A 57,671-nucleotide genomic window follows, 5' to 3' on the forward strand; every position below is an offset into this window, starting at 1 on the left:
AATATCAATCGATACTAAATAGGTTAGTTGTTCTACAGATAATTTAAGAGCACCACCGACAATTAAAGGAACAATCACCGCACCAGCGTACATCGCTAATACATGTTGTATACCTAAGGAAGCTGTCTTCAATGAGTTTTGATTCATTTGCCATTTCCACCTTCCGTTTAGAAAATGAATTCATGTTTTCCCAATGAAAGCGACTGAACCTAACCTAAATTTTTCTCCTTTCTTACGAGGACTTATGAAATTCCATTCAAATACAAATTGTTAAGTAATCTTACCCTACCAACATTGAGAAAATTTCCGAGAAAATACTTTGTCCTACGCTTTCAGTTATATGAGTGTAATCCAAGCTTCATTCATATTGTTTTTTAAAAATTCCGAAAACAAACAAGGTATTAGTAATAAACTATTTTTAGATTCTACTATTTTCGTATTATGTAGTTCTTCCAATAAAAGGTATAATTAGCTTATCTTTAAAGAAATGCTGAATTGATATTTGAAAGGAGAAATTGAATTGGAGACTAACTTAATAAAACAAGTCGGACAAATTGGGGTACCAGTTAAAAATCTAGAAAAGGCCATACATTTTTATAAAGAAAAACTTGGCCTTTCCCTTCTTTTTAATACAGATAGGATGGCGTTCTTTGAATGCAACGGTCTAAGGCTGCTTTTAAGCCTGCCAGAAAAAGAAGAATTCGCTCACTCTAGCTCAGTCATTTATTTTCAAGTTGAAGATATAAAGAAAGCATATGACGATCTTTTAGATAAAGATGTAACATTTATAGATGAACCGCATGTGGTAGCCAAAATGGGGCAAACCGAGACATGGATGACGTTTTTTAAAGATAGCGAAGATAATACCCACGCTCTGTTGAGCGAAGTACAAGTCTAACGGAAGTAGAAAGAGACCGTTTTTTTGAACGGCCACTTTCTTTATATAATCTATTAGTATCTTACTTATTAAAGCCTACTTGTTCATACTCGCAAGGAAGTCGCCTAATAGGCTATCCAGTTCATTTTCCTTTTCAACATGATCTTCCTTGATGAAAGGCTCATCTTTCTTTGCAGTTTCCCAGTCAAATGAATCAAGGTCATCATCCAAATCATCTATTTCCTTAGCAGCCGCTGTGTCTTCAAAAGAATCTAGGAAGCTATCATCGCTTACTATTTCAACTGGTTGTTCATTCACCGCTGGTTCTTCTTGCAAGTAAAGGGCTTCGTCGATATTCACTGACTTGCTGTTTAGTGAAGCAAGCAATGTCGTCGCTCGAATCGGGTCCGTTAAGAGCTGGTAAATGATACTTCCTAGCAAAGCTTCCGAATGCTCGTGCTTTAACCAATCTCTCTGTGACTTGCTTAATTTATGGGGGAGGGGAATCGTAATGGTTTCCCTCTCCCTTGAAGAGGAATGACTAACACCTTGCATGACAAATTCGGCAATCTTACTTGAAAAATTCCTTCTTTCAGATTCCTTTAGCTTTTGTAAATGCTTCAATAAGTGATCAGGCGTATCAGAAGGAACGCGAAAGGAAATGGCTTGACCCCTCTTAATTTCATTTGCGGCTGATTTTTTCATATCATCACCTTATTATTTCTTTACCGGTTCTTGGGTCACCTTCGGCTTTTCCGTTTTCCTTACAAAATCGGTAATAAGCTTATAATAAGCATTTGCCATCATCCAAATGCTCTCTTTTTCGTCTTCAAAAAATTCAATATTATAGCCATCTAAATTATTATTTAAGGTTTTAATATATTCCTTCAATACGTTAGCCCCGCCACCCACAAAATAGCAGATTTCTGTCTGTGAGTTCTTCTGCCAAACGTTACGTAGTAAGCGATATTGTTTTTTTGCTAATTCTAGCAAGATGCGATCGGTAATATCATGAACGCTTGTCCGACTACCTTTAACCATAATATGATTACGGTCATTTTTCCTTGTAATGATTTCTACAACATCACGGCGGCTGTCTAATTCAACACCATGCTTCGATCTAATTTCTTCTCTTATCGCCTCTAATGATTCAGATACGCCTAGATTAAACCCTTGAGCCTTATCATCATCAACGTTACGGTCCTTAATGACAGCTATATCTGTAGATAAACCGCCAATATCCTGAATCAATATTCTCTTATCAATCAGATCCTTGTTTATGATTTTCAAATCATTGTCCATCACAAGATTGATATAGGCTGCAAATCCTTCAGGATAGATCTTTACTTCATTGAACTTAATATTTACTTTTAATCCTTGATATTTCGGTGTAACGAGGAATTCCACTTGATGGACAGAACCTACCAATTTAGAGCGATAACCAGAATCCTTCCCTTCCTTTACTTCACGAAGAGGAAGTCCAGTACCTAAAGTATAGTTCGCATCAATCACATTCTTCACTCGTGGGAAAAGGTGTGAGTTTTCTTCTTTAACAGCATCCAAGGCCAAAGTGGCAAAAAGCATTACCAAAGTTTGGTCTTCTTCCGATTTATCGCCACCGGGATCTAATTCAGTTGCATTGTTGCTCTTCGTTGCTAAATGACCTACACGGTATATGACGTTATTATCTTTTAAAGCAGGGGAGTGTACTTTTATATGAATCCCATCAAGAGGATTCTTATTGTTCAATTCTTCAATTCCAATTACAGGTCGATCTTCCGTATCTCTTGCAACAATGTTAGGAATACTTATTTCGTAATCTAATTCCCCGAAAATAGCCTTAATCGAGTCATTGCCAACATCTACTGCTGCGATTCTAGAGTTAGACATAAATAAATCATCCCTTTTCATTTAATAGATTTCGTTTTGTTTAGAAGTTATGTATGTGTGTCTCTATTAAAGGTTATAAGAGATTTCCTGTTTCTTCAATGAACCTGGGCGAAAAGAAATATATCTGTAATCCTGTAAACAGCTTGTAAACTAAGGTTCTTTGTAAACATTTTCTGTAAACAGCCATTTCAAAATGGTATACATCGCGTCATTTCAACTTGTATACGTTTTTGTATACATGTAAACGCACTTGTACACGTCGCGTTTACTATATGTAAACATGTATACACTTTCTGTAAACTGTAATCTTTTTTTATTTCCGTTACTTCTTGTTCCCAATTTTTATTGAAAGGTATATTTATTTTAGATGTTTAACAGCACCTAATACTAAAGAAAAGCCAGAGAAATCATTCCCTGGCTTTGTTGTCTATTAACACATACTTTTTATTACTTCGGTAACCAAATGGTAAAAGTTGAGCCTTTACCTTTTTCACTTTCAACTTTTATTCTTCCTTTGTGGGATTCAATAATATCAAAACTCATTGGTAAGCCAAGTCCCAAGCCATTCTCCTTAGTAGAAAAGAAAGGCGTAGTTAGGTTTTCAATTGTACTTTTGTCCATTCCCATTCCATTGTCTTCAATGATTATCTCAATCCCGTTATCCATTTCACTAGGATGTACCGAAATGAATATTTGACCATTGCAATGCATGGCATCAAAAGCGTTCTGTAATATATTAATCAATACTTGCTTTATCTTATCTCTATCAATATTTGCCTCGCATTGATACGATAAATCATATTCAATCTGTATATCTTTATTAGAAATCTGGCTTTCCATTAAAGTAACAATATCTTTAATCAGTTCATTAATAGAAGTATGAGCTTTGGAAATTCCAGATTGATCAGGTTTTGCCATTAAAACAAATTGTTGCACAAGATTTTTTATTCTCTCTAATTCACTGAAAATAATCCTAAAATACTCTTCTTGCTTTTGATTATTTGCTTTTGAATTTCTTTTAACTAGTTTCAATAAACCCATGATAGATGTAAGCGGATTGCGGATTTCATGTGCTAGTCCAGCGCTTATTTTCCCTATTGCTGAAAGCTTTTCACTCGCCATTACTTGCTTTTCTAAACGTAATCTATCAGTAATATCTCTAAACTGGCCAAATGCACCAAGGATCTGATTGGACTTATTATAAATAGGGAAAGCGTCAAATAAAAAAATTTTGTCGGAGATATTTATTTCAATATCTTCATACTTTCTATTTCCCCTTAAACTATTAATCATGTATGTTCCGATTATATTTACCGAAGTTATGGGACTATTAAGGATGTCTTCTTTTTTAAAGGCAAGAACTTTCTCAGCAAACGGGTTCACTTCAATAATCATTCCATCTTCATTTGTAATGATGATCCCATTTCTACTGTTTTCCATCAGCACTTGATTGAGAATTAACAATTCCTTATTCTGCTTTTTAACTCCAACTTCTCGTTCAATTGAATCAACAGCTGATTGAAGTAGTCCAACATGAAAAGAGCTTGCATCTTGAGCGGTCATCATTACTGAAATCGTCCCGCTCATTTGACCCGAATAATAGAATGGCACAGAGAAACAAGCACTTTGATGCAAACAGTGATGGTAATGATCAGCTCCGCTAATGAGAACAGGCTGTTCCAATTCTAAAGCAATTGCAATACTATTCGTTCCAACCTCTTCTTCCTTCAATTTGACTCCAAGAGATAAGCCTAAGGATTCCACTTGTCTCTTAACTATCTCATCCCCGTACATTTCTAAGATATAACCTTCATGATCTGTGATGACGATTAGAACAGGCGTGTCTTTTAATTCGGATATTAACTTCGTCATAAACTTCCTTGCCACTGAAACTAAGTCACCTAGACGGTTCTTTCTTTCCTCTAAAATACTTTTATTAATACATACTTTGGGACCAGTAAAATGATCAGGAAGCATTTTATATTCTTTTAAACATCTCTGGTGAGAACTATAAATATATTCAACTACTGTTTTTATCATCGTTTAATCCCTCAGTTTAATATATCTTGTGCATGGTCTTAATAACCATTTTTTCACTTTTAAACAAGACTTTTTACCTATGATTTATAAAAATAAATAATTATCAATAATTTTAAATCAAAATGTAAAGATTGTATATTCTTAAATAATTCATACTAAATGAAGACCATAAAAACTATGAAGGAAATGATCCACAAACACGGCATTAAATTAATGATGACTGCAAATCGTCTTTTCTTTAATCGGAAGATCCAGGCTAGAATGGATCCGATGACCACGGCAACGGGATATAGAGATATTACTAATACAAAGGAAACATTATTTACATTTACACCACTGTCAAAGCTCATAAACGAAAGTCCCCAAATGACAAACCACGGAAACAACGAAATTAAATATAAGATTTGAGTGATAATGAGATACGGTTTCATACATTCCTCCTCAAGATGATGTTTAAACCAAAATACATTCATCTGAATAATAATTTAATTATATGAGTTGAACGTATGAATATTTATTATTTACGAAACTTTCCAATTAGGTCTTTCTGCTTATAAACAAAACCGAACCCTTATTTGGCAAAATAAAAACCGTATCTTTTTTAGATACGGTTTTTAGCTGCATTTAGTTTGTTCAACATATTATTCAAATTTATAACGATCGAATGATACCTCCTTCTACCCTTTGAGCAGTACCGTTTATTGCAGAAGCTTTCTTGGATGCAATGAATACAACCGTGTCTGCCACTTCTTCCACAGTTGCAAAGCGCTGGATCAATGAGGTTGGCTCATTTTTTTTGAAATAGTTCGCCGTGAAATATTCCAATTCCTCGTTTTCGGCTTTCGCAGCACCTTCCATGTAACTCTCTACACCTTCTGTCCATGTTGGCCCCGGCAACACACTATTTACCGTTACGTCTGTTCCTTTTGTAAGTTCAGCCAATCCTCTAGAAAGGCTAATAAGGGCCGTTTTAGTAACCGAATAAGGAATCATTTGAGGAAGTGGCTTTAAACCGGCTTCACTAGCAATGTTGATAATACGGCCAAAATTCCTTTCAAGCATTTCCGGCAAGAAAAAGCGCGATAATCTAACAGCACTCAGCACATTAACGTTAAAATAATTCATCCACTCCTCATCAGTGACAGCCTCAAAGTCTTTCACTTCAAAGACACCCATATTATTTACAAGTACATCTACATCTCCATACTCTTTTACCTTAAGAAGGAACTCCTTTGTTTGTGAAGCATCCGTTACATCAGCAGCAATTCCATAAACCATTCCAAAAGCTGATAACTCATTGACAGTTTCATCAACGCGACTTTGGGATCGACCGTTAATAATCACCTTTGCGCCTTCTTGTAAGAAAGACTTTGCAATTCCTTTTCCTATCCCCGATGTTGACCCTGTCACGACTACTAATTTATTTTCAAGTTGTAAGTTCATTTCACTCAACCTCTCTTTTAAATAGACTGTTTTCGTATACTTTGTTGCTATTTAATAGATTTTCCGCTCCAGGATGCTCGCTTTCCGTGGGGCGGGCGGTGAGCCTCCAAGGCGCATTCGCTCCTGCGGGGTCTCACCTGTCCCGCTACTCCCACAGGAGTCTCGCACCTTCCGCTTCAATCAACTACTAGGTTTACTTTCACAAAACTTATTCCAAAAACAACAATCTTTTAGAAAAGAGCCTTTAAATACAAGGCTATATTAAACTTGCCTGTTGATTTCCGCTCCAATCAACAAAGTGCAGAAAACCAACATTTTGCTTTAACATAGCCAAATACTTTATAAAGATAGGTTAACCACAAATAAATTTCAAACGAAAAAGCCCAATTAAACTTTTGAATCATACGATTATAAAAATGCTACCCCCATACAGGGATAGCATTTCTATGAGTTTCTTTGTTAAGGTTCAGTGTTGTTTTTATGATTTATCAGGCAAATAAATAAAAAAAATGCTCATGTACCGCAAAAAGTACGATAAGGTGTTGGTGATTCAGGTAGTGTGGAGTACTCATCCTGTTGGCATAAGTAAGCGTAAGGATTAGAAAGAACCTTCAAAAGCTTTTCCATTACGCTATAGTCTCCTTCTTCCACAGCGGCTTTCAGTGCCTCTTCTACCCGGTGATTACGAGGAATTACTGCCGGATTACTATTTCTCATTAGCTCATGCGCTGAATCCTTTGATTCTTGCTGCTTATCTAGTCTCGACTTCCAACGCTCATGCCATGGAGAAAATTCCGGCTTTCCAAAGAGGACTGTCTCTTCTGTTTTATCAAACGTCAATGCGCGAAAGGTGTTAGTATAATCCGCATGATACTTCTCCATCATACTAAGAAGTTCGTTAACAAGAGATTCATCTTCAGCCTCCTCATTCATGAGTCCCAGCTTAGACCTCATTCCCACAAGCCAATAAGTTTGATAGATCCCACCAAATTCCGAAATCGCATCCTGTGCCAATTTGAGCGCCTGTTCCTCATTTTCATGTAGCAGTGGCAAAAGGGTTTCAGCAAATCGCGCCAAATTCCACCCACCAATATACGGCTGATTCCCATACGCATAGCGACCTTCTCTGTCAATCGAACTGAATACTGTAGCCGGGTCATAGGCATCCATGAAGGCGCACGGTCCATAATCAATTGTTTCTCCGCTAATGGTCATATTGTCCGTGTTCATCACTCCGTGGATAAAGCCAACGTGTTGCCATTTGGCAATCAGTGAAGCTTGACGTTTGATGACTTCCTTGAGTAGTGAAAGGTAAGGGTTCTCATCTGCTCTAACGCCTGGATAATGACGCTTTATCGTATAATCAGCCAGGGTCTGTAATTCTTCAACACTGCCCCATTTTGCAGCGAATTGAAAGGTACCGACACGTAGATGACTGGCAGCTACACGGGTTAGGATGGCACCAGACAATGCCGTTTCGCGGTGTACCGACTCACCTGTTGTCACCACCGCAAGACTACGTGTTGTAGGAATCCCAAGTCCATGCATTGCTTCACTAATAATATATTCACGTAACATCGGTCCAAGTGCTGCGCGACCATCTCCCCCGCGAGAGTATGGCGTTCTACCTGGTCCCTTAAGCTGAATATCAAACCGCTCCCCTTGGGGTAATATCTGTTCTCCCAAAAGTACCGCTCTACCGTCCCCTAACATGTTAAAATAGCCGAATTGATGACCAGCGTAAGCTTGCGCAAGAGGCTCAGCGCCTTTAGGAATCTGATTTCCGGCTAGAACTGCTACTCCTTCATCGCTTTTTAAACTTTCACTATTTAAATCTAAGGATTTTGCTAACTGCTCATTAAGAATGACCAACTTCGGTGAGCGGACTGGAGTTGGATTGGTACTAGTATAAAAAGTCTTTGGCAGACGTGCATAACTGTTGTCAAACTTCCATCCTATTTCATTACTCCTTGTCATTATTTCTCCTTTTCATCTTTTGACTTGTTGTCATAGTTTTACCCTATACGAGAAAATCGTAGGCATTAATGCTGTTTTTAAATATGAAAAAATCTTAAATAGAAACCAAATAACCTCATCTTAATCATAATATAAAACGGAGAACCAGTCTTACAAATGCTGTCATTGTTTTTCTAATCTATGATGGGATAAAAAAAGCTAACCCTCTTGTTGAATAGAAATGTTAGCTTTTTTAATCAGACTGTATTGTGGTCCAGAACCTAAATTAGCCGATATATTATAAAGAAGCTATATTTTTTCCGTAAAATAGTCATAATAAGTTCGTTACTGACTGAGTTCTCGTCTATTACATAGAAAGTTGTTCCATACTAGGAATACCTAATAAAATAAGTAATAGTAAAGGCAACACTTATCACTTGACAAGAGAATCAATTCTATATGATAATCTTTACTGAATTAGAATTATTCTAGTTTATTTAATAGTTAACTGATTTGTTTCAGTAAAAGCTATTTATAAATAATCAAACCACCTATAGGAGGAAATTAATCATGTCATTAATCGGCACTCAAGTCTTACCATTCACAGCACAAGCTTTCCATAACGGAGATTTCATTACTGTTTCTGAAGAAAACTTCAAAGGTAAATGGAGTGTAGTTTGCTTCTACCCAGCAGATTTCACTTTCGTATGCCCTACTGAACTTGAAGATCTTCAAAACCATTATGCAACTTTAAAAGAACTTGGAGCAGAAGTATATTCTGTTTCTACTGACACTCATTTCACTCATAAAGCATGGCACGATAGTTCAGAAGCTATCGGTAAAATCGAGTATGTTATGATCGGAGATCCTTCACAAAAAATTTCTCGTAACTTCGATGTACTAATCGAAGAAGAAGGACTAGCTGACCGTGGTACTTTCATCATCGATCCAGACGGCGTTATCCAAACAGTTGAAATTAATGCTGGCGGTATCGGCCGTGATGCAAGTCAAGTTGTTGCAAAGCTTAAAGCAGCAGTTTATGTTCGCAATAACCCAGGTGAAGTTTGCCCAGCTAAATGGCAAGAAGGTTCTGCAACACTTAAGCCAAGCCTTGATCTTGTAGGAAAGATTTAAGGAAGCTCCATGTTATTAGATGCAGATATCAAAGCACAATTAGCCCAATATCTTCAGCTGATGGAGGGCGATGTGCTGCTAAAAGTTAGCGCTGGATCAGATGAGGTTTCTCGTGACATGCTTTCTTTGGTAGACGAATTGGCTACCATGTCATCCAACATCAAGGTTGAGCATGCGTCACTAGAACGGACACCGAGCTTCAGTGTAAACCGTATCGGCGAGGACACTGGTGTAACTTTTGCCGGTATCCCTCTTGGACACGAATTTACATCCTTAGTACTGGCTTTACTTCAAGTTAGCGGAAGATCTCCTAAAGTTGACCAAAAAGTGATCGATCAGGTTAAAAACATTAAGGGCGAATACCATTTCGAATCTTATATTAGCCTGAGCTGCCACAACTGTCCTGATGTTGTACAAGCATTAAACTTAATGAGTATTCTTAATACTGGCATTACACATACCATGATTGACGGTGCAGCTTTTAAAGAAGAAGTTGAAAGCAAACAAATCATGGCGGTGCCAACGGTGTTCCTAAATGGTGAATCTTTCGGAAGTGGCCGTATGTCACTTGAAGAAATCCTCGCCAAGATGGGCACGGGTCCAGATGCTTCTGATTTCAGCGATAAAGATCCGTACGATGTGCTTGTTGTCGGTGGCGGCCCTGCTGGTGCAAGTGCTGCTATCTATGCAGCTCGTAAAGGAATCCGTACAGGAATTGTTGCTGAACGTTTTGGTGGACAAGTCATGGATACTTTGGGCATTGAGAACTTCATCAGTATGAAGCATACTGAAGGTCCAAAGCTCGTAGCAAGCCTTGAAGAGCATGTGAAGGATTACGGCATTGATGTCATGAACCTTCAGCGTGCCAAGCGTTTAGAAAAGAAGGACCTGATTGAAATCGAACTCGAAAACGGTGCAGTTTTAAAGAGTAAAACTGTCATCCTTTCCACAGGTGCTCGCTGGCGCAATGTTGGGGTACCTGGTGAAGCCGAGTTCAAGAACAAAGGTGTGGCTTATTGCCCTCACTGTGACGGTCCATTGTTTGAAGGAAAAGACGTTGCTGTAATCGGTGGAGGTAACTCCGGTATCGAAGCTGCAATCGATCTTGCAGGTATTGTTAAACATGTAACTGTACTTGAGTTCAACCCTGAACTGAAAGCTGATGCAGTACTTCAAGACCGTCTGTACAGCCTGCCAAACGTTACTGTCCTTAAGAACGTTCAAACAAAAGAAATTACCGGCACTGACAAAGTAAACGGCATTTCTTACATTGACCGTGAAACAGGCGAAGAACATCACGTTGAATTACAGGGTGTATTCGTTCAAATCGGTCTTGTACCGAATACTGAATGGCTAGGCAATACCCTAGAACGTACACGCTTCGGTGAGATCGTTGTGAACAAGCACGGTGCAACAGACCTTCCTGGAGTATTCGCTGCAGGTGACTGTACCGATAGTGCGTATAAACAAATCATCATTTCGATGGGATCGGGTGCAACAGCAGCATTAGGTGCATTCGATTATTTGATCAGAAATTAAGATAAACAAGAAAGCCGCTTCGTTGCCTAAATGGCAAGAGCGGCTTTTTTTGATAGTTACGCTATATCTTATCGAAAAAACTTGCCTGTTGCAGGCCGTGCAATCGAAGCTGGTCTTGTATGGACAAACACATATCCCAATACCCTGCACATGCTGCATTTGGTGGTTACAAGCAATCAGGTATCGGCCGTGAAAACCACGCAATGATGCCTTGGTCACTATCAACAAACAAAATGTATTTTAGTTGGTTACAATAAAGGATCAATGGGCTTCTTCTAAAATGAAGAAAGTCATTGCGACAGAATCAGCAAAAGCATAAATAAAGCAATTGCAAGAACTACACGGTAATCTCGTCTTTATTCATTCAGAAGGATGCTGTGATGGAACTTCACCTATCTGTTTGACAGCAGGTGATTTTTATCTTGGTAGCCAGGATAAGCAAGTAGGTGAAGTTATGAATGTGCCCTATTATATGCATAACTCAAACTTTGCCTACTGGCAGCACTTGCAAGTTGTCATTGATGTAATAGACGGGATAGGAAATTCTTTTTCACTAGAAAGTTTGAAAGATAAATCCTTCGTCATCCGTTCTAAAAAATTGATTGCTGAATAAAAAAGAGACACCTTTCGCTCTTAAAGTGACAGGTGTCTTTTTTATGAATGAATTCCAGTTACATTTTCTAACTTAAACTTCAAGAGAAAAATTAATATAAGTTAAATCTAAAAATCTCCTCATTTTCCAATTAAAAATCAGTGGAATTATTCATCCTACCCCCAAAATCTTAAGATGATTACCTAAGCTTGTTTTGTTAGTCATTTTTTGTCGAAAGAGTCTAACCGCTGAAAGTTAAAGGTCCTGCGGTTATTACCACCGATTTTAATTACAAAAAATACATTTATTAAATATTTTCGATACTACACCTATGAGGAGGAATCTACGTGAATCGAATTTTTAGGTGGATTGTCAGATCACTGTTTGCGCCTGTTACTGGAAATGCAGGTGCAATTGCAAGTACACTTGGTTTTTTTCTAGCCTTTTTACCATTAGGTAGTTTAAAAATCCCATTATTATTTGCTGTTTCACTTTTGCTGCGTCTTAATATCATCGCCTTATTCCTTGGAACGTTGATAACGGTTTTTATACCACATATTCGTCACTTACCAATCCAGGATTTGCGTTTATTGGATGAATTTTGGTTATTCTCTGCCCTTAAAGCTAAATTTGAATCTTCACAAGCTATTGTATCAGGCGCTTTCGGAGGTTTGATTGGCCTTTTCTGCTATTTTTTCTTCCACTGGTTTTACAATTTAGGGCTAAAAAACAAAGAAAAAAATCAAGAGCATATTTTTCGTGATTCTGCAAAAAGACGATGGTCCATTATTAAACGAATGAGCGCAGTCTTTACTCTTTTAATCGTTTTAGTAACGACTATTTTTATTGAAAGTCTAAATACTAATCCAGTATTTTCTAAGTTGCCACTGAATAATTTCAACACAGAAAAGAATGAGATTAAGCCAATTAATACAAGTTTCAGTGAAAAAGAGCTTGCCTCTCAACTTCCAAAAACAAATTTTCCCTCTCCTAAAAATATGGGGAAACTGAACCAAAAACAAATGGCTGGCAAACAAGAATTTTATGCTTTTTACGTTAATTGGGATGAAAATAGCAAAACTTCTTTCAAGAAAAATATAGATTCTATTACAACATTAGTGCCGGAATGGCTGCAAATTACTCCTGACCTTGAACTTAAATCTAGTATTGACGAATCTATTATTATAGAAGCAAAAGCGCATAACATGAAGATTCTTCCATTAGTAAATAATGTTGTGAAAAATAAATGGGATGGCGATATATTGCACCAATTATTTACTACTCCAGGCGCTGAGGATCGTTTTATTAAAAGTATGCTTAGCTATGTACAAAGAAATGGTTTCGATGGTATTAATATTGACTTTGAAGAAATCAATCCATCTGACAAGGATCATTTCACGCAATTTATGGATAAAGTTTATAAAGTATTCAATCAACAAGGCCTCATGGTCACATTGGATGTCCCGCCGAAGAATAATAGTTTTGATTATGTTTCTTTAGCATCTAGCGCTGATCGCATCATTGTCATGCTATATGACCAGTACCACTCCATGAGTAAGCCGGGACCTGTGACTCCAATCGATTGGGCAAAAGAGAGCTTAAACCAACTAAATATTCCCTCGGAAAAATTAATTGTCAGTTTAGGAAGCTACGGATACGACTGGGAAGAAAACTCCAGCAAGCCCGCAGATACCATGACGTTCAGGGATATTATGGATTTAGGAATTGGAAACAACCTTAAAATCCATTGGAATAAACAAGTAGGCAACCCTTATTTACGATACAAAAAAAACGGAAAAAACCATATTGTTTGGTTTTTAGATGCTGCAACATTTTATAATCAAATGCAGTTAGCGAAAGATCATGGTTCAAGAGGAATAGCGCTTTGGCGTCTCGGTTCAGAAGATCCTTCCATCTGGAATTACATTAATAAACCAAATGAAATGAACAACCCTTCAAATGCTATTAAAACCATGGTCAGTACTGAACCTGTTCAATATACAGGTGCTGGAGAGATTTTAAGAGTAGTTTCTCAATTGGAAAAAGGTAAAAGAACAATTCAATTGGATTCGAGTGGGCTAATACAAACTGAAACATATGTTAAATTACCACAACCGCTTAAAGTGGTTCGGTATGGCAAACCCAAAGGTAAGGAAGTTGTTCTTTCCTTTGATGACGGCCCGGATCCAACTTATACCCCACAAATATTGGACATTCTGGACAAGAATAATATTAAAGGGACCTTCTTTATAGTTGGAGAGAACGCCTTGCTGCATCCGGAATTGATTAAAAAGATGCATAAAGAAGGACATGAAATTGGTAACCATACATTTACCCATCCTGATGTGACATCCATTACACCTTTTCAAATGAAAATGGAGTTAAATGCAAACCAGCGTCTGTTTCAGCAAATTACAGGTCATTCCATGACTCTTTTCCGTCCAACTTATGAGGCAGATACGGAACTGAGCACAAATAACGAACATGTACCTATATTGCAAGCACAGGATATGGGCTACACCATGGTTGGTGAATCAATTGATTCTAACGATTGGCAAACCATTTCTAGCAACGAAATTGTGAATCGAGTATTAGCTCAGGTGACAGAAGGAAATGTGATTTTGCTGCATGACGCTGGCGGTGATCGCTCCAATACTGTAAAGGCCTTGCCTATTATTATTGAAGAACTTAAAAAGTGCGGTTACACATTTACAACCGTGGCTGATCTAATTGGCAAAAGTAGTAATCAGATTATGCCCCCTGCCAATCAGGAGAACCCTTATTTGGTGTATGACAAAGCTGTATTTATGATCCTGCAAGGCTGGCACTTTGGATTAAGCATCCTGTTCTACTCAGCTATTCTTTTAGGAATCTTACGGATGGCTCTCTTTGTTTTCCTCTCTAGAAAACAGCTAAGAAATTATAAAGAGTTACAGGTTGATCCTACTTTTACACCTTTTGTCAGTGTCGTTATTGCTGCCTATAACGAAGAAAAAGTCATTTGCAAAACAGTTAATTCTATTTTATCCAGCGATTATCCAGATTTTGAGATATTGATTATCGACGATGGATCAAAGGATGATACTGCCGGTGTGGTTCAAGAAACTTATGTAAACCATCCTTTCATCAGATTAATTAAAAAACAAAATGAAGGAAAATCTTCTGCTGTTAATCTTGGTTTTAAAGAAGCAATGGGAGAAATCGTTGTTGCTCTGGACGCTGATACACTCATCGCTGAAAATGCCATCTCCTTGCTTGTTAACCATTTTAAGAATGAAAATGTTGCTGCTGTTTCAGGTAATGTAAAGGTCGGCAATAAGGGGAACCTCCTTACAAACTGGCAGCATATCGAATATGTAACAGGCTTTAACCTAGAGAGAAGGGCTTTTGCAGCGCTCAACTGCATTACGGTTGTACCGGGTGCGATTGGTGCATGGAGAAAGTCGGATGTAGAAGAAGTAGGATATTTTAATGAGGATACACTAGCAGAGGATACCGATATCACTCTTACTCTTTTGCGCAATGGGAAAAAGATTGAATTTGAAGAAAAGGCTTATGCCTTTACAGAAGTGCCCGAAGATATTAAGAGTCTGGCAAAACAGCGTTACCGATGGGTTTATGGTACATTACAATGCTTATGGAAACATCGTGAGGCTTTATTCAATAAAAAACATCACTCATTAGGATATTTCGCCCTTCCAAACATGTGGCTTTTCCAATATATATATCAAACCATATCGCCTATTGCAGATATCTTATTTATTATGGCCCTTTTTACCACACACCCAGAAAAAGCAGCCATTGGATTTATTCTTTTTTACATGCTTGATTTCTTTACATCTCTATATGCATTTCGATTGGAGAAGGAAAGTCCTAAACCACTTATTTCCTTATTTCTCCAAAGAATATTGTACAAGCAACTTATGACTTATGTCGTGATAAAATCCATCTTCTCGGCAATAATGGGCGTAACCGTTGGTTGGAATAAACTAAAACGAAAAGGTAATGTAACTCAAGAAACCTCTATTGTAGAAACGAAGGAATCTATTTAATTAACTCTTCGTTCAGGCCTTCCCATTTGGGAAAGGCCTTTCTTATTTTTGAATTAGAACAAAAAAAGGATCACCTTCTCTTGGTGATCCCTTAGAAAAATTACAATTTCTTTCCGTTATTTTCTTTTTGTTCCCGATGGCTCGCTGCCTTTTCTTTTGCAGTTTGAGAAGTTTCTTGTCCACGATTGGTTGTCGAGGTGCTTGAATTTGTTGGTTTATTTGCGGTTGGAACAGGGGCAGTCGTTGTAGTTGGTGCTTTGCTGCTTGTCGCGCGTATCGTTGTTGCCACAGTCGTGGCGGTTGAACCTGTTGGTTTAGTTGCCTTTGGAACAGAAGCAGTCGTTGTGGTTGGTGCTTTCGTGCTTGTCGTACGTATTGTTGAAGTTGTCTCATTCGTACTAGTAGGATTGGTTGTAGTACTGCTACTTAATTTTTTCGTATCCAGATTACTAGCTTTTATATCACTATTGTTTTCTCTCTTAACAGCCACTTGCAAAGAAGTAATATCCTGCGTCAGCTCTGAATGATCTTCTTTCACATTTGTTGTAGGCGTTTGATTCTTAACAGCCTTTTCAGCTTTGCTGATTATATCCCCTTTTTTGGGGTCTCCGGATATTGTTGAAGCAATTTCTTTTGTTAATCGTTTAGGAGATAGATCGACTAGCAAAGAGTTGGTAACAGAAAACGTAACAGCTCCTGCTAATACCATCGCAAGTGCTCCCTTGGTTCGTTTATTCATATAATTTCCCTCATGTCTTCTTGTATAGTCGTATTAAAAGAATACGACTATACAAGATGTATTATGGGGGTATAACCAGTCCTTCATATTCTTTATTGGCGATTGCTTGATCCATAGAGGTAATAAGCTTTCTATTTCATTGGCTCTGTTAAACTCGCCTGTTGATTTCCGCTCCAGTCAACAAAGTGCAGAAAATCAAAATTGTACATTAACAGAGCCATTTCATTAAGACGTTTCCAAACTCTAAATTCCGAATTAACCCCAAAACAGGAAGATGCTTATGAAAGCTACACTATCGTTTATCTTATATATTTCTTATTAAACCCCTCTATACTTTAACCCTATTGTTTGATAAAAAATGCCTCGCACTTTTTACAAATGGCATTGAATAAGTGCTGACAAAGGAACTTTATTTACAGATGTCTTTTCTTAAAGCTTAACAGGTTCAAAATAACGAAGAATGATTCGCTAATATCATTTATGGAATTTGCACACTGAGTGCGAGTAAGTCTTTTTCGACGCAGCTATTTCAAAATAGTAATAAAATATCCACACATCTTGCTATGTGAGGATGGAAAAATCAACAAACTTTATTGATTATTTTCTAAATGCTACTTTTTTTTACAATCAAGTATTTACCCCATTATTAAAGAAAACCCTGGATTCCAGTATCCAGGGTTTTCTTTTATCATTTGATGTTGCACTTAAAAGGATTTCAACAGAAATTGTTCAATTTCTAATTCCATTACAGTTTGATCATAGCGCACTCTGCCATTTTTGCTATTTATGGATTAAACTCAAATCTTTAACTTCACCTACAGCAAAAATTGTGTTTGACCAAGCAATAAGAATTAAAAATCCCCTTCATTACTTTTCATTAATAAAGTAAGAAAGAGGATTTGAACGATTATTATTATTATTATTATTATTATTATTATTATTACAGGAACAAACCTACAATAGTCCCAGTTAAGACTGATCCCATTGTTGCAATTAACAACACTTTTAAACCGACCTTAGCTAACTCACTTGCCTTTTCATTATTGATAGCTTGTACAGTTCCTAAAATTATTCCAATAGAAGAGAAATTGGCGAATGACACTAAGAATGATGATACGATACCTACTGTCTTATGAGACATATGAGGGATCATTTTCATAAATTCTAACATAGCGACAAACTCATTAGCAGCTACCTTAGTACCCATGATTGATCCAGCTTTAACAATTTCATTCGCAGGTATACCCATTATCCAAGCGATTGGTGCGAATACATACCCAAGTACGCCAGTGAAAGAGATACCGAAAATTGAAGTGAAAATCCAGTTAACTGCCGCGATCAACCCTACATAAGTGACAAGCATTGCGCCTACGATTAATGCTGTCTTTCCCCCGAGCAGTGTCCAGTTGCCGATTGCTTCAAAAAGGGATTTCTCAGGAATCATAACCTTAATATCGATTTCCTCTTCTTCTTCTTTACTAACAGGACATACTATCGTTGAAAGAATAAGTCCAGAGAATACGTTAATTGGTAACGCAACCAATACGAACTCTGCAGGAATCATTTGCATGTAAGCACCTAAAATCGAACAACTTACCGCAACAAGAGAAGAAGTAACAACAACGAACAATCTGTTACCAGAAAGATTAGGAATAAATGACTTAACTGATAGGATAGCAGAAGTATCACCAAATACCATAGAATTTACCGCAACAAATGATTCCACTTTAGGAAGACCTGTTATTTTACTTACTGCACCACCAATGTATTTAATGGCTAATGGCAAAATTCTCAAATAAGTTAATATACCTAGAATAGCTGTTACAAATACAATCATCATTAAAACATCTACAAAGAATAAATGTTTTCCTGCAAGGTCGCCGAATACGAAAGAGATACCGTCATTACCGAAAGAAAGAACTTTATTGAAACCATCTACGATCTTGTTCAGAACTTTTTTACCAATTGAAGTATTCAGCATAAACCAAGCTAAGAACAATTGAACAAATGTCATGATACCGACTGCACGATAGTTTATATTTTTCTTATCGTTTGACATTAACCATGAAATACCTAATAGAACAAGAACCCCAACAATTCCAATTAATATTGACATATATTTTACCTCCAAAACATTGTTTACTTAAACTAGTTGAACGCTATTTTCTTTATTATTTGTAAATTTACCTCAAAAAAACTTATAACAAAAAAAACAGCTAAAATTAATACACGGATGTAAATTCGATAAACAATTTTTGAATTCCAGACCCAATGATCTGACCCGAAACAACGATTTAATAAAATGGGATAATCATTTGAATGGTTCCTTTGAAAATATTCCACTTACAGAACCATGTGATCGCTTTCATAAATAGTTTTAAAATTACTATATTAAAATAACACATTTTTTGAACAAATGTTCAATCAAATTTGAACAAAATTAAAATTATTTTTTTCCATTTTTGTTAATAAAGATTAATTCTCATATTTTTCATTAGAAAACTTGAAATTAATGTTAAAAATGTAACATTACACATTACAATAGATACACTCTGCAATGAAAGTTTTTTTAGTAATTGCAAAGGCTTAAATGTCATTATTTAGCATTTTGCAGTTACTTAAAGGATAAACGCAGTATGTTGAAATTTAAAAACATTATATGAATACAATGTTGCTGTTATCAACGATTATCGTTTTATTCTGGAAAATGAATAGAACATTTTATTTCAACAAAGGCTTTGTTAACCACTTATTGTTGATTTATTACCGGCTGTTTGGAGCGGAAATCAATAGGCATATTTAACAGAGCCAACCATAAAAAGGCAACTCTATTATTTAAAAGGAGATTGCCTTCAGGTTTCTATACTATTTATGATACGGTTCACCGCGATTAATCCTAAACGCACGATAGACCTGCTCCACCAATATCAACCTCATCAACTGGTGAGGGAAGGTCATTCTAGAAAATGAAAGTTGATCGTTTGATCGTTTGAGGACATCATTGCTTAAGCCAAGTGATCCTCCAATGACGAATACAATTTTGCTTTTTCCATAAGTGGCGAGCTTATCGAGTGTATCCGCCAATTCTTCTGAGGATTGCATTTTTCCGCCGATAGCAAGAGCGATAACGTGCGCATCCTGGCTGATCTTCGCTAGAATTCGTTCGCCTTCTTTCTGTTTCACTTGCTCCATTTCATTTTCGCTTAACACTTCGGGTGCTTTTTCATCAGGTACCTCTACCACTTCAACCTTTGCATAGGCCGTCAGTCGTTTCAGATATTCGTCGATGCCCATCTTTAAGTATTTTTCTTTCAATTTTCCTACGGTAACAATCGTGATATTCACTATCCACACACTCACTTTACAAACAGATTACAAACAGTTTACAAACAAGTTATACACAATACTTATCCACATATCCACATTTTCTATCCACATCTTGTATGCGCTCAAGTGTTCGCCACCATATATACGGCTATATTTCGACAATATTCACAGCTTGTTGATAACTTTTCTTCCTCATTTACCTTTGTTAAAACCGGAAATGTTTCATGTTCATCTACAATGATATCAATGGCTAGCTCTACATGTTCCTCGCAACAATAAATCATTTTCACTCATCTTCCCCTTTAATTTCACTTATTCACATGTTTATTATTTTCGACAAATTCTTTGTCTTCATACTCTTTAAACTTATCCACAAAACTATATTAACATAGGCTCTGTTAAACATGGTTGTTCATTTTCGCTACAGGGCACTCGCTTTCCGCTGACGAATTATGAAAAAGCCCTAATGCCGGCTTTTTCAAGGACAAATTCTTCTTGGGCGGTTCGGGAGCCTCCTCGTCGCTTCACTCCTGCGGGGTCTCCCCTGACCCGCTTTTCCCGCAGGAGTCTCGCACCCTTACGCTACAATCAACAAAGCTAATAAATCAACATTGGTCTTTAACAGAGCCTTAGCATAAAAGAAAAAGCAAGAAAGCGACCTCGCCTTCTTGCTTGATTCTTAGCATTATAAATTTTCTCCGCCTAGCTTGAGAGTCGTTTCTTGAAGTTTGCCTTCACGATAAAACTTAATTTTCATCTGGTCGCCGATTTTCTTTTTGTTATATAAATGCTTTCTTAATTGGATGACATCTTCAATTTTAACCCCATCCAACTCAATGATTACATCAAGCTCCTGTAGTCCTGCTTGTGCAGCTGGTGAATTTGGAACGACACTACGTAAGGCCACCCCGTCCTTCACACCTTTTGGTAATTTCAATGCTTCTTCCTGATAATATCCTGGAATCTCAGCAACTGATTTCAAATCAACACCCATATACGGTCTTCTCACTTCACCATATTTTTCTAGGTCCTCAATAATCGGTTCTGCATAGTTAATCGGAATTGAAAGTCCAATACCTTCTACAGCGTTTTGGGCAATTTTCATTGAATTGATTCCAATTACTTGTCCAGCAATGTTAATGAGTGCACCTCCACTATTACCTGGGTTGATTGCCGCATCTGTTTGCAATACTTCTGCTTGCCAGTCAACGACTCCATCCTGATTGATATCGACCGGAATCGTTCTCTCAAGTCCTGAAATAATCCCTTTGGTTACTGAACCAGAAAAAGTTGGTCCAAGTGGATTACCAATTGCAATAGCAGGTTCTCCTGCTTTCAGTTTGTCAGAGTCACCGAATTCAGCTACCTTTTTTACACTTTTTGCATCAATTTCAAGAACAGCTAAGTCTGTCCATACATCACTTCCACGCAATTTTGCCGGCACTTTTGTTCCGTCTGAAAGACTTACTTCCAGCGCAGTAGCTCCTTCAACTACATGGTGATTTGTTACGACATATGCTTTGCCGCCTGCCTTTTTATAAATGACTCCTGATCCTGTTCCAGCTGCCCCTTGTTCCTCGTTCTCGGACCAAAATCCTGCAGATTGGATATTCGTAATGCCTACAACCGCTTCACCCGCTTTGTCAACAGCATCAGTAATCTCTGATTCCACCGAAACAGACATTTTTTGTGCAGGGGTTTTAGTGGTTTTATCCTGATTATCTTCTTCCGCTGGCGTAACCATATCAGGCTGAACATCGTATGGTAAGATATCCATTCTCGAAAGAGTTGGAACCGAAATAATGACTAGTATGGCTCCAAGGATGGCCCCTACAAGACTAGCGAGAAAAAAACCGCTTTTTCTGCGTTTTGGTTCTTTGTAGCGGCCTTCATAATCTTGATCATAATATCCCATTGACACCAATCCTTTCTATCGACGATTGCTATGATTTATTGTTTCTATCTGAACCTAATTATACTCACTATTACCCAAATTTCTAATAAAATGGCAGTTTTTATGTAAATCTTCCGAATTTGTTCATAATTTATCCATACATGGAAAATGGGAGTTATGAAAAAAGGAAGGAAGACAGCTATTGTCAGCTGTCTTCCTTCCTTTTCACTTAGGCTTTGTTAAACATTTAGTGTTATTTTGACGAGTATGTGTGGGGAATCCACTCCCTTTCCTCGGACGAACTGGCAATCCTCCTCGCTCGTTACCTCACTGTGGGGTCTTTCCAGCCCGTTTTTCCGAAGGAGTCTCGCGCATTCCCTTCCTTACAAACAACAACAGCATCGTTTAACAGAACTCAACTTAAATGGTCGTTAAACTAGTAGGCACTTTCGGATCAGTATCTAGCAAGTTGAATTGCTCACCTACAATTAATCCTCTGCTTTCCAGGGTTTGTGTAACGGACATTCTTGCCAGATCTTTAATGTTGTTATCAAGACTTAAATGGGCTAAGTATACTCGCTTCGTATTGTCGCCTACTACCTCACTCATGGCAATGGCCGCATCTTCATTTGAAACGTGTCCAACATCGCTTAGAATACGTCTTTTAATATTCCAAGGGTATCGGCCCATTCTAAGCATTTGAACGTCGTGGTTACTTTCAAACACATAAGCATCCGCATTAGAAATAATTCCTTTCATGCGATCACTTACATAGCCTGTATCTGTAATTAAGACCAACTTCTTGCCGTCTCGATGAAACACATAAAACATCGGCTCTGCTGCATCATGTGATACTCCGAATGATTCTATATCAGTACTGCCAAAGCTTTTGACAGTTTCAGTAGAAAAAATAAATTTTTGTTCAGTAGGAATGGTTCCAATAAGTGGTTCCATGGCATGCCACGTTTTTTCATTCGCATAGATTGGAAGCTTATATTTACGAGCGACAATGCCTACTCCCTTAATATGATCGCTATGCTCATGCGTAACAAAAATACCCGATAGCTTACTCATATCACGATTGATATTTTGAAACAAAGCTTCCATTTGCTTACCGCTTAAGCCGGCATCTACAAGAAAGGAATGCTCTCCGTCTTCAACGTATATGGCATTTCCCGTACTCCCGCTAGCAAGCACGCTAAGCTGCAAAGACATAACATTTCACTCCGTTTGTTTAGTTTCATTGCTGTTAAACTCGATGATCTGACCATCAAACGCATTTACAAACAATCTGTCCTTATCATTAACGACAAATAGCCACGTTGGTGTCAGCACTTGAGAGGCTGCCAACTGCACAGCTGTAGAATAACCTAGCTCAATTTTAGTCACCTTGCTCTTTGGCTTCAGCAATCCTTTTTGGTGAAGTGTTTCAATCGCTTTTAGTGGTGATAATACTTCGTCTTTCCCAGTGAGCTCTTCAATACCTTCAAGATATGTCTGCTCGTAAGAAACAACCTTCTTTTCACTATCAAGCTTAAACACCAAACGTCCACTTATGTTTTTATAAAAAGGTTTATCCTTGTAATGCTGATAAAAAGTGACACTATCTTTTTTCTCGGAAATTTCCCATAAACGATAATCTTCGCCCTTGAGAATATACTCCTTTAAGATTTTTGCCCATTCAGCCTGCTCGTTTTTCGAGGTTAGTGGTATAGGCTTATCAAAAATTGACGTTAGTAGATTTCCTTCCACAACCGAAACAGTTTGTCCCTTTAATTTAGCCACTTCATCTTTACCAAAGGCTTTAGGTTTCGCACTCACGTACTGATCCTTAATAGGTTGTTTAGGAAAGGCCACATATTCAATTTCATCGGCCTTTAACTTCTCCTCAAATGAAGCCTCATATATTATCTCATATTTATTTGCATCCCGTATGATCAAATATTGGTACATCAAATAGACGTCGAGGACAAGAAATGTAAGTATAAAGATGGTTTTGATTTTACTCCAATCCACGCTTCAGACCTCCCAAATCTTCCTGCGAAATCTGTCCCCACGCCTTATCATAACGATAAAACCAGGTCGGCTCTAGCACGATTAATCTTTGTTCTTCCGTCACTCTGTCCATTCGATAGCCCAAGATTAATTCTTCCAATAGATGAGGCTTAAAACCCTCGCGTTTCTGTAAATATTCGAGAACTTCCTTTCCAGACGGCAAAGTCACACTGCTCATTTCCGTTCGAAGTGGAAACCCTAATTCAAAATTAGGTCGAATATATTTATTGATTTCATTTCGTCCCCAAACTTCTGTAATTTCAGACATTCCCCGCTCATTAAATACTGGATAGCCTTCAATACTAAAAAGTCGGAACGTCACTTTTTGATTGATTTCATCCATGCTGACAAAACGGTATCCATCTGTCCAGCCTCCGTGTTCATTGATAAAATCGATACTTTGCTTCAGTAAATCGTAGGGACGTGCAATGTAATCACTAGATTCTCCTGGATTCACATAAAGCAGCATATTGTCTCGATAATCAATATTCATCAAACTAGACACGTCTGCATATTCCTCACCATCTTGCACAATGCTCTTTTTCACAGAGCTTGGATCGTTAAAAAGTGCTTCCTTGAACTCTTCTGAATTAAGGTTATGCGGCAAATACTTATATTTCACCATAACCGTAGCTTCTTCCGGAAGGTAAATGACACGTTTCTCCGTATCAAATGCTTGAAAGCGTGGAAGCTGATCCACGTTTTTATAAAAATCCCTATGAAAATCATTCAAGAATGAAGGAGTGACTCTAGCCTTATATACTTCTCTATTTTTATAAGAAACAAAATAGACTGTGCCACTATCTTTCGGAAGATTCTCTACATCCATTACGATGCGATCAAATTCAAAATTTGGAAGCTTTTTCTCCTCAAAATCCAAGACACCTTTATACAATTCTATTGGGACACCTTCAGGATAAACAATTTCAACTTTTCCTTTTCCATGAACCAATTCTTTGAAATTTTGAACATGTTCGGTATCGTTTTCAACATCATAAAAGACCCAACTGCCCATTTCCCTCATTACTTTATCAATATCATTGCTATTAGAAGTTCCATAATGCTGATCCTTCACATGATAAAGAATGCGGTCTGGCCTGATTATTTTCTTGATATCCTTCTTTTCGCCAATCTCAACTTCTTCAATGTAATTAGCATTGTTTAATTTTTCATGATTAGGTTGATAGGTCCAAAGATTCCAAGTTAAGATGGCACTGATTAAAACTAAGGCAATTAAAACACCAGATTTAATATTTTCGTATCTCATGACCACTCATCCTCTTCAGCACGGTCGTAAGGGAGCGTAAAAGAAATCTCAGTACCTTTTCCTTCTACACTATTGGCCCAGATATTTCCGCCATGAGCATTGACCATTTCTTTGGCTATTGCTAGGCCAAGGCCTGTACCACCCAACTTCCGTGTACGTGCCTTATCTACCCGGTAGAAACGATCAAATATCTTATCTAAATTGTCTTTCGGAATCCCAACACCTTCATCCGAAATGCTAACGATAATTTGACCATCACGTTCTTTTACAGAAAACGTAATCAGTCCGCCTTCCGGAGAATATTTAAGGGCATTGGAGATAATATTGTAGAGTACTTGAGTCAACTTATCTTCATCAATTTCCACAAAAAACGTCTCTTTTGGTAGCTTGCGACTGAAAATAACATTCTGTTCTTTTGTTAATTCAAAACGATCAATGATGCGGTCGAAGAATTCAACGAATTCGACCCACTCCTTTGAAAGTCTATAATCTTTGCTATCCATTTTAGAAAGCTGTAATAAATCGTTCACGAGCCTGATCATACGTTCTGTCTCATTCTGAGTGACTTCGAGAAAGTTCGGTGCAATCTCTTCGTCTCTCCATGCACCCTCTGCAAGAGCCTCCAAATAACTCCTCATGGTGGTTAATGGCGTCCTTAATTCATGAGAAACGTTGGCTACGAATTCCCGTCTCTCCATATCAATCTTCTCTTGCTCCGTTATATCATGCAATACGGTAATTAGACCGTTAACGAAGCCTGTCTCTTTTTGAATAACGGACAGATTTGCTCTTAAGATATAGGGATTGTTTTTTGTACTATAATCCAGGATCAGTGAATCATTTATTTCAAGCAAATCATCAAATGTATAGGTATCGCTTAAATCGAGCAAAGAAACAATTGGCTGAGAGAGGACTGTTTCACGTGAAACATCCAACATCTTAGCAGCCGGCTCGTTGATTAAAATAACCCTGCCTTTTCTATCCGTCGCAATCACACCGTCATTCATATATGAAAGAACCGAAGAAAGCTTTCGACGTTCGCCTTCTGTAGTAGCTTGGGCTTCTTGCAGCTTTTTGGTCAAATTATTGAATGTAATGGCAAGCGTGCCAATTTCGTCGTAACCATAAACTTTTACTTTTCTTGAAAAGTTGCCTTTTGACATGGCTAACGCCTGTTTACGCATATCAGAAATCGGTCTGGTAATGGTTTGGGCTAATAGGACACCCAAAATTGCTGTAATCAAAAGCGCTATACCTGTCCCCGTTGCAAAGATCCGGTTAATTGTATTCATCTGTGCAAAAACATTCTCGATTTTTGCGACTAAATATATAGATCCCACTACCTTGCGTTCAGACTTGATTGGATACGATAATACCCAGATTCTTTGTCCTGTTTGAGGATCTATCAAAACATCATCTTGTTCTTCTTCCATAACAAGTGACCTTTTGACCATCAATTCCGTTGTCCTTTGCCCGACGACTCCTTGATTATTGGGGTCAGATGTTCCTAATATTTTCAGCGTACTGTCATCAATAACTCTGACTTCATCGATGTCCGCTGAGGCCGTATCCACATCTCTCAGTATTTTCTTGATTTCATCTTCCAGCAAAGGGTCTTCAGGTGTTCTTTGTTTCTCCATTTCTTCCACTACGTTATAAGCGAGCATGTTGACGCGCTCTTTTAAGGAAGTCTGGAAATTGGTCCTTAATGTTTCTTCAAGTTGACGGACAAAGTAGACACCGATGATTTGCATAGCAACTAGAATCAACAAAATATAAATGATCACAAATTTTAAATGGATCGAACTAAAAAAACCTACTTTTTTCATGAAGCTGATTACTCCTGTTCTGGATTGCGCAGGTAATACCCTACTCCTCTTCTTGTAACAATCCATGTTGGATGGCTCGGACTATCCTCAATCTTTTCACGCAATCTTCTTACGGTTACATCGACAGTTCTGACATCTCCGTAGTAGTCATATCCCCAAACCGTTTGAAGAAGGTGCTCACGTGTCATTACTTGTCCGATATGCTTGGCTAAGTAATGTAGCAACTCAAACTCACGGTGTGTCAATTCAATCGTTTCTCCACGTTTAGAAACAACATATGCGTCTGGATGGATCGTTAAAGAACCAACTTCAATTTCATTTGTTTCATCTTCTGTCCCTACTGGAACAGCAACTTGTTGTCTTCGTAAATTAGCCTTCACACGGGCAATTAGTTCTCGGGTACTAAAAGGCTTTGTTACATAGTCATCCGCGCCTAATTCAAGACCTAATACTTTATCGATTTCCGAATCTTTAGCTGTGAGCATAATGATGGGCATGTCGTACTTCTTACGTACTTCTCGGCAAACTTCCATACCGTCCCTCATTGGAAGCATTATATCAAGTAAAATAAGATCAGGTTGAATTTCTTCCACCATCGTAATTGCTGCGTTTCCATCATATGCACAGTAAACGTCAAAGCCCTCTTTTTTTAAATTGAACTGCAGAATGTCTGCAATTGGTTTTTCATCATCCACTACCAAAATCTTTTTTTCCATAACATTTCTCCTTCACCAATTAGTTTTTTATTTTTACTTTTACAAAGTTGTATTTATCCATAGGTTCTCCTTTTTACTTTACCACTTTCCACTTCCTAATTCACCTTTTAGAAAGAATACCAACGCTTTCGAGAAACTATACTTCATGATTTGTAAAAAATAAAATTCCTCTAGCGATCACTAGAGGAATTTCTCATATCTTTTTTATTTCAAATAACCCATTGGATTTACTAGACTGCCGTTTTTATAAACTTCAAAGTGTAAATGGATGCCTGTTGAATCACCTGTAGTTCCCATTACACCGATTTTCGTACCTTTAGGAACCGTTTGTCCTGCACTTACATCGATAGATGCTAAATGCGCGTAAACTGTGCGTAAGCCGTTTTGGTGGTCGATGACGATCTTATTTCCATAACCGCCGTCCCAGCCTGCAGATACAACTACCCCATTATCAACAGTCTTAATCGTTCTGTCACTTGGTCTTGCGATATCAATACCCTTGTGTTTTTTACCCCAACGGTATCCCATTTGACTTGAAATGTAGCCGCCAACTGTTGGCCATGAGAATTTGCCATCTCCTCGAGACGGAACTACTTTTGTACCCTTGATAACAATATTGTTTACAGGTTGCTCAAGAATTTCTTCTTTAGCAGCTGTCTTTTTCACTACTGTACCGTTTTGTTCAGAAATTACGTACGTAACTGCACGCATTCCGTCCTTACCTTCTTGTTTCACCTTTTTATCGCCTTTAAACATTGTAGCATCTTCAACTACTTCATTTTCAAAAGCGATTTTTTCTTTTTGGAAAATTTCCTTGTCGACAATGACATGGACATAAGGCTTTAATTCTGTAACATTCACTTCTTTACCAATATCGATCACTGAATCTTCTTTCAATCCAGGATTGAGAGTAAGAAGTTGTTCCATTCTTAAATCATGTGCGGATGCGATTGTACCAAGTACATCGCCTTCTTTTACTTTATACTTTTTCTCTTCTAAAGTTCCTTTTAGTAAAAAAGCAACCGCGTCTTTTACAGAAAGAATTTTAGTTGGTTCTACTTTTCCATCTAAAACTGAAACGTTTTTAGAGAAACGAACGTCTAATAGACGAGTTTCATTTTCTTTTAATTGTGGTAATACTTTAGTAGGTGACGCTTTTCTTGCTTCTAATTCTGCAAGTTGCTCTGCTGTAACATATTTTAATTTGATATTTTTCAAGACTTCTTCTGCCATTGCTTTGTCTTGTACGTAAACTACAGAATCACCATCAACAGAAATAGCCGCAGCATCCGCTTGAAGATGAAGATCTCTTTCAAGCTTATTTACAACATCTTGATTGTTAGCTGTTGATCTAAAGACCTGTTCTGGAACGTATTTTAACTGTGAACCTACAGATAAGTTCAAGTCCTTATAAGAACCTTCGACAGCCTCTATCTTTTTGTCGACTACATGTTCTACTACTGCTTTATTAGAAACTGTACCGATATATGTATCATTCAAATAAACATAATATACAGTCGTTAATTTTGAGTTATCCGCTGACGCTCCTGAAACAGCACCGAACGATAAGGTTACTGCTGCTGCCGCTGTGAAGACGGCTTTTTTAAGCGGTGAAATCAATGTATTTTTTGATTTATTTTTTAGCATGTCTAGCTTTTCTCTTAAATACGCCATTGTCAATCCTCCCCAGACGACAGAAACATTCTCTTCTATAGGTCTATCTATCTATTAACTCTTGCAAAAATTCTTAATCTAGCAATATATACTTTATCACAATTTAGGTCAAAATAATTAAGATGCTCTATAATGTAACAAAATTGTATAATAACTGACATTCTCTTGCGATAATGTGGGAATATAATTCCAATTATAAGGGTAAAATTTCTTATTTTTCAGATAATTACCTATAGGGAAATACGCTCAAAACCTTGATATGAAGCCATTCGACACGATTCACCAATTAGGACGCTGGCCGTGTCATATTAACAAATATTAAATGTGAAAATATGTATATAATATTACAATTGTGTTACAAACTATATAAATTCAAAAAGAAAGCCCCAACTTGTCTAGCAAGTTGAGGCTTTCTTTGGGATGGCTCAGGACGGAATCGAACCGCCGACACAAGGATTTTCAGTCCTTTGCTCTACCGACTGAGCTACTGAGCCAAATAAATGGCGGTCCCGACCGGGATCGAACCGGCGATCTCCTGCGTGACAGGCAGGCATGTTAACCGCTACACCACGGGACCATGTTAAGTTATAAAATTTTGTTCATTCTCAAAGTTACTAATTAACTGTCTCTTCCTCTGCTAGTTTTTCTAAGGAGCAAATTCGTCGAGACAACTCGTAGTGACTTCTGGTAGTATCGCTCGTCGCTACACCACGGGACCAGATTAAATTTAACTGAATACTATCAAGTGACCCCTACGGGATTCGAACCCGTGTTACCGCCGTGAAAGGGCGGTGTCTTAACCGCTTGACCAAGGGGCCATTGAGTAAATGGTGAGCCATGAAGGACTCGAACCTTCGACCCTCTGATTAAAAGTCAGATGCTCTACCAACTGAGCTAATGGCTCGTATAAAGTTATTATTACTTTAAACGTTTTAAAACGTCTTTCGTGACGACGCTTTTTATATTAACACAATCGACAAATTTCTTGCAATGCTTTTTTTAAAAATATTTTTAAAATAAATAAAGCTCTCAAAATCGAGAGCTTCATCTTTGCTAAAGTTAGCTTTGGCGCCACGGACTGCGTACGATATTTGTTTGAGAACGATCAGGTCCTACAGAGAAGATGGATAATGGAATTCCAGTTAACTGTGCTAGGCGCTCCAAGTAATGACGCGCATTAACTGGCAGTTCGTCTAACGATTTGCATCCAGTAATATCTTCCGTCCAACCTTCAAATTCTTCATATACCGGTTCACATTCTGATAGAACCTTTAAGCTTGCTGGAAATTCTTCGATGATTTCTCCGTTGTAACGGTAAGCAACACAAATCTTCAATGTTTCAATCCCTGTCAAAACATCGATTGAGTTCAAAGAAAGGTCTGTAATTCCACTCACTCGACGGGCATGACGCACAACTACGCTATCAAACCATCCTACACGACGTGGTCTTCCTGTTGTTGTCCCGTATTCACGGCCCACTTCTCTAATCTGGTGACCGATTTCATTATTCAGCTCTGTTGGGAAGGGTCCGTCGCCAACACGTGTTGTATAGGCCTTAGACACACCTACAACATGCTTAATTTTTGAAGGACCTACACCGGAACCAATTGTAACGCCACCAGCAACAGGATTGGAAGAAGTAACAAAAGGATAAGTTCCTTGATCGATATCAAGCATTACTCCTTGCGCTCCTTCAAACAATACTCTACGGCCTTCATCAAGTGCGTCATTTAGAACAACAGACGTATCACACACATATTGCTTAATCTGTTGACCATATTCGTAATAGTCTTCGAAGATATCCTCTTTCTTAAAACCTTCTGTTTCATACATGCGTTCGAACAGACGATTCTTTTCTTCAAGATTTCTTTCAAGTTTTTCCTCAAAAACTTCACGGTCTAATAAGTCAGCAATTCGAATTCCAATACGAGCTGCTTTATCCATATAAGCTGGACCAATGCCTTTTTTCGTCGTACCAATCTTATTTGCGCCTTTACGTTCTTCTTCTACTTCATCTTGCTTTAAGTGGTATGGAAGGATGACATGGGCACGATTGCTAATGCGCAGGTTATCAGTTGAAATACCTCTTTCATGTAGGTAAGCTAATTCTTTTAAAAGAGCTTTAGGATCGACAACCATCCCGTTGCCAATTACACAGATCTTATCACTATAAAAAATCCCAGAAGGAATCAAATGTAACTTATATGTTTCACCATCAAATTTAATTGTATGTCCTGCGTTGTTACCACCTTGATAACGAGCAATTACTTCAGCATTTTCAGAAAGAAAATCGGTAATCTTCCCTTTTCCTTCGTCTCCCCATTGTGTTCCAACTACTACTACTGATGACATAAAAGCACCTCCACTAAAGTAAACATCCAATAAAAATCTTATTTCCATCGTTTAGTGTACCAATTATAGTGGTTGAAAGTCAATAAAACACGAACATTTTACTACTAATATACTATTTTGTTCGTAGATTAATATTTTCCTTTAGATTGCTTTCATCAATGCTAGATTGGCACTTATTCCCCCATTGCACAACTCCCTCCTTTTTCAGGACTACATAAAAAAGGGATCAGCCTTTTTGCAGGCTAATCCCTTTATGCTCCTGGAGGAATGGCTGAATCATCATACCTGGTCTCCAAGTTAACGAACTTATTATATTCTTTTACGAAAGCAAGCTGAACGCTTCCTACCGGACCATTACGTTGCTTCGCAATAATGATTTCAATGATATTTTTATTCTCGGACTCTTTATCATAGTAATCTTCACGGTATAAGAATGCTACGATATCGGCATCCTGCTCGATACTTCCTGATTCACGGATATCTGACATCATCGGACGCTTGTCCTGACGTTGTTCAACACCACGGGAAAGCTGAGAAAGTGCGATAACTGGAACCTTTAGCTCACGCGCCAATTGTTTTAAGGAACGTGAAATCTCAGATACTTCCTGCTGACGGTTTTCACCGGAACGGCCGCTTCCTAAGATAAGCTGCAAGTAATCAATCAGGATCATGCCTAAACCATGCTCTTGCGCCAAACGGCGACATTTTGAACGGATATCACTGATGCGCACTCCAGGGGTGTCATCAATGTATATTCCTGCATTGGAGAGGCTTCCCATCGCCATTGTCAGTTTGCCCCAGTCATCATCCGTCAATGAGCCCGTACGAAGTCGTTGTGCATCAATATTTCCTTCTGCGCAAAGCATACGCATGACAAGCTGCTCGGCACCCATCTCCAAACTGAAGATAGCGACATTTTCGCCTGTTTTTACAGCAACGTTTTGGGCAATGTTTAGGGCGAAGGCTGTTTTACCAACTGAAGGACGTGCACCAACAATAATCAAATCATTGCGTTGGAATCCTGCTGTCATTTTATCAAGATCTCTAAAGCCTGTAGCAATACCCGTAATATCCCCAACACGGTTATGCATCACTTCAATATTGTCATATGTTCGAACTAAAACGTCTTTAATATTGTGGAATGCTCCAGCATTTTTACGTTGGGCAACCTCTAGGATACTTTTTTCCGCTTCTCCCAAAAGTGCTTCCACTTCGTCCTCTCTAGAATAACTATCCTGGGCGATGCCTGTAGCTGTTCGGATTAAGCGACGAAGTAATGATTTTTCTTCAACGATCTTAGCATAATACTCAATATTAGCTGCAGTTGGGACAGATGCAGCCAGTTCACTTAAATAACTAACTCCACCCGTATCTTCTAAAAGATTTGTCGCCGCCAAATCTTCTGTGACCGTAATCAAGTCAACGGCTTTACCAAGGTCGCTAAGCTTTAACATCGTATTATAGATCTTTTGATGAGCAGCCCTGTAGAAGTCTTCCGGGATTAGTATTTCCGATGCCAGTGTAAGGGCCGATGGTTCAAGAAAAATAGCTCCTAAGACGGCTTGTTCGGCTTCTATATTTTGTGGCGGTAAACGATCAGCCATGATATCACTCATTTATGAAAACCTCCTATTCGAGGATGATGCTGTATGGTTTATAAAAAAAAGTGACCAGTTCAATACCGATCACATTTTTTCAACTCTTTTATTTTATCATGTTTGCATTAGAAAGAAACTGCCAAATTTAGTTTACTTCTTTTACATGTACTTTCAATGTAGCTAAAACTTCGTGATGAAGCTTAACAGGTACATTTGTAACACCAAGAGAACGAATTGCATCTTCTAATTCCATTTTGCGCTTGTCAATCTTGATACCATGCTTCTTTTGAAGCTCTTCAGCGATTTGTTTTGTTGTAATCGAGCCAAATAATCTTCCGCCCTCACCAGACTTAGCAGATAATTCAACCGTTACTTTCTCTAATTCATCTTTTAGCTTCTTAGCCTCTGCCAACTCTTCTGCAGCTGCCTTTTGCTCTTTTTTCTTTTGGTTTTCAAGCGTGCTTGTATTTGTGTTGTTTGCTTCGACCGCTAATCCCTGTTTAATGAGGAAATTATGTGCGTATCCGTCTGCAACATTCTTAATTTCACCTTTTTTGCCTTTTCCTTTAACGTCTTTTAAGAAAATGACCTTCATTCTTTTTTTCCTCCCTCATAATAATCATCAATTGCTCTTATTAAGCGTTGTTCCACTTCTTCAATACTCGATCCTTTAATTTGGGTCGCTGCATTTGTAAGGTGGCCTCCGCCTTCTAGATTCTCCATGATTACTTGGACATTCAGTGCACCTAATGACCTCGCACTAATGCCGATTGTATCTTCGCTTCTTCTTGAAATAACAAATGAGGCAATTACCCCATCCATCGTTAATAACGTATCAGCTGCTTGGGCGATCAGGACTTGATCGTGTACTTGGTCTTCTCCACCTTTTGCAATAGCCAGTCCTTCACGATAAAAAGTAACAGACTCGATCAATTTTGCCCTCTTTATGTAGGTATGAACATCTTCTTTGAGGAATTTTTGAACGAGAACTGTATCCGCTCCTTGTGCTCTTAGATAAGAAGCTGCATCGAATGTTCTGGCACCTGTTCTAAGTGTAAAACTCTTAGTATCGACAATGATACCTGCAAGAAGCGCAGTTGCCTCAAGCATATCAATTTTCCCACGCTTTGGTTGGTATTCAAGAAGTTCAGTCACCAGTTCTGCTGTAGATGAAGCATATGGCTCCATATAAACCAGTAGTGGATTTTGAATGAAATCCTCCCCGCGGCGATGGTGGTCAATGACAACGACGTTTTCAATCCTGTTTAGAAGTCTTTCATCAATGACCAATGATGGCTTATGAGTATCTACAATGACAAGTAATGTGTCATCTGTTGTCATTTCTAAAGCTTGTTCAGGGCTGATAAAACGACTGTATAACTCTTCATGTTGTTGAATCTCTTCCATCAACCTTTTAACGCCTGTATCAATTTCCTGGAAGTTAACGACAATATAAGCATCACGTTGATTCATTTGAGCCACTTTATTGATACCTATCGCAGAACCAATTGCATCCATATCAGGGTTCTTATGACCCATCACGATGACTTTATCGCTTTCAATGACAAGTTCCTTAAGGGCATGAGAAATGACCCTGGCTCTCACTCTGGTACGCTTCTCAATAGGATTAGTCTTTCCACCAAAGAACTTAACTTTCCCATTAGTTTGCTTGATTGCTGCTTGGTCACCACCGCGACCTAACGCCAGATCAAGGCTTGATTGAGCAAGTGAACCGAGCTCAGTAAGAGAAGAAACTCCTGCTCCAACTCCAATACTTAACGTCAAAGATACGTTTTGTTTAGCAGTTGTTTCCCTTACTTCATCAAGAATTGAGAACTTATTTTTCTCTAATATTTGCAGGATATGTTCGTTGAAAACCGCAATGAAGCGCTCAGATGAAACACGCTTAAGGAATACACCATTATCTTGTGCCCATTTATTTAAAATGGAAGTAACAAGATTGTTAATACTGCTGCGCATTTGGTCATCCATACCTTGCGTAAGTTCATCATAGTTATCCAAAAAGATAGTAGCAATAACAGTGCGTTCATTTTCATAAAGTTTTTCGATTTCTGTTTGTTCAGTAACATCCAAGAAGTAAATTAAGCGCTCTTCTCTTTTATGAATAACACGGAATTTGCGATCATGCAAAGTCAGGATTTCTGTTTCCGCTTCTTGCTTTATTAAAGGAATCAATGAGTCAGCCACATCATACAATGATCTTCCGACCAAAGTATCTTCATCAAAGCAAGTTGCCAAATAAGGATTCGTCCACTCGATATAATAATCGTCATTGATTAGCATGATCCCAATTGGCATTTCCATTAGCGCTTCTTCGCCAACTCTTTTTACTCGGTAGGAAAGTGTTGAAATGTACTCCTCTGTATCTTTTCGTTGCTTTTGTTCTAATTTCACCAAGAAATAAGCAGGAAGAACAACGAGCAAGACTCCGATGAGGCTAATAAGCCAATTGTATAAAGCTAAAATGCCAAGAAGCACCACTGTAACGCCCATCAGTCCATAAAATGGGTAGCGGATAGAGCGCTTTTCTAAATACGTAGGCATGTTTTCACTCCCAAACAGTAGTGTTAACTTCTTTTTTCCATCTGGCTTCTCAAGCCAAAACCTAAGTCAATTATACCTAAAATTCTTACAATAGAAAGTAGAAATGGGAGAGCTAAAGAAAATATGGTAATGACAATCGGAAGTGCCTTAGGAGCACCTTTCTTTTCTGCAAAAAAGAAAATAAACGTAATCCCTTGGAAAATCATCATAAACTGAAGCATATATGACAGGTTAATTAATGCCCAAAACCAATATGTCCCTTCTTCAGGATTCATGATCATCGTAGCAAACATAGTTAAAAGGTAGTACCATAAAAAACTTTTTGGCAATGAAATTTCTGAGACTTTTCTCCAGCCTCCGACCTTTACTCCAAACCTTTTGATAATGGGAATGGAGACGAGTTGAATGAGGAATACAAGAAAGAATGAAGCCATCAAGAAAAGACTTGGCGTCAAGAATTTCATCATTTTCATACCACTATCAAACTGTGCTTTAATCTTATCGAGTCCTTCAACCTGCCCCATTGCTTCTAATGCCTTAAATGACTGATTCATGGATTGCTGAAGGATGTTGATTGATTCTTGAATAAAATCAATCTGAAAAAAAACGATTGAGAAGGCATACTGTAAAACAACATTAATAAGGACAGCAAATGAACCCGCTAAGAAAATAGTTGTTCTGCTCTTTTGTTTATGGATTAGGTAACCCATCATTGCCCCTGCTGACCCAAAGGTAAGTGCCAATGGCAGAGCCAAAATATTTCCAACAATAAATGATATCAAAATGGCACTAACTAAAAAGACAAGTGTGCTTTTACCATCATTTTTTGCTGCAAACAACATGAAAGGAAGTGCCAGGAAAAGGTTTGTTGCAATACCGACAATCGGAACAAAAATTGTTAACAGAAGTAAAACAGAAAAAACCGCTAAAATGATAGCACCTTCAGTTAGTTTATGTATGTTTCTCATTTCTTCACCTCTATAGAAAAGGACAAGCTTTTAAGTAAACCATTTATACGTATATGCTTAATCTTTTCTAATATTCTTGACATGAACATAGCATTGTCTTAATCCTATTCTAGCCCCAAACAATTACCGATTCAACTTTTCTGAAAGGCTCAGATAAACTCGCCTGCCGATTTCCGCTCCAGACGCTTGCTTTCCGGTACGAATTATGAAAAAGCCCTAATGCCGGCTTTTTCATGAACGAATTCGTCTTGGGAGCGTTCGTCGAGCCTCCTCGTCGCTATCGCTCCTGCGGGATCTCGCCTGTAACGCTAATCCCCAGGAGTCAAGCGCCCTCCGCTCTAATCAAAAAAGTGTAGAAAGCAACATTGTACATTTACAGAGCCTTCAGAAAAAAAGGAACGTATTAAGCAAGCTAGTCATAGGTCTAAAAATTAGTTTTCTTGATTATGGAGATTCATCTATTTTAAAAAAATAAAAAGACAGCAAGGCTCACCCTACTGTCTTGTTATTACAATTATTCACCTGAAACGTATGGTAAAAGAGCCATCATACGTGCACGCTTGATCGCAATTGTTAATTTGCGTTGGTACTTAGCGTGAGTACCTGTTACACGACGTGGTAAAATCTTACCGCGCTCAGAGATGAACTTTTTAAGAAGATCTACATCTTTATAATCGATGTTAGTGATTCCGTGTGCTGTGAAGTAGCACACTTTACGGCGCTTAGCGCGACCGCCTTTGCGTCCTCCCATTGCCATGGATATTTCCTCCCCTCAAATTTTATTTTGATATAACGTTAAAGTTATAGGTTAGAATGGCAAATCATCATCAGAGATGTCAATTTGACCACTGCCTGCAAATGGATCTTCATCCACGCGAGTATAACCTTGATTGTTGTTGTTGTTGTTTTGGCGTTGATTCTGATTGCTGTTTCCAAAAGGATTACCTTGTGGAGCACCGTATGAACCATTGTCGCCTCTGTCACCAGAAGAGTTTTTAGGTTCAAGGAATTGTACACTTTCCGCCAAAATCTCAGTAACATATACGCGCTTGCCATCTTGTCCTTCGTAGTTACGTGTTTGAACACGTCCATCTACTCCTGCAAGACTACCTTTTTTCAAGAAGTTTGCCACATTCTCAGCTGGTTTACGCCAAACAACACAATTAATAAAGTCTGCTTCACGCTCACCTGACTGACTAGAAAATGGACGATTAACTGCTAAAGTAAAAGTAGCAACAGCAACGCCGTTTGGTGTATATCGTAATTCTGGATCCTTCGTTAAACGACCGACTAGAACGACACGATTCATCATCAGAACCAACTCCTTCTCCCTGAATTATGTTCCACGTGAAACATAGAACAGAAGAATTTATCTAAATTGTAAATTAAGCTTCTTGTTTGATTACGATATAACGAATGATGTCTTCGCTGATCTTAGCTAAACGAGTGAATTCTTCAACCGCAGCTGCATCAGATTGAACATCAACTAGTTGGTAGAAACCATCGCGGAAATCATTGATTTCGTATGCAAGACGGCGTTTTCCCCAATCTTTCGTTGTAGCAGTTTCCGCACCATTGTCAGTTAAGATTGTGTTAAAACGCTCAACTAGAGCTTTTTTAGCTTCATCTTCAATGTTTGGGCGGATGATGTACATGATTTCGTACTTATTCATCACTGTCACCTCCTTTTGGTCTGGACGGCCCATAAACGGGCAAGGAGCAATTTCCATTACTCACAAGTTCAAATTATAGCACAGGTTTGTCTATAAAGCAACGTCCCTAGAAAGAAAAGCCCTGTTATAGTGAAAAGTGCCTGCGCTTCTAAGTTCAACGTCGGACCATTCCATAACAGAGCCATTATCTTAAACGTTAAAGCGGAAGTGGATAACATCTCCGTCTTTAACTTCGTATTCTTTACCTTCAAGTCGAACTTTTCCGGCTTCCTTAGCTGCAGTCATATTCCCTGCTGCTAGCAAGTCATCGAAAAATACCGTTTCAGCGCGGATAAACCCTCTTTCAAAATCCGTGTGGATGATTCCTGCACATTGAGGAGCCTTCATTCCTTTACGGAACGTCCAAGCGCGAACTTCTTGTACACCTGCAGTAAAATAAGTTCCTAATCCAAGCAAGCTATAAGCTGTGCGAATTAATTGATCAAGACCAGATTCTTCAATACCAAGTTCTTGAAGGAACATTTCCTTTTCTTCCCCTTCAAGTTCTGCAATTTCAGATTCGATTTTTGCGCAAACCACGATTACTTCCGCGTTTTCTTTTGCAGCAAATTCACGAACTAGCTTCACATACTCATTATCAGTAGGATCTGCCACGTCATCTTCGCCTACATTGGCAACATAGAGAGTTGGTTTGATCGTTAATAAATGAAGGTGTTTTACGATTTTCATTTGTTCTTCCGTAAACTCAACTGCACGAGCAGGCTTTTCCTCTTCAAAAGCATCGCGAAGCATGGAAAGAACTTCAAATTCAAATGTCGCTTCTTTATCTTTTTGTTTTGCCAGCTTTTCAACACGGCCGATTCTTTTTTCCACCGATTCAAGGTCAGCCAGGATTAGTTCAAGGTTAATCGTTTCAATATCAGAAATAGGATCTACTTTACCAGATACATGGGTGATGTTGTCATCCGCGAAACAGCGAACAACCTGGCAAATAGCATCTACTTGTCTGATATGAGAAAGAAACTTATTTCCTAGACCTTCCCCTTTACTTGCACCCTTAACAATTCCAGCGATGTCCGTAAATTCGAAAGTCGTTGGTACTGTTTTCTTAGGTTGAACAAGTTCAGTTAATTTATTTAGACGGTAGTCTGGAACCTCTACCACTCCAACGTTCGGGTCGATCGTACAGAACGGATAGTTAGCCGATTCAGCACCTGCTTGGGTAATTGCGTTAAATAAGGTCGACTTACCTACGTTCGGTAATCCAACGATACCAGCTGTTAAAGCCATGTTTAGTCACTCCTTTTAGTGATCAATATTATTTCAACTACGCTCATCTATAGCATCATTCATTCGTTCAAAAGTAATTGAAAATCCTCTCACAATTATAGATACATGTTCTTGAAAAGACAAGCATACAAATTCCAAATAGCTATTCAGAACACTACATAACAAATTGTTTCCAAGAACAAAAGGCGCAAGCGCCCTGTTCAGCCCCGACAGGCATAAGACGAATCACGCAGTTCATCCTCGAAAAGGCTATCGCCTTTTCTTCGTGCGATGATGATGCTGCCGAAGCGTTCCTTGTCCTTATTTCTGGAGTGATTTGGCTATGACCGAGGTTGTTTCGGATTTTGGAAACAACCCCGAGGGGCTGGGCGCTGGAGCTGGATTAATAGAAAATCGTAGAAAGTTATCCACATCTATAAAAAAGTTGCCTCAACATTGTGCAAGGCACTGTTGAGACAACCTTAATGTTTATATCTTTTCAATATTTACGAGACAATCATATAAAACGCTTCCGAGACCATTATCAGATTCGCCATCCGGTGTCAACAAATTGACAGAACCCCCAAAACGGCTCCAAATTCCCTCATCAACGTTAATTGTATTAGGATGCGCTTTTTTCAATAAGGAAATTGTGCCCTTAATTTCTCCCCGTTCGTTCCAAACTCTAGCCATGTCACCTTCTTGCAATCCAAGCTTACTCGCAATGTTTTCCGCTACTTCAATTTTCACCTTTGGTTCTGGCTTAAGAATATGGTAATGCTGCGAATGATTCGACCTTAGCGGGTGAATCGTCAAGAATGTATAAGGATACCTTTCAGCAAGCGAGGGATTTGTCCACTTCGACTCAGAAGGCGTGGCAGCGGTTAATTTCCCATTTTGTCCTTTCACAAATCCAAGCTGAGCTGTGAATTCGTATTTTCCGCTCGGCGTCCTAAAATGGTGACCGCTCCAAGGTATCTTTTCAACAGGTAATTCGATATGACCGTCCTTACGAAGTTGTTCCAAATGTATCCCATGCTTTTCAAGTGGCTTTAAACTCATCTTCATATACTCATCCCTTGAGAACTCAAAGTCTTCCTCGAACCCCAAGCGCTTAGCAAGTTCAGACCATATCCATAAATCCGATTTCGCCTCTCCAGGTGCTTCCACTAGTTTTGGCCCATAATTCACATAATGATGATACATAGATGCGTAATAAAAATCCTCTTCTTCAAATGCAGTTGTCGTTGGCAATACATAATCTGCCATTTCAGCAGTATCTGTCATGAACTGATCTACGACAACAAGATGCGGCACATCTTCAAAAGCTTTTCTTATTTTATTTGAATCAGGCACTTGGACGAGTGGATTACCGCAAGTTACAAAAACCATTTGGATCTTTGGGTTTACACTATTTAATATTCCTTCTGCCTGCTTCATCATGGTAAAAGTGCGACTATTTTCTTTTCTTGTTGTAAGTGTCAATTCATCAAAAGCAAAGCTCTGACCTACTTGAAGATTACCGTAGTTAGAACCTCCACCTGCTATTCCGATATTTCCGCTTATCGCCACTAATGCATCAAGAAGACGTATTGTATTTCCGCCATTTTCATATCTTTGCATTCCTAATCCTAAGTGAGTGGAAACAGGTTTTTCAGCATAAATTTCTGCAAGTTTCCTGACGGTTTCTAAAGGGATTTCTGTCATCTGACAGACATCCTCAAATGAAACATCATTTAATAACGTGATGAGGTCTTCAAAACCTTGTGTGAAATTCTCAATAAAATGTGAATCTTGTAACCCTGATTCCAATAACACTTTCATAATGCCTATCGCTAAGATCCCGTCCATTCCAGGCTTAATGGAAATATACTCATCAGCAAGTTTTGCAGTGGCATTATAGATTGGATCAATGACAAATATTTTAGAGCCATTCTTCTTGGCTTCCTGTAGTTTTTGATAAAAATGCATATTGGTCCTGGCAACATTTCTTCCCCAAATAACGATGTTTTTACTGTTTAAAACATCGTCTGGATGATGGCTATAGGAGTCTCCAAAATCCCACTTTTGGGCTTCAATTCCCGCTCCCCAACATAGAGAACCGATTAATTCTGTAACTCCTCCATAGGCATTGAAGAAACGCTTATCTATGTTTTTCAGAATACCGTTATTAGCATAATCGTGACTGTGTAAGATCGCAGTTGACCCATATTGTTCTTTAATGTCCGCCATGATAGCAGCAATTTCATCTAATGCTTGCTTCCATGATACTTGAATGAACTGCCCGTTCACTTTTTTCATCGGATATAAAAGACGCTGAAGTGAATTTGTACGTGTTTCAAGCATTCGACCTCTGCCACAAATTTTCCCTTTGGTGATTGGGTGGTCAGGATCTCCTTCGACTTTTTGAACTTTACCATCCTCGACTGTTACATGAAATCCACAACTATCCCAACAATTCAATGGACATGCAGACTGATATACTTTCGCCACGTCATTCCCCCCTAATCCCTCTATTTTTCTTAATAAAAATAGTATCACAAAACAAAAAAAAGAAGCATGAATTATTCTTCATGCTTCACTAAAATCTTTTTCATTTTTCTTGAGAATTCCCTGCGAGGAATCAGAACACTATGTGCACAACCTTCACACTTTATGCGAATGTCCATGCCAAGACGGATAATCTTCCAGCGGTTTGCTCCACATGGGTGAGGTTTTTTCATTTCCACCACATCATTCAATCCGAATTCTTTCTGTTCCACCGTTTGTTTGCCTCCTATTCAGATCCGAGTTTTTTAGGCTCGTTAGCTTGATTTTCACCTTGGCGCGAATACATCACAATGCGCGGATAAGGGATTTCAATGCCATGTTCATCCATGCAGACTTTAATCTCTCTGCGAATCATTCTACTAATAAAGAAATGTCTCATTGGTAAGGTTTCCGCCACGATTCTTAAGACTACTTCCGAAGGTCCGAAGCTTTGAATACCAAGCAATTCAGGTGTTTTGACGATTTCCTCATACTTTTCAGGAAGCGTTTCAAGAAATTCTTTGATTACCCTCTCTGCCTTTTCGATATCCCCTTCATACGATATCCCTACATCAACGACGGCCATACTATTATGTAAAGAGAAGTTTGTTACTTCGACGATGCTGCCATTAGGAAAAATGTGAACTTCCCCAGTCCAATTTTTAATTTTCGTCGTTCTTAATCCAATTTCTTCCACATTACCTTCAAATTGTCCAATACGGATAAAATCTCCTACAGAAAACTGATCCTCAAAAATTATGAAAAATCCTGTAATGACGTCTTTTACTAAACTTTGCGCTCCAAAACCAACAGCCAACCCGAGGATACCCGCTCCAGCAAGCAATGCTTTTACGTCAATTGTCATTGCCGAAAGAATCATCATAAACGCAATGAAGTAAACAACGTATGATAAAACATTATCAAGCAATCTCATCATCGTATTTTCACGACGCTCAGATGTTCTTAGAGGAGACTTGCTCCTTACTTTAAAGATATTGTGAATCATGAGTTTGCCAATGCGAATCATAATCCCAGCCAAAATTAAGATGACGATGATTTTGATTAAACTTTCACCAATTGCCACCCATGTATCTTCATTTAGGAATTTTTCACCTAGTTTATGAATAACACTTTCTATAGAACCCATTTTATCACCTTCTCTAATTATAAAAAAACATCAAAATTCTCTACACTAAACCTTAGCAGAGTCACTCTATTTTAACAAATAATCTTGGGAACCAAAACTAGAATCCGTATAAGTATTTAGTACCTTTTTTTATCAAAAAAATGAGTACTTTTAATTACCTTGTTTATGCAATTCCTTTTACAGGTATGTATACATAACACAATATCTTCCTATACTGTTAAGGCAATTGTTGATATATAAGCAAAAAAAACGAGGAGTGGACTTAATGAATCTTAAATCAGGCTTTTTTGACAAGCAGCGCAGCTCGAGAATAATTCATGATGAACTTCATGCTAACGGCCAGCTTGCAACAGAGTTGATTTCTCTAATGCCAGTCATGACTAACCGTCCCATCGTCGTTGTCTGCATTGGAACAGATCGCTCCACAGGTGATTCATTAGGACCCCTAGTGGGGACACTGCTCGCTGAAAAACCTGAAAGTCCATTTTACGTATATGGGACATTAGAGGATCCAATCCATGCCGTCAATCTCGATGAAAAATTAAAAGAGATTAAGCAGAAGCATTTCCACCCATTTATTATTGGGATCGATGCTTGTCTAGGACGTTTTAAGAGTGTGGGTACGATACAACTTGGTAGCGGACCGGTGAAGCCTGGGGCAGGCGTTAACAAAGATCTTCCACCTGTAGGCGATATGCATATAACAGGAATCGTCAATGTCAGTGGATTTATGGAGTTTTTTGTACTTCAAAATACTAGGCTCAGCTTAGTTATGAAGATGGCTAAAACCATTGCTAACGGCATTCACATGGCAAGTACACATTATCCAACGAAAGCACCTTGGTCTGATTTAAACTGGAATCAAGAACAGGAACAAACGAATTAAATTTCCGCTAAAAAGGCAGGCTATAAGATTTCAGCGTTTTAACTTTATTATTGGCTGTTTTCGCATAGATTGTTGCTTTACGAAAAAGGCAACAACACGTATGGATTCTTATTTCGTGCTCTTTTCATCAATATGAAATTCTATAAGCTAAATTTCTAATGGGTTCAATCCAATAACAACAAAGTTTACGAAAAGAGCCTTATTATTAGAAATCAAACAAAACCGGAAGCTAAAAACTTCCGGTTTATTATTTAAATATATTGTTTGAACTGATACATTGCAAAGACAATTAGGCCTGTGACAATGATTCCTGGAAGTAAATTAGCAACTTTGATCTTTGTCAGTCCAGTTAAATTTAATCCAATTGCAAAAATCATGACGCCTCCTGTAGCTGTCATTTCTACAATAAATTGGTCCATAAGAACTTGTGGAACAAATTGATCAATTTTTGTAGCAAAAAGGGCAATCAATCCTTGATAAAGCATAACCGGAATGGCCGAAAAAATGACCCCTATTCCAAGAGTTGTAGTAAGGATAAGTGCTGTAAAACCATCTATGATCGATTTAGTGTAAAGGACATCGTGGTCTCCACGAATTCCACTATCAAGTGCTCCAATTATAGCCATTGCACCAATTACGAAAATAAGTGTAGCGGTTACGAACCCTTGAGAAATACTGCCTTCACCGCCACTGTTTCCGACCTTTTTTTCAAGCCATAATCCTACTTGATTGAGTTTGTCTTCAAGAGAAAGGATCTCACCCAATACAGCACCAATAACCAGACTTAATATTACAATAAGAAAGTTCTCACTCTTCAACCCCATTTGTAATCCCAAAACAATCACGGATAAACCTATTGCATACATGACGGTAGTTTTCATACTCTCCGGAATACGATGCAACAACTTTCCTAAAAGGGTTCCAACAATAATCAGTAAACCATTGACGATCGTCCCCATTAAAAACATTAACATCCACCTTTAACTGTTTTCTACACAAACATCTAATACTATTCTAACTTAGAAAAGCGCAAGCGCCCTGATTAGCTCCGACAGGCATAAGACGAAGCGCGCAGGAACCCCTGATTTCTGGAGCGATTTGGCTTATGACCGAGGTTGTTTCGGCTTCTGGAAACAACCCCGAGCTGCTCCAATCATCACCTAAAGGTCATGCTTTCCGCAAGATATTCTAAGAAGCATATTCATTGATGAAAACTGGCTGTGAAATGGAGCTAGACAATTATCTCCGTTAAAAAAGTTAATCTTTATTATATAAAAAAAACCATCTATAAGATGGCTTACTTTATAGACTCTTTGTCCAACAATTCAAGAATCCTATTTAAGTCTTCATTAGAGAAAAATTCAATTTCAATTTTACCCTTATCTTTATCTTTTTGCTTAATATGGACACTCGTACCAAACTTTTCACGTAAAAATAGCTCTTGCTCTTGAATAAAGATATCTTTTTTCTTCACAGGCTTTTTTGTTTCACGTGAAACATTTTCATTGAATTCTTGAATGAGTCTCTCGAGTTGACGTACATTTAAGTGCTCCTTAATCGTTTTTTCAACGATGAAAGAAAGCTTATTTTTTTGACGAAGTCCAAGTAATGCACGGCCATGTCCCATTGTAATCGAACCGTTCGAGATTAATTCCTGGATTTTAGCAGGTAACGATAACAATCTAATGTGATTTGCAATATGCGGTCTACTTTTGCCTAATCGCTTAGCCACCTCTTCTTGAGTCAGCTTTAGCTTTTCCATAAGAGTTTGATAGGCAAGACCTTCTTCAATAGGATTTAGATCCTCGCGTTGAAGGTTTTCAAGAACAGCCAATTCCATCATTTGTTGCTCATTGAGTTCCCTCACAACAGCTGGAATTGTTTGAAGCTTAGCTTCTTTGGCAGCTCTGAATCTACGTTCCCCAACAACGATTTCGTATCCTTTAATTGACTTCCTTACTACTATGGGTTGCAGGATACCGTGTTCAATGATGGACTGTTTTAATTCTTCAATTGCTTCGGTTTGAAAAAACTTCCTTGGCTGATATGGATTAGGACGAAGTTGTTTTAGCTGAATTTCTTGAACTGCTTCTTCTTTGCTTGCCTCCATGTTGGAGAAAAAAGCATTCAACCCTTTTCCAAGACCTTTAGCCATTCGAAATCACTTCCTTTGCCAGTTCTAAGTAAACTTCAGCACCGCGGGATTTCGGATCGTACGTAATGATAGGCTCGCCATGACTTGGCGCCTCACTTAAACGAACATTTCTAGGAATGATCGTTTTATATACTTTATCTTGAAAATACTTTTTAACTTCTTCAATAACTTGAATACCTAAATTTGTTCTAGCATCTAGCATCGTAAGTAAGACACCCTCGATTTTCAAATCTTGGTTCAAGTGTTTCTGGACTAGACGTACTGTATTCAGTAACTGGCTCAAACCTTCAAGTGCATAATATTCGCACTGTACAGGGATCAATACCGCATCAGAAGCGGTAAAAGCATTGAGAGTCAGCAATCCTAATGAAGGTGGACAGTCGATGATGACATAATCATACTCACCTTTTACTTCTTCAAGAGCACGCTTTAATCTAACTTCACGTGATATGGTCGGAACAAGCTCGATTTCAGCTCCTGCTAACTGAATAGTCGCAGGAATGGCATATAAATTTTCAACCGCAGTTGATTTGATCACACTTTTTGCCTCTACGTCATCTACTAGCACATCATATATACATTGGTCGACTTCTGCTTTCTCAATACCAATCCCACTAGTGGCATTGCCTTGGGGATCTATGTCCACAAGAAGTACCTTCTTACCTATGAAAGCTAAGCAGGCGCCTAGGTTGACAGAGGTTGTCGTTTTGCCGACTCCACCTTTTTGATTCGCGATAGCAAGGATTTTGCCCACGATGTCACCTACCTTCAATTCTCAAATTCTAACAATCATGCTATCTATTTTATCATGAATCGTAATAGAGTTGGTTTTTTTCTAAAAAATATTGTCAGACGCAAGAAAAGGTATTTTGTTTAATAATAGATGATTTGACTAGGCTGGTGAGGAGAAGAAGATAGAGCCGCCTAACCCCTTGAGTCAACCTATCAAAAAAAAGAAGCCAAAAATGGCTTCCTTTACTTTTTCTTTGGAATACGTATGGTGAACTGATAAAACTCATCAAATTCTTCTTCTTCAGCGTTAAGATTGATTCCGCTATCAGATACCATTGTTAATGACTGTCTGATTGTATTGACGGCAATACGCATATCCTTGCTAAATGCTTTTCTCTTCGGCTTCGGAGCCTGATCAGGAGTTTGCAGTAACTTTACAACACGCTCTTCCGTCTGTTTAACATTCAAGTTTTTCTCAATAACTTCTTCTAAAAGCTTTACCTGTTTTTCTGGATTTTTCAGCGGAATAAGCGAACGGGCATGACGCTCAGTAATCTGCTTATTCAGTAATGCATCCTGTACAGGTTGGGGCAACTTAAGAAGTCGCAATTTATTAGCAACAGTTGACTGGCCTTTACCCAATCTTTGCGCCAGTGCTTCCTGTGTCAAATTATGGAGTTCCAATAACTTACCGTATGCAACTGCTTCTTCAATAGGAGATAATTCCTCACGTTGAAGATTTTCAATCAGTGCAACAGAAGCTGTTTCAGTGTCATCCATGTTCTTTACAATAGCTGGAACTTCTTCCCAACCAAGTTTCTTCATTGCACGCCAACGACGCTCCCCGGCAATGATTTCAAATTGGTCATGATCAAACTCCCGAACAACAATTGGCTGAATAATGCCATGAATATGGATTGTACGGGATAATTCTTCAATCTTCTCATCATCAAAAACTGTACGCGGCTGAAAACGATTAGGAACAATCTTGACGATTGGAATTCTCTTTACTTCTTCAATTTCACTCGTCTTTTCTGTCTTTTCTATATCGGCATCTGAATTATGTTCGATTTCAAGTTTTTCTTCCCTTTCGCCCAGGCCAAAAAAGCGTGAAAAAGAATGCTTCATCACCCTACACCACCTTTACGAAACTCCCTAATACTTATTCTCTATAAAATACTAGAATTCCTGCCTACTGATTATGATTAGTTCAAAGCTTATTCAATAGGTTGTTTGTTCGGCGTTCCCGGTTTGCGCGGGTACTTTTTCGGCGTCGACTTTTCCTTTTTGACTACAAGGATGCTCCGCTCGCTCTCTTCAATTGGTAAAACAAAAGAAAATTGTTCCTCTAATTTGCCGCCAAGAACGGCAATTGCTTTCTGACCGTCAGCCAATTCTTCGCCTGCGTTAGCTGCTTTCATAGCTACAAAATGACCGCCAACTTTTGTAAGTGGCAAACAAAGTTCACTTAAAACAGACATTCTTGCAACTGCTCTGGCTGTAACCAAGTCAAATTTCTCTCTGAACTCGGCTTTGACACCAAACGTCTCTGCTCGATCATGGACAAAGCGAACATCTGATAATCCAAGCTTATTTGCCAAATGCTCCAGGAAAGTAATTCGCTTATTCAACGAATCTACAATGGTTATGTGCAAATGAGGAAATACAATTTTTAGCGGAATGCTAGGAAAACCTGCTCCCGCTCCGACATCACAAACACTTAGTGGTTTCGAAAAATCAAAGTAAAATGAAGCTGAGATGGAGTCATAAAAATGTTTCAAATAGACATCACTTTTTTCAGTGATAGCTGTCAGATTCATTTTTTCATTCCACTCAACAAGTGTTTCATAATAATCTTCAAATTGCTGAATTTGGGTGTCACTTAAAGTAATACCCTTTTCGGCAAGCATACCCTTAAACTGTTCAATATTCATCTTAAAATCGTTCCTCCATTTTACGCAAGGTGTGATTCACTGTTAATTTTAGCGATCTTGCCTTGTTCAATATAAACGAGAAGAATGGAGATATCTGCTGGATTCACACCTGAAATACGTGATGCCTGTGCAATCGATAATGGGCGAACTTGCTTGAGCTTTTGGCGCGCTTCAGTGGCAATACCTGTGATTGCATCGTAATCGATATTTGCAGGAATCTTCTTGTCTTCCATTTTCTTAAGACGTTCTACTTGCTGTAATGCTTTTTCAATATAACCTTCATACTTGATTTGAATTTCAACCTGTTCTTTCACATCTTCATCGATTGGCGTCTCGCTCGGAACAATCTTTTCAATGTGCTTATAGTTCATTTCTGGACGTCTTAGTAAATCAGCAGCGCGTATTCCGTCTTTTAGCTCGCTTCCTTCAGCTGAACGAATAAGTGCTTGTACGTCTTCAGTAGGTCTGATCATCACTGTTTTTAATCTTGAGATTTCATCTTCAATAGCAGCTTTCTTTTTCAAAAACTTCTCATATCGTTCTTCTTTGATTAATCCAATGCGATGTCCAATTTCAGTTAGACGCAAATCTGCATTATCGTGTCTAAGCAATAAACGATATTCAGCTCTCGAAGTAAGCAATCGGTAAGGTTCTTCCGTTCCCTTAGTGATCAAATCATCTACTAGCACACCCATATAGGCATCTGCTCTACCTAGAATCATTTCCTCTTTGTCTAAAGCTTTAAGCGCTGCATTGATTCCCGCGATTAAACCTTGTCCGGCAGCTTCTTCGTATCCGGATGTGCCGTTAATTTGTCCTGCCGTGTAAAGGCGAGGGACAATCTTTGTTTCAAGCGTTGGCCACAATTGAGTTGGAACGATGGCATCATATTCAATCGCATATCCTGATCTCATCATCTGTACGTTCTCTAAACCAGGAATGGTTTTTAAGATTTGTTGTTGTACGTCCTCAGGAAGACTTGTCGATAATCCCTGCACATACACTTCTTGAGTATTTCTTCCTTCTGGCTCAAGGAATATTTGGTGACGAGGCTTATCATTGAATCGCACGACCTTATCCTCGATCGACGGACAATAACGAGGACCTGTTCCTTTGATCATTCCGGAATACATAGGGGAACGATGCAGGTTGTCATCAATGAGTTGATGCGTATGCTCATTTGTATATGTCAACCAACATGGTAGTTGGTCTGTAATGAATTTTGTTGTTTCATATGAAAAAGCTCGCGGTATTTCATCACCAGGTTGAATTTCAGTCTTGCTGTAATCAATCGTTAAACTGTTCACGCGTGGAGGTGTTCCAGTCTTGAATCGAACAAGATCAAAGCCCAATTTTTCCAGATGCTCTGAGAGCTTGATAGATGGCTGCTGATTATTAGGACCGCTTGAATACTTAAGGTCACCGATAATAATTTCTCCGCGTAGGAAAGTCCCCGTAGTGATAACGACTGTTTTAGAACGATAAATGGCTCCTGTTTTTGTGATGACACCAGTGCAAATACCGTCTTCAATAATTAGTTCTTCGACCAAACCTTGAATCAAAGTCATATTTGGCTCATCTTCAATGGTCTTTTTCATTTCATGTTGATACAAGAACTTGTCCGCTTGAGCTCTCAACGCTCTTACTGCAGGACCTTTTCCTGTATTCAGCATTCTCATTTGAATATGGGTTTTATCTATATTTTTACCCATCTCACCGCCAAGGGCATCAATTTCCCTTACGACAATCCCCTTTGCGGGTCCACCGACAGATGGATTACATGGCATAAACGCAACCATATCAAGATTGATCGTAATCATTAACGTTTTGGCACCTAAACGTGCCGACGCCAGTCCTGCTTCACACCCTGCATGTCCGGCACCAATGACGATGACGTCATAATTTCCTGCTTCGTATGACATTTTGCAATCTCCTTTTCAGGATAAAAATAGCTATTCTACGATAACTACCCTTATATACTTTATTTTCCGAGGCAAAATTGAGAGAACAACTGGTCAATTAAACTTTCATGAACGCTTTCCCCGATGATTTCACCGAGCAATTCCCATGTTCTAGTAAAATCTATTTGAACAATATCAATTGGAATTCCTGATTCTACACCATAGATCGCTTCTTCAATGGAATTCAACGCTTGATTTAAAAGGGCAATATGGCGGCTATTAGAAACATACGTCATATCACCTGCTTCAAGTGATCCAGCGAAGAATAATGAAGAAATAGCTTCTTCAAGTTCATCGACGCCACGATCTTCTAATAACGAAGTCGTCACAATTTTGTGGGCATTCGCCAATTCGTTTACTCGATTTAAATCTATTTTTTGAGGAAGGTCTGTCTTATTGATGATGACGATGACATCCATCCCCTCGACTGCTTTAAATAAATTTTCATCCTCAACGGTCAATTCATCCGAATAGTTAAGTACAAGAAGCAACAAGTCAGCTTCCTTCAAAACTTGCCGAGACCGTTCGACACCAATTCGTTCGACAATATCTTCGGTTTCCCTTATTCCTGCTGTATCCAATAAACGTAATGGTACTCCGCGAACATTCACGTATTCTTCAATGACATCACGAGTAGTCCCAGGTATATCCGTTACAATTGCCTTATTTTCATGCACAAGGCTGTTGAGTAAAGAGGATTTCCCTACATTAGGTCGACCAACAATTACCGTAGATAATCCTTCTCTTAGGATTTTCCCCTGCTCTGATGTTTGTAATAGTTTTTTTATTTCTTCTCTTACGTTAGAAGCCTTTGAAAGTAAAAGATTGTGAGTCATTTCTTCGACATCATCATACTCTGGATAATCGATATTCACTTCCACATGGGCGAGCGTTTCAAGGATTTCCTGTCGCAATCTATTAATCAGCTTTGAAAGGCGTCCTTCCATTTGACCAAGCGCAACATTCATTGCCCTGTCTGTCTTTGCTCTGATTAAATCCATTACTGCCTCAGCCTGAGAAAGGTCAATCCGTCCATTTAGAAAAGCGCGTTTTGTGAATTCTCCTGGTTCAGCTAGCCGAGCACCGTTATTCAAGACAAGTTGAAGCACACGGTTTACCGAAACGATTCCACCGTGACAGTTGATCTCCACAACATCTTCTTTTGTAAATGTCTTTGGACCCTTCATCACAGAAACCATTACTTCTTCGACTATCTCATCTTTCTTTGGATCAACCAAATGCCCGTAGTGAATTGTATGCGAAGCTACGTCAATAAGACGTTTTCCTCCCACACCCTTGAAAAGTTTGTCAGCAATGCTAAATGCCTCATCACCACTTAAGCGGACGATGGCAATGGCCCCTTCACCCATTGGAGTCGAAATGGCTGCAATTGTATCAAATTCCATTACTTTCACCTCTCTTCACGAAAAATCATCTATGTTCTTTTTCAATTCCATCATCTATATGTGTCTTTCCCAAATTAATAGAATATCACAAGATATACCTTTAAAAAAGGACATCTTACCAGGTACGGGGAATTATCCACAACCCGAAAAAATCAACTAGTTACATTTTAACTTATCCACATGTGAATAACAATAAAGCAAGCTTCCATTAACCTTTAATCTTGGGAAATAATTTTTGAGATGGCATAGATAAAATCACTAACTCTTCACTCGTTCTTTAAAAAGAAGGCTTGCTTAAACTGAAGCCTCTGTTAAACGAGTCTGTTGATTTCCGTTCCATTCGCTTGCTTTCCTGGACGAATTATGAAAAACCTTAATACCGACTTTTTCATGGAAAAATTCGTCTTGGGGGCGTTCGCCGAGCCTCCTCGTCGCTAACGCTCCTGGGGGTCTCGCCTGTACGCTACTCCCCTAGGACATTGATGAACTTCCTCGAAAGAACCCACGCACGAAGAAAAGGCGGTAGCACAAGGAAAGCTTCCATGTATTCACATCGCACGAAATGATGCGATAGCATCATGAGGATTTTCGAGGAGTCAAGAGCCTTCCACTCCAATCAACGTTGTTTATAAAGTAACAACACTGAACTTTAACATAGCTGAAATAAAAAAATACCCTATCCGAGGGATAAGGTACTTGCTAGACGATATTTAAGATTTTACTGGTGTTATAACAATGTGTCGATGTGGTTCCGAGCCATCAGAAAATGTTTTTACTCGCTTATTTCCTACAAGCGCAGTATGAATCACTTTTCTTTCATAAGAAGGCATTGGCTCCAATGTCACACTTTTACCAGATTTCAATGCTTTTTGAGCCAGGCGCTGTGCTAAAATCACTAGCGTGTCGCTTCTTCTTTTTCGATAATCCTCAGCATCTAGGATTACAGTCAAATATTGATCTGAAAAACGGTTTACAACAAGCTGTGTCAAGTATTGCAAGGAATTAAGTGTTTGTCCTCTTTTCCCAATGAGTAAGGCTATCTTATCGCCAGTTAAGGTAAAGTTTACTTGCTTACCCTCTCGTTGGATTTCAATCTGGATCGGTACTCCCATTTTTTCACTGACTTGAAGTAGAAAGCTTTTCGCTTCTTCGATTGCATCAATTTTCACTGTTGCCTTAATGATGGCAGGACGGGATCCGAAAATCCCGAAAATGCCTTTTTTGCCTTCATCGATGATCGTAATTTCTGTGCGGTCTTTGGTTGTGTTTAGTTGAGCTAAAGCTGATTCTACTGCTTCTTCGACTGTTTGTCCGGTAGCAGTTACCTGTTTCACTTCTTTGCTCCTCCCGCGTTACCGGATGCTGAAGCTTTTTTCAACTCCGGCCCTTTAATAAGATATGTTTGAACTATCATAAATAAGTTCCCCACTACCCAATAAAGTGAAAGTGCAGCTGGGAAATTAAATGCGAAAATAACAATCATAATCGGCATCATCCAAAGCATCATGGCCATTTGCGGATTTTGGTTTTCAGTACCTGCCATCATTAACTTCTGTTGGATGAACGTTGTGATACCTGCCACAATCGGCAGAATATAATATGGATCTTTGTCTCCAAGATCGAACCAAAGGAAACTGTGTTCAGAAATTTCTCTTGTTCTGGAGATTGCATGATAAAATCCGATCAAAATCGGCATCTGAACTAGTAATGGGAAACATCCAGCTAAAGGATTCACACCATTTTGCTGAAATAATGCCATTGTTTCTTGCTGAAGTTTCTGCTGTGTCTTTTGATCTTTAGAACTATACTTTTCACGCAATTTTTGCATTTCCGGTTGGAGCGCCTGCATTGCTTTTGAGTTTTTAGTTTGTTTGATCATAAGTGGTAAAATCGCTAAACGAATAAGAATGGTAACAAAGATAATCGATAATCCAAAGTTTCCTCCTAATATTTCAGCCGCTTTAGTTATCAATAGTGAGAGGGGATAAACAATATATTCATTCCAAAACCCTTCACTTTCAGAAGTGATAGGTTGCTTAATCTCGGTACAGCCGGATAATAGCAGCATTAATGAGATCAAGGTAATGACTAGAAATATTTTCTTTTTCAAGCGTACTTTCCTCCTTCAATCTATTCACTTATATTTTCATACTACTTAATAGACCGACTTTTTTATGTAAAACTTCTCTCATTATAAAAATGAGAGAGCAATCAAGTGTATTTTATCACTTTTATATAGGAAGTGCTTTCAAATTTTCAGTCTTGCGAAAAATTAATAGAGAAATCCCTATCCATTATGTCCTGGTCTGTCTTTTTTCAAAACCTTTGCCACTTTTAATACATGCGTCAAACTTTTCTTCACTTCAAAAAAGTCCATTTCAGCCAAAGGCTTTCGAGCGATAATGACATAATCATTACCATCTTGTAATTGAGTCTTTAATTCCAAGACGGATTGACGAATATATCTCTTAATTTGATTTCGCATTACAGCATTGCCTATTTTTTTACTTACGGAAAGTCCAATGCGAAAATCAGTTTGCTCGCTTTTTGGCAAAAGATACAGCACGAATTGACGATTTGCTACAGAACGACCTTTATTAAAGACTTCCTGGAACTCTTTATTCTTTTTGATCCGCAATTCTTTCTTCATTTTAAACACCTTCTGTCAGGTCACCCTTCAAGAAAAGGGCTTCTTTATTTCAATCATATCATCCAGAGAAAGAGAAAAAAGACCACTGAGATAGTTCAGTGGCCTAAGCTGATAATACTTTTCTTCCTTTTAGACGGCGACGAGCTAAAACTTTACGTCCGTTAGCTGAGCTCATGCGGCTGCGGAATCCGTGAACCTTACTGTGTTTACGTTTCTTTGGTTGGTAAGTACGTTTCATTATATTACACCTCCCTGAGGAATAGCTGTTAAAGACAGTCTTATTTATTATAGAGATGTACCCTCTAAATTGTCAACTCCCCTTCAACGGTTTCACAAATCTTCCAGTGATACTTCTTAAAGATGTTTGGTTAGTTGATCTTAGTTCAAATTCGACAAACATCAGCCTGTGGATAAAAAATCGACACATTTTTTATTATCCACACTACATATTGACAAGTTTTTCACATAAAAAATCGTTGTGGACAATTTAAATCCCCATAATAGGAGACTTGTGGATAAACTAACAAAAACCATTGCGCCACTTATAAATATTTGATATTATATTTATGTTTTCACTCTGGATAACTCTTCTTTCTCATATACAATATCCACAGATTGTGGATATCTTGTGGACAGGTTATTCTAACTCTTTGTAAAACCTTGTCCACAAGTAGTGGATAATGTCGAAACTCCATTTTACTTCCTTATTATATGTTTTTCCACATTCATTAATTCGTATTTTTATGAATAGTGCGTTGTACAAGCTGTACAACCTAGCTGTTTTTGATAATAAAACCAGAAAAAGGAGGGATACCACTTGGAAAATATCGCGGATTTGTGGAATGCGGCTCTTTCGAATATAGAAAAGAAAATAAGTAAGCCAAGTTTTGATACATGGCTGAAATCGACGAAAGCTCATTCTCTTCAAGGGGATTTATTAATCATTACCGCACCGAATGAATTTGCCCGTGATTGGCTGGAAGAACGGTATTCTCAGCTTATTTCAGGCATCTTATATGAGATAACTGGTGAGGAATTAGCCGTTAAATTTATCATTCCTCAAAATCAGAACGAAGAACCACTAGACTTACCGGCACAACCGAAAAAATCTAAAAAAGATGATGAGCAGATCGAATTGCCGCTAAATATGCTCAATCCAAAATATACGTTCGATACGTTTGTTATTGGATCTGGAAACCGCTTTGCACATGCGGCATCCCTTGCTGTCGCGGAAGCTCCTGCAAAAGCATATAATCCGCTATTTATATACGGGGGCGTAGGTCTAGGAAAAACGCACTTAATGCATGCAATTGGCCATTATGTTATTGACCATAACCCCTCCGCTAAAGTCGTCTATTTGTCATCAGAGAAATTCACCAATGAGTTCATCAACTCAATTAGGGATAATAAGGCTGTTGATTTTAGAAATAAGTATCGAAACGTTGATGTGCTACTTATTGACGATATTCAATTCTTGGCTGGAAAAGAACAAACTCAAGAAGAATTTTTCCATACATTTAATACGCTTCATGAAGAAAGTAAACAAATTGTTATCTCGAGTGACCGACCACCAAAAGAAATACCTACTTTGGAAGATCGTTTGCGTTCTCGCTTTGAATGGGGCCTTATCACGGATATTACGCCGCCAGATTTGGAAACCAGGATTGCCATCTTACGTAAAAAGGCGAAAGCAGAGGGCCTAGATATTCCAAATGAAGTGATGCTCTATATTGCCAATCAAATTGATTCGAATATTCGTGAGCTTGAAGGTGCACTTATCCGGGTTGTTGCCTACTCTTCCTTAATTAATAAAGATATAAATGCGGATCTAGCAGCCGAAGCCTTGAAGGACATCATTCCTAGTTCAAAGCCGAAAGTTGTTACTATACATGAGATTCAAAAAGTTGTCGGGGAACAATTCCATATCAAATTAGAGGATTTTAAAGCAAAAAAGCGAACAAAATCTGTTGCATTCCCAAGACAAATCGCTATGTATCTATCACGTGAGCTAACAGATCATTCCTTGCCAAAAATCGGTGAAGAATTCGGCGGTCGAGATCACACGACGGTCATCCATGCTCATGAAAAAATATCAAAGCTGCTTGCAACAGATGCTCAATTACAAAGACAAGTTAAAGAATTACATGAAATATTAAAAGTCTAGAATTATGTGAATAACTTACTCTTGTTTGCACACAGTCTGTCCACATGTGGATAGGCTGTGTTTCCTTTCAAAATACGACTTATCCACATAATCACAGGCCCTACTATTACTTCTACTATATTTTTAAAACATATTAGTATATGTCATTAAGGTGAATTTATGCTCAAAATGGAGGATTAAAAATGAGATTTATCATTCAACGAGACCGTTTGGTTCAAAGCGTGCAAGATGTCATGAAAGCTGTAACTTCCAGAACTACTATTCCAATTTTGACAGGTATTAAAATCGTCGCGACCCAAGATGGAGTAACTCTAACTGGTAGTGATTCTGATATTTCAATCGAATCTTTCATTCCTAAAGAAGAATCCGGGGATGAAATTGTTGAAATCAAACAAGCAGGATCTATCGTCCTACAAGCTAAATTTTTTAGTGAGATTGTTAAGAAATTACCTACAGACACGGTTGAAATGGAAGTTCAAGGCAACTTGCAAACTGTCATTCGATCTGGAAAATCTGAATTCAATCTAAATGGTTTAGATGCAGAAGAATATCCTCATCTTCCACATATTGAAGAAGACAACATTTTTAGAATTCCTACTGACCTTTTAAAAGCGATGATTCGTCAAACTGTTTTCGGAGTGTCCACGTCAGAAACACG

The 57,671-nt window shown here is 38.4% G+C and carries 50 protein-coding genes, 4 tRNA genes and 1 pseudogene (2 of these 55 cut by a window edge); 10 read left to right on the forward strand and 45 right to left on the reverse strand.

Annotated features, from left to right (window positions below; genetic code table 11):
• A protein-coding gene (locus BMZ31_RS15390) for a nucleobase:cation symporter-2 family protein (protein WP_090832801.1) crosses the window boundary here: on the reverse strand, nucleotides 1-147 show its 5' portion. The gene continues 1,149 nt to the left of window position 1, outside the view; only the first 147 of its 1,296 coding nucleotides appear in the window; the start codon lies at nucleotides 145-147; the stop codon falls past the left edge of the window.
• Between the two features lie 373 nt (nucleotides 148-520).
• Between BMZ31_RS15390 and BMZ31_RS15395 the strand changes: the two genes are divergently transcribed.
• Nucleotides 521-898: a VOC family protein gene (locus BMZ31_RS15395; RefSeq protein WP_090832802.1), complete on the forward strand. Its 378-nt coding sequence runs from the start codon at nucleotides 521-523 to the stop codon at nucleotides 896-898.
• Between the two features lie 75 nt (nucleotides 899-973).
• On the opposite strand, the gene BMZ31_RS15400 is transcribed toward BMZ31_RS15395, so the two are convergent.
• The 6 genes from BMZ31_RS15400 to BMZ31_RS15425 form a co-directional block, all read right to left on the reverse strand.
• Nucleotides 974-1,582, reverse strand: a complete 609-nt coding sequence (locus tag BMZ31_RS15400) for a hypothetical protein (protein WP_090832803.1) — start codon at nucleotides 1,580-1,582, stop codon at nucleotides 974-976.
• Nucleotides 1,583-1,594: 12 nt separating this feature from the next.
• Entirely contained in the window at nucleotides 1,595-2,767 is a 1,173-nt protein-coding gene (locus BMZ31_RS15405; RefSeq protein WP_090832804.1) for a ParM/StbA family protein, read from the reverse strand.
• A gap of 447 nt (nucleotides 2,768-3,214) precedes the next feature.
• Nucleotides 3,215-4,807: an ATP-binding protein gene (locus tag BMZ31_RS15410; RefSeq protein WP_254778860.1), complete on the reverse strand. Its 1,593-nt coding sequence runs from the start codon at nucleotides 4,805-4,807 to the stop codon at nucleotides 3,215-3,217.
• 155 nt (nucleotides 4,808-4,962) lie between these two features.
• Entirely contained in the window at nucleotides 4,963-5,238 is a 276-nt protein-coding gene (locus BMZ31_RS15415; protein ID WP_090832805.1) for a hypothetical protein, read from the reverse strand.
• A 220-nt stretch (nucleotides 5,239-5,458) separates the two neighbouring features.
• Nucleotides 5,459-6,250 (reverse strand): SDR family NAD(P)-dependent oxidoreductase, encoded by a 792-nt coding sequence (locus BMZ31_RS15420; protein ID WP_090832806.1) that lies wholly within the window; start codon nucleotides 6,248-6,250, stop codon nucleotides 5,459-5,461.
• Between the two features lie 513 nt (nucleotides 6,251-6,763).
• Nucleotides 6,764-8,227: a protein adenylyltransferase SelO gene (locus tag BMZ31_RS15425; protein ID WP_090832807.1), complete on the reverse strand. Its 1,464-nt coding sequence runs from the start codon at nucleotides 8,225-8,227 to the stop codon at nucleotides 6,764-6,766.
• 549 nt (nucleotides 8,228-8,776) lie between these two features.
• On the opposite strand from BMZ31_RS15425, the gene ahpC reads away from it, so the two are divergent.
• From ahpC to BMZ31_RS15450, 5 genes and pseudogenes are all read left to right on the forward strand, one after another.
• Nucleotides 8,777-9,340 (forward strand): alkyl hydroperoxide reductase subunit C, encoded by a 564-nt coding sequence (gene ahpC / locus BMZ31_RS15430; RefSeq protein WP_090832808.1) that lies wholly within the window; start codon nucleotides 8,777-8,779, stop codon nucleotides 9,338-9,340.
• Nucleotides 9,341-9,349: 9 nt separating this feature from the next.
• Nucleotides 9,350-10,879, forward strand: a complete 1,530-nt coding sequence (ahpF, locus tag BMZ31_RS15435) for an alkyl hydroperoxide reductase subunit F (protein ID WP_090832809.1) — start codon at nucleotides 9,350-9,352, stop codon at nucleotides 10,877-10,879.
• Between the two features lie 93 nt (nucleotides 10,880-10,972).
• A pseudogene (locus BMZ31_RS15440) lies at nucleotides 10,973-11,158 on the forward strand (aldehyde dehydrogenase family protein); the annotation flags it as partial.
• Between the two features lie 49 nt (nucleotides 11,159-11,207).
• A complete protein-coding gene (locus tag BMZ31_RS15445) occupies nucleotides 11,208-11,492 on the forward strand; it encodes a DUF779 domain-containing protein (RefSeq protein ID WP_175478139.1) in 285 nt (94 codons plus the stop codon).
• A gap of 326 nt (nucleotides 11,493-11,818) precedes the next feature.
• The gene (locus BMZ31_RS15450) at nucleotides 11,819-15,523 is read left to right on the forward strand and encodes a polysaccharide deacetylase family protein (protein ID WP_090832811.1); all 3,705 of its coding nucleotides are present in this window, start codon (nucleotides 11,819-11,821) and stop codon (nucleotides 15,521-15,523) included.
• Between the two features lie 100 nt (nucleotides 15,524-15,623).
• Here the strand turns inward: BMZ31_RS15450 and BMZ31_RS15455 are convergent, their stop codons facing one another.
• Nucleotides 15,624-16,262 carry a hypothetical protein gene (locus BMZ31_RS15455; protein ID WP_090832812.1) on the reverse strand — a complete coding sequence of 213 codons (639 nt, stop codon included), beginning with the start codon at nucleotides 16,260-16,262 and terminating at the stop codon, nucleotides 15,624-15,626.
• A gap of 571 nt (nucleotides 16,263-16,833) precedes the next feature.
• Between BMZ31_RS15455 and BMZ31_RS20560 the strand changes: the two genes are divergently transcribed.
• Nucleotides 16,834-17,151, forward strand: coding sequence for a hypothetical protein (locus tag BMZ31_RS20560; protein WP_090832813.1), 318 nt, complete (start codon nucleotides 16,834-16,836; stop codon nucleotides 17,149-17,151).
• A 51-nt stretch (nucleotides 17,152-17,202) separates the two neighbouring features.
• On the opposite strand, the gene BMZ31_RS15465 is transcribed toward BMZ31_RS20560, so the two are convergent.
• The 26 genes from BMZ31_RS15465 to BMZ31_RS15590 form a co-directional block, all read right to left on the reverse strand.
• Nucleotides 17,203-18,378, reverse strand: coding sequence for a NupC/NupG family nucleoside CNT transporter (locus BMZ31_RS15465; RefSeq protein WP_090832814.1), 1,176 nt, complete (start codon nucleotides 18,376-18,378; stop codon nucleotides 17,203-17,205).
• A gap of 749 nt (nucleotides 18,379-19,127) precedes the next feature.
• Nucleotides 19,128-19,607 (reverse strand): 23S rRNA (pseudouridine(1915)-N(3))-methyltransferase RlmH, encoded by a 480-nt coding sequence (rlmH, locus tag BMZ31_RS15470; RefSeq protein ID WP_090832815.1) that lies wholly within the window; start codon nucleotides 19,605-19,607, stop codon nucleotides 19,128-19,130.
• A 104-nt stretch (nucleotides 19,608-19,711) separates the two neighbouring features.
• Nucleotides 19,712-19,873 carry a CxxH/CxxC protein gene (locus BMZ31_RS15475; RefSeq protein ID WP_090832879.1) on the reverse strand — a complete coding sequence of 54 codons (162 nt, stop codon included), beginning with the start codon at nucleotides 19,871-19,873 and terminating at the stop codon, nucleotides 19,712-19,714.
• 401 nt (nucleotides 19,874-20,274) lie between these two features.
• The gene (locus tag BMZ31_RS15480; RefSeq protein ID WP_090832816.1) at nucleotides 20,275-21,504 is read right to left on the reverse strand and encodes a S1C family serine protease; all 1,230 of its coding nucleotides are present in this window, start codon (nucleotides 21,502-21,504) and stop codon (nucleotides 20,275-20,277) included.
• A gap of 399 nt (nucleotides 21,505-21,903) precedes the next feature.
• On the reverse strand, nucleotides 21,904-22,698 hold the full coding sequence (locus tag BMZ31_RS15485; protein ID WP_090832817.1) for an MBL fold metallo-hydrolase: 795 nt from the start codon (nucleotides 22,696-22,698) through the stop codon (nucleotides 21,904-21,906).
• 6 nt (nucleotides 22,699-22,704) lie between these two features.
• Nucleotides 22,705-23,499, reverse strand: coding sequence for a two-component system regulatory protein YycI (locus BMZ31_RS15490; RefSeq protein WP_090832818.1), 795 nt, complete (start codon nucleotides 23,497-23,499; stop codon nucleotides 22,705-22,707).
• On the reverse strand, nucleotides 23,486-24,805 hold the full coding sequence (gene yycH, locus BMZ31_RS15495) for a YycH family regulatory protein (protein WP_090832819.1): 1,320 nt from the start codon (nucleotides 24,803-24,805) through the stop codon (nucleotides 23,486-23,488). Before yycH ends, BMZ31_RS15490 begins: the two co-directional genes overlap by 14 nt.
• Nucleotides 24,802-26,634 carry a cell wall metabolism sensor histidine kinase WalK gene (gene walK / locus BMZ31_RS15500; RefSeq protein WP_090832820.1) on the reverse strand — a complete coding sequence of 611 codons (1,833 nt, stop codon included), beginning with the start codon at nucleotides 26,632-26,634 and terminating at the stop codon, nucleotides 24,802-24,804. The genes yycH and walK overlap by 4 nt, the downstream gene beginning before the upstream one ends.
• Nucleotides 26,635-26,642: 8 nt before the next feature.
• Nucleotides 26,643-27,350 carry a response regulator YycF gene (yycF, locus tag BMZ31_RS15505; RefSeq protein ID WP_090832821.1) on the reverse strand — a complete coding sequence of 236 codons (708 nt, stop codon included), beginning with the start codon at nucleotides 27,348-27,350 and terminating at the stop codon, nucleotides 26,643-26,645.
• Nucleotides 27,351-27,554: 204 nt separating this feature from the next.
• The gene (locus BMZ31_RS15510; RefSeq protein WP_090832822.1) at nucleotides 27,555-29,024 is read right to left on the reverse strand and encodes a M23 family metallopeptidase; all 1,470 of its coding nucleotides are present in this window, start codon (nucleotides 29,022-29,024) and stop codon (nucleotides 27,555-27,557) included.
• Between the two features lie 421 nt (nucleotides 29,025-29,445).
• Nucleotides 29,446-29,518 (reverse strand) — tRNA-Phe (locus tag BMZ31_RS15515).
• 7 nt (nucleotides 29,519-29,525) lie between these two features.
• Nucleotides 29,526-29,601, reverse strand: a tRNA-Asp gene (locus BMZ31_RS15520).
• A gap of 169 nt (nucleotides 29,602-29,770) precedes the next feature.
• A tRNA-Glu gene (locus BMZ31_RS15525) sits at nucleotides 29,771-29,842 on the reverse strand.
• A gap of 10 nt (nucleotides 29,843-29,852) precedes the next feature.
• Nucleotides 29,853-29,928 (reverse strand) — tRNA-Lys (locus tag BMZ31_RS15530).
• A gap of 155 nt (nucleotides 29,929-30,083) precedes the next feature.
• Nucleotides 30,084-31,376: an adenylosuccinate synthase gene (locus BMZ31_RS15535; RefSeq protein ID WP_090832823.1), complete on the reverse strand. Its 1,293-nt coding sequence runs from the start codon at nucleotides 31,374-31,376 to the stop codon at nucleotides 30,084-30,086.
• 251 nt (nucleotides 31,377-31,627) lie between these two features.
• On the reverse strand, nucleotides 31,628-32,992 hold the full coding sequence (dnaB, locus tag BMZ31_RS15540) for a replicative DNA helicase (protein ID WP_090832824.1): 1,365 nt from the start codon (nucleotides 32,990-32,992) through the stop codon (nucleotides 31,628-31,630).
• Nucleotides 32,993-33,119: 127 nt separating this feature from the next.
• Nucleotides 33,120-33,569, reverse strand: coding sequence for a 50S ribosomal protein L9 (gene rplI / locus BMZ31_RS15545; protein WP_090832825.1), 450 nt, complete (start codon nucleotides 33,567-33,569; stop codon nucleotides 33,120-33,122).
• Nucleotides 33,566-35,539 carry a DHH family phosphoesterase gene (locus BMZ31_RS15550; protein ID WP_090832826.1) on the reverse strand — a complete coding sequence of 658 codons (1,974 nt, stop codon included), beginning with the start codon at nucleotides 35,537-35,539 and terminating at the stop codon, nucleotides 33,566-33,568. Before BMZ31_RS15550 ends, rplI begins: the two co-directional genes overlap by 4 nt.
• Nucleotides 35,540-35,562: 23 nt before the next feature.
• Nucleotides 35,563-36,507: a YybS family protein gene (locus BMZ31_RS15555; RefSeq protein WP_090832827.1), complete on the reverse strand. Its 945-nt coding sequence runs from the start codon at nucleotides 36,505-36,507 to the stop codon at nucleotides 35,563-35,565.
• 514 nt (nucleotides 36,508-37,021) lie between these two features.
• A complete protein-coding gene (rpsR, locus tag BMZ31_RS15560) occupies nucleotides 37,022-37,258 on the reverse strand; it encodes a 30S ribosomal protein S18 (protein ID WP_090832880.1) in 237 nt (78 codons plus the stop codon).
• Between the two features lie 57 nt (nucleotides 37,259-37,315).
• Nucleotides 37,316-37,819 (reverse strand): single-stranded DNA-binding protein, encoded by a 504-nt coding sequence (gene ssb, locus BMZ31_RS15565; protein ID WP_090832828.1) that lies wholly within the window; start codon nucleotides 37,817-37,819, stop codon nucleotides 37,316-37,318.
• Nucleotides 37,820-37,892: 73 nt separating this feature from the next.
• Nucleotides 37,893-38,180, reverse strand: coding sequence for a 30S ribosomal protein S6 (rpsF, locus tag BMZ31_RS15570; RefSeq protein ID WP_090832829.1), 288 nt, complete (start codon nucleotides 38,178-38,180; stop codon nucleotides 37,893-37,895).
• 189 nt (nucleotides 38,181-38,369) lie between these two features.
• A complete protein-coding gene (gene ychF / locus BMZ31_RS15575) occupies nucleotides 38,370-39,470 on the reverse strand; it encodes a redox-regulated ATPase YchF (RefSeq protein ID WP_090832830.1) in 1,101 nt (366 codons plus the stop codon).
• A 468-nt stretch (nucleotides 39,471-39,938) separates the two neighbouring features.
• On the reverse strand, nucleotides 39,939-41,942 hold the full coding sequence (locus tag BMZ31_RS15580) for a molybdopterin-dependent oxidoreductase (RefSeq protein ID WP_090832831.1): 2,004 nt from the start codon (nucleotides 41,940-41,942) through the stop codon (nucleotides 39,939-39,941).
• Between the two features lie 71 nt (nucleotides 41,943-42,013).
• On the reverse strand, nucleotides 42,014-42,211 hold the full coding sequence (locus tag BMZ31_RS15585) for a DUF951 domain-containing protein (RefSeq protein WP_090832832.1): 198 nt from the start codon (nucleotides 42,209-42,211) through the stop codon (nucleotides 42,014-42,016).
• A 14-nt stretch (nucleotides 42,212-42,225) separates the two neighbouring features.
• Nucleotides 42,226-43,125 carry a mechanosensitive ion channel family protein gene (locus tag BMZ31_RS15590; protein ID WP_090832833.1) on the reverse strand — a complete coding sequence of 300 codons (900 nt, stop codon included), beginning with the start codon at nucleotides 43,123-43,125 and terminating at the stop codon, nucleotides 42,226-42,228.
• Nucleotides 43,126-43,390: 265 nt separating this feature from the next.
• Between BMZ31_RS15590 and yyaC the strand changes: the two genes are divergently transcribed.
• A complete protein-coding gene (yyaC, locus tag BMZ31_RS15595) occupies nucleotides 43,391-44,011 on the forward strand; it encodes a spore protease YyaC (RefSeq protein ID WP_090832834.1) in 621 nt (206 codons plus the stop codon).
• A gap of 251 nt (nucleotides 44,012-44,262) precedes the next feature.
• On the opposite strand, the gene BMZ31_RS15600 is transcribed toward yyaC, so the two are convergent.
• The 11 genes from BMZ31_RS15600 to rpmH all read right to left on the reverse strand — a co-directional run bounded on the left by BMZ31_RS15600 (nucleotide 44,263) and on the right by rpmH (nucleotide 55,087).
• Nucleotides 44,263-44,979 (reverse strand): DUF554 domain-containing protein, encoded by a 717-nt coding sequence (locus tag BMZ31_RS15600; RefSeq protein WP_090832835.1) that lies wholly within the window; start codon nucleotides 44,977-44,979, stop codon nucleotides 44,263-44,265.
• A 329-nt stretch (nucleotides 44,980-45,308) separates the two neighbouring features.
• Nucleotides 45,309-46,166, reverse strand: coding sequence for a ParB/RepB/Spo0J family partition protein (locus BMZ31_RS15605; RefSeq protein WP_090832836.1), 858 nt, complete (start codon nucleotides 46,164-46,166; stop codon nucleotides 45,309-45,311).
• Nucleotides 46,159-46,920 carry a ParA family protein gene (locus BMZ31_RS15610; protein WP_090832837.1) on the reverse strand — a complete coding sequence of 254 codons (762 nt, stop codon included), beginning with the start codon at nucleotides 46,918-46,920 and terminating at the stop codon, nucleotides 46,159-46,161. Before BMZ31_RS15610 ends, BMZ31_RS15605 begins: the two co-directional genes overlap by 8 nt.
• Before the next feature lie 221 nt (nucleotides 46,921-47,141).
• Nucleotides 47,142-48,026 (reverse strand): nucleoid occlusion protein, encoded by an 885-nt coding sequence (noc, locus tag BMZ31_RS15615; protein WP_090832838.1) that lies wholly within the window; start codon nucleotides 48,024-48,026, stop codon nucleotides 47,142-47,144.
• A gap of 89 nt (nucleotides 48,027-48,115) precedes the next feature.
• Nucleotides 48,116-48,832: a 16S rRNA (guanine(527)-N(7))-methyltransferase RsmG gene (gene rsmG / locus BMZ31_RS15620; protein WP_090832839.1), complete on the reverse strand. Its 717-nt coding sequence runs from the start codon at nucleotides 48,830-48,832 to the stop codon at nucleotides 48,116-48,118.
• A 20-nt stretch (nucleotides 48,833-48,852) separates the two neighbouring features.
• The gene (mnmG, locus tag BMZ31_RS15625; protein ID WP_090832840.1) at nucleotides 48,853-50,754 is read right to left on the reverse strand and encodes a tRNA uridine-5-carboxymethylaminomethyl(34) synthesis enzyme MnmG; all 1,902 of its coding nucleotides are present in this window, start codon (nucleotides 50,752-50,754) and stop codon (nucleotides 48,853-48,855) included.
• 59 nt (nucleotides 50,755-50,813) lie between these two features.
• On the reverse strand, nucleotides 50,814-52,199 hold the full coding sequence (gene mnmE, locus BMZ31_RS15630) for a tRNA uridine-5-carboxymethylaminomethyl(34) synthesis GTPase MnmE (protein WP_090832841.1): 1,386 nt from the start codon (nucleotides 52,197-52,199) through the stop codon (nucleotides 50,814-50,816).
• A gap of 710 nt (nucleotides 52,200-52,909) precedes the next feature.
• Complete coding sequence (gene jag, locus BMZ31_RS15635; protein WP_090832842.1) at nucleotides 52,910-53,533, reverse strand: RNA-binding cell elongation regulator Jag/EloR; 624 nt, start codon at nucleotides 53,531-53,533, stop codon at nucleotides 52,910-52,912.
• Entirely contained in the window at nucleotides 53,530-54,309 is a 780-nt protein-coding gene (gene spoIIIJ / locus BMZ31_RS15640) for a YidC family membrane integrase SpoIIIJ (RefSeq protein WP_090832843.1), read from the reverse strand. The genes jag and spoIIIJ overlap by 4 nt, the downstream gene beginning before the upstream one ends.
• Nucleotides 54,310-54,486: 177 nt before the next feature.
• Nucleotides 54,487-54,849, reverse strand: coding sequence for a ribonuclease P protein component (rnpA, locus tag BMZ31_RS15645; RefSeq protein WP_090832844.1), 363 nt, complete (start codon nucleotides 54,847-54,849; stop codon nucleotides 54,487-54,489).
• Nucleotides 54,850-54,952: 103 nt separating this feature from the next.
• The gene (gene rpmH / locus BMZ31_RS15650; protein WP_090832845.1) at nucleotides 54,953-55,087 is read right to left on the reverse strand and encodes a 50S ribosomal protein L34; all 135 of its coding nucleotides are present in this window, start codon (nucleotides 55,085-55,087) and stop codon (nucleotides 54,953-54,955) included.
• Between the two features lie 579 nt (nucleotides 55,088-55,666).
• Between rpmH and dnaA the strand changes: the two genes are divergently transcribed.
• Nucleotides 55,667-57,013: a chromosomal replication initiator protein DnaA gene (gene dnaA / locus BMZ31_RS15655; RefSeq protein WP_090832846.1), complete on the forward strand. Its 1,347-nt coding sequence runs from the start codon at nucleotides 55,667-55,669 to the stop codon at nucleotides 57,011-57,013.
• A 182-nt stretch (nucleotides 57,014-57,195) separates the two neighbouring features.
• Nucleotides 57,196-57,671 carry the 5' portion of a DNA polymerase III subunit beta gene (gene dnaN, locus BMZ31_RS15660; RefSeq protein ID WP_090832847.1) on the forward strand. Its footprint extends 661 nt past the window's final position, so 476 of the gene's 1,137 nt are visible here — the first part of the coding sequence; the start codon lies at nucleotides 57,196-57,198; the stop codon falls past the right edge of the window.

Source organism: Bacillus sp. cl95 (assembly GCF_900115925.1).
GTDB lineage: Bacteria > Bacillota > Bacilli > Bacillales > Cytobacillaceae > Neobacillus_A.

Bases quoted from the DNA above. Each gene is read 5' to 3' on its own strand.
- BMZ31_RS15400 (WP_090832803.1), bottom strand. From the start codon at position 1,582: ATGAAAAAATCAGCCGCAAATGAAATTAAGAGGGGTCAAGCCATTTCC.
- BMZ31_RS15405 (WP_090832804.1), bottom strand. From the start codon at position 2,767: ATGTCTAACTCTAGAATCGCAGCAGTAGATGTTGGCAATGACTCGATT.
- BMZ31_RS15410 (WP_254778860.1), bottom strand. From the start codon at position 4,807: ATGATAAAAACAGTAGTTGAATATATTTATAGTTCTCACCAGAGATGT.
- BMZ31_RS15415 (WP_090832805.1), bottom strand. From the start codon at position 5,238: ATGAAACCGTATCTCATTATCACTCAAATCTTATATTTAATTTCGTTG.
- BMZ31_RS15420 (WP_090832806.1), bottom strand. From the start codon at position 6,250: ATGAACTTACAACTTGAAAATAAATTAGTAGTCGTGACAGGGTCAACA.
- BMZ31_RS15425 (WP_090832807.1), bottom strand. From the start codon at position 8,227: ATGACAAGGAGTAATGAAATAGGATGGAAGTTTGACAACAGTTATGCA.
- ahpC (WP_090832808.1), top strand. From the start codon at position 8,777: ATGTCATTAATCGGCACTCAAGTCTTACCATTCACAGCACAAGCTTTC.
- ahpF (WP_090832809.1), top strand. From the start codon at position 9,350: ATGTTATTAGATGCAGATATCAAAGCACAATTAGCCCAATATCTTCAG.
- BMZ31_RS15455 (WP_090832812.1), bottom strand. From the start codon at position 16,262: ATGAATAAACGAACCAAGGGAGCACTTGCGATGGTATTAGCAGGAGCT.
- BMZ31_RS20560 (WP_090832813.1), top strand. From the start codon at position 16,834: ATGGAAAAATCAACAAACTTTATTGATTATTTTCTAAATGCTACTTTT.
- BMZ31_RS15465 (WP_090832814.1), bottom strand. From the start codon at position 18,378: ATGTCAATATTAATTGGAATTGTTGGGGTTCTTGTTCTATTAGGTATT.
- BMZ31_RS15475 (WP_090832879.1), bottom strand. From the start codon at position 19,873: ATGATTTATTGTTGCGAGGAACATGTAGAGCTAGCCATTGATATCATT.
- BMZ31_RS15480 (WP_090832816.1), bottom strand. From the start codon at position 21,504: ATGGGATATTATGATCAAGATTATGAAGGCCGCTACAAAGAACCAAAA.
- BMZ31_RS15485 (WP_090832817.1), bottom strand. From the start codon at position 22,698: ATGTCTTTGCAGCTTAGCGTGCTTGCTAGCGGGAGTACGGGAAATGCC.
- yycH (WP_090832819.1), bottom strand. From the start codon at position 24,805: ATGAGATACGAAAATATTAAATCTGGTGTTTTAATTGCCTTAGTTTTA.
- walK (WP_090832820.1), bottom strand. From the start codon at position 26,634: ATGAAAAAAGTAGGTTTTTTTAGTTCGATCCATTTAAAATTTGTGATC.
- yycF (WP_090832821.1), bottom strand. From the start codon at position 27,350: ATGGAAAAAAAGATTTTGGTAGTGGATGATGAAAAACCAATTGCAGAC.
- BMZ31_RS15510 (WP_090832822.1), bottom strand. From the start codon at position 29,024: ATGGCGTATTTAAGAGAAAAGCTAGACATGCTAAAAAATAAATCAAAA.
- BMZ31_RS15535 (WP_090832823.1), bottom strand. From the start codon at position 31,376: ATGTCATCAGTAGTAGTAGTTGGAACACAATGGGGAGACGAAGGAAAA.
- dnaB (WP_090832824.1), bottom strand. From the start codon at position 32,992: ATGAGTGATATCATGGCTGATCGTTTACCGCCACAAAATATAGAAGCC.
- rplI (WP_090832825.1), bottom strand. From the start codon at position 33,569: ATGAAGGTCATTTTCTTAAAAGACGTTAAAGGAAAAGGCAAAAAAGGT.
- BMZ31_RS15550 (WP_090832826.1), bottom strand. From the start codon at position 35,539: ATGCCTACGTATTTAGAAAAGCGCTCTATCCGCTACCCATTTTATGGA.
- BMZ31_RS15555 (WP_090832827.1), bottom strand. From the start codon at position 36,507: ATGAGAAACATACATAAACTAACTGAAGGTGCTATCATTTTAGCGGTT.
- rpsR (WP_090832880.1), bottom strand. From the start codon at position 37,258: ATGGGAGGACGCAAAGGCGGTCGCGCTAAGCGCCGTAAAGTGTGCTAC.
- ssb (WP_090832828.1), bottom strand. From the start codon at position 37,819: ATGATGAATCGTGTCGTTCTAGTCGGTCGTTTAACGAAGGATCCAGAA.
- rpsF (WP_090832829.1), bottom strand. From the start codon at position 38,180: ATGAATAAGTACGAAATCATGTACATCATCCGCCCAAACATTGAAGAT.
- ychF (WP_090832830.1), bottom strand. From the start codon at position 39,470: ATGGCTTTAACAGCTGGTATCGTTGGATTACCGAACGTAGGTAAGTCG.
- BMZ31_RS15590 (WP_090832833.1), bottom strand. From the start codon at position 43,125: ATGGGTTCTATAGAAAGTGTTATTCATAAACTAGGTGAAAAATTCCTA.
- yyaC (WP_090832834.1), top strand. From the start codon at position 43,391: ATGAATCTTAAATCAGGCTTTTTTGACAAGCAGCGCAGCTCGAGAATA.
- BMZ31_RS15600 (WP_090832835.1), bottom strand. From the start codon at position 44,979: ATGTTTTTAATGGGGACGATCGTCAATGGTTTACTGATTATTGTTGGA.
- BMZ31_RS15605 (WP_090832836.1), bottom strand. From the start codon at position 46,166: ATGGCTAAAGGTCTTGGAAAAGGGTTGAATGCTTTTTTCTCCAACATG.
- noc (WP_090832838.1), bottom strand. From the start codon at position 48,026: ATGAAGCATTCTTTTTCACGCTTTTTTGGCCTGGGCGAAAGGGAAGAA.
- rsmG (WP_090832839.1), bottom strand. From the start codon at position 48,832: ATGAATATTGAACAGTTTAAGGGTATGCTTGCCGAAAAGGGTATTACT.
- mnmG (WP_090832840.1), bottom strand. From the start codon at position 50,754: ATGTCATACGAAGCAGGAAATTATGACGTCATCGTCATTGGTGCCGGA.
- mnmE (WP_090832841.1), bottom strand. From the start codon at position 52,199: ATGGAATTTGATACAATTGCAGCCATTTCGACTCCAATGGGTGAAGGG.
- rnpA (WP_090832844.1), bottom strand. From the start codon at position 54,849: ATGAAGAAAGAATTGCGGATCAAAAAGAATAAAGAGTTCCAGGAAGTC.
- rpmH (WP_090832845.1), bottom strand. From the start codon at position 55,087: ATGAAACGTACTTACCAACCAAAGAAACGTAAACACAGTAAGGTTCAC.